56 protein-coding genes, 1 tRNA gene and 1 pseudogene are annotated in these 54282 nt (G+C 68.5%); 39 read left to right on the top strand and 19 right to left on the bottom strand.

The genetic code is table 11. The annotated features are described in order from the left end of the window. Window positions 1-40 precede the first annotated feature (40 nt). Together ACODR1_RS05760 and ACODR1_RS05755 are read left to right on the top strand one after the other, a co-directional pair. A tRNA-Gln gene (locus tag ACODR1_RS05760) sits at window positions 41-114 on the top strand. A gap of 448 nt (window positions 115-562) precedes the next feature. Further along, window positions 563-1000, top strand: coding sequence for a Ros/MucR family transcriptional regulator (locus tag ACODR1_RS05755; RefSeq protein WP_058349415.1), 438 nt, complete (start codon window positions 563-565; stop codon window positions 998-1000). Between the two features lie 86 nt (window positions 1001-1086). Here ACODR1_RS05755 and ACODR1_RS05750 read toward each other — a convergent pair whose 3' ends face one another. Both ACODR1_RS05750 and ACODR1_RS05745 read right to left on the bottom strand, forming a co-directional pair. Next, complete coding sequence (locus tag ACODR1_RS05750) at window positions 1087-1638, bottom strand: GNAT family N-acetyltransferase (RefSeq protein ID WP_488879588.1); 552 nt, start codon at window positions 1636-1638, stop codon at window positions 1087-1089. A 143-nt stretch (window positions 1639-1781) separates the two neighbouring features. Beyond that, window positions 1782-3962 carry a S9 family peptidase gene (locus ACODR1_RS05745; RefSeq protein ID WP_488879587.1) on the bottom strand — a complete coding sequence of 727 codons (2181 nt, stop codon included), beginning with the start codon at window positions 3960-3962 and terminating at the stop codon, window positions 1782-1784. A gap of 104 nt (window positions 3963-4066) precedes the next feature. On the opposite strand from ACODR1_RS05745, the gene ACODR1_RS05740 reads away from it, so the two are divergent. Together ACODR1_RS05740 and ACODR1_RS05735 are read left to right on the top strand one after the other, a co-directional pair. Beyond that, window positions 4067-4915, top strand: coding sequence for a trypsin-like serine peptidase (locus ACODR1_RS05740; RefSeq protein ID WP_488879586.1), 849 nt, complete (start codon window positions 4067-4069; stop codon window positions 4913-4915). A 90-nt stretch (window positions 4916-5005) separates the two neighbouring features. Continuing rightward, window positions 5006-5187: pseudogene (locus tag ACODR1_RS05735) on the top strand (CsbD family protein); the annotation flags it as partial. Window positions 5188-5370: 183 nt separating this feature from the next. On the opposite strand, the gene ACODR1_RS05730 reads toward ACODR1_RS05735, so the two are convergent. The 4 genes from ACODR1_RS05730 to ACODR1_RS05715 form a co-directional block, all read right to left on the bottom strand. Continuing rightward, window positions 5371-5820, bottom strand: a complete 450-nt coding sequence (locus ACODR1_RS05730) for a MaoC family dehydratase (protein WP_058349410.1) — start codon at window positions 5818-5820, stop codon at window positions 5371-5373. A 67-nt stretch (window positions 5821-5887) separates the two neighbouring features. Next, window positions 5888-7234 (bottom strand): Nramp family divalent metal transporter, encoded by a 1347-nt coding sequence (locus ACODR1_RS05725; protein ID WP_488879585.1) that lies wholly within the window; start codon window positions 7232-7234, stop codon window positions 5888-5890. A 53-nt stretch (window positions 7235-7287) separates the two neighbouring features. After that, window positions 7288-8301, bottom strand: coding sequence for a nucleotidyltransferase family protein (locus ACODR1_RS05720; protein ID WP_488879584.1), 1014 nt, complete (start codon window positions 8299-8301; stop codon window positions 7288-7290). Window positions 8302-8376: 75 nt separating this feature from the next. After that, window positions 8377-9915, bottom strand: a complete 1539-nt coding sequence (locus ACODR1_RS05715) for an acyl-CoA synthetase (RefSeq protein ID WP_488879583.1) — start codon at window positions 9913-9915, stop codon at window positions 8377-8379. Window positions 9916-10119: 204 nt separating this feature from the next. Between ACODR1_RS05715 and ACODR1_RS05710 the strand changes: the two genes are divergently transcribed. The 5 genes from ACODR1_RS05710 to mopJ all read left to right on the top strand — a co-directional run bounded on the left by ACODR1_RS05710 (window position 10120) and on the right by mopJ (window position 15363). Next, window positions 10120-11457, top strand: a complete 1338-nt coding sequence (locus ACODR1_RS05710; protein ID WP_488879582.1) for a cytochrome P450 — start codon at window positions 10120-10122, stop codon at window positions 11455-11457. Between the two features lie 287 nt (window positions 11458-11744). Beyond that, entirely contained in the window at window positions 11745-12629 is an 885-nt protein-coding gene (locus ACODR1_RS05705) for a crotonase/enoyl-CoA hydratase family protein (protein WP_488879581.1), read from the top strand. A gap of 130 nt (window positions 12630-12759) precedes the next feature. Beyond that, on the top strand, window positions 12760-13971 hold the full coding sequence (locus tag ACODR1_RS05700) for a DUF2336 domain-containing protein (RefSeq protein WP_116488996.1): 1212 nt from the start codon (window positions 12760-12762) through the stop codon (window positions 13969-13971). 250 nt (window positions 13972-14221) lie between these two features. After that, window positions 14222-14641: a Ros/MucR family transcriptional regulator gene (locus tag ACODR1_RS05695; protein ID WP_116565272.1), complete on the top strand. Its 420-nt coding sequence runs from the start codon at window positions 14222-14224 to the stop codon at window positions 14639-14641. Between the two features lie 224 nt (window positions 14642-14865). Next, complete coding sequence (mopJ, locus tag ACODR1_RS05690; RefSeq protein WP_488879708.1) at window positions 14866-15363, top strand: motility/cell cycle regulatory protein MopJ; 498 nt, start codon at window positions 14866-14868, stop codon at window positions 15361-15363. A gap of 6 nt (window positions 15364-15369) precedes the next feature. Here the strand turns inward: mopJ and ACODR1_RS05685 are convergent, their stop codons facing one another. The 4 genes from ACODR1_RS05685 to ACODR1_RS05670 all read right to left on the bottom strand — a co-directional run bounded on the left by ACODR1_RS05685 (window position 15370) and on the right by ACODR1_RS05670 (window position 17727). Then, a complete protein-coding gene (locus ACODR1_RS05685) occupies window positions 15370-15558 on the bottom strand; it encodes a hypothetical protein (protein ID WP_488879580.1) in 189 nt (62 codons plus the stop codon). Window positions 15559-15638: 80 nt separating this feature from the next. Further along, entirely contained in the window at window positions 15639-16550 is a 912-nt protein-coding gene (locus ACODR1_RS05680) for a ribokinase (RefSeq protein WP_101718888.1), read from the bottom strand. 50 nt (window positions 16551-16600) lie between these two features. Continuing rightward, the gene (gene fliP / locus ACODR1_RS05675; protein ID WP_420808164.1) at window positions 16601-17398 is read right to left on the bottom strand and encodes a flagellar type III secretion system pore protein FliP; all 798 of its coding nucleotides are present in this window, start codon (window positions 17396-17398) and stop codon (window positions 16601-16603) included. Continuing rightward, window positions 17398-17727, bottom strand: a complete 330-nt coding sequence (locus tag ACODR1_RS05670) for a flagellar biosynthetic protein FliO (protein ID WP_488879579.1) — start codon at window positions 17725-17727, stop codon at window positions 17398-17400. The genes fliP and ACODR1_RS05670 overlap by 1 nt, the downstream gene beginning before the upstream one ends. 105 nt (window positions 17728-17832) lie before the next feature. Here ACODR1_RS05670 and flgB point away from each other — a divergent pair, with 105 nt between their 5' ends. From flgB to ACODR1_RS05645, 5 genes are all read left to right on the top strand, one after another. Next, window positions 17833-18273, top strand: a complete 441-nt coding sequence (gene flgB / locus ACODR1_RS05665) for a flagellar basal body rod protein FlgB (RefSeq protein WP_116565276.1) — start codon at window positions 17833-17835, stop codon at window positions 18271-18273. Between the two features lie 11 nt (window positions 18274-18284). After that, window positions 18285-18704 (top strand): flagellar basal body rod protein FlgC, encoded by a 420-nt coding sequence (flgC, locus tag ACODR1_RS05660; protein WP_488879578.1) that lies wholly within the window; start codon window positions 18285-18287, stop codon window positions 18702-18704. A gap of 12 nt (window positions 18705-18716) precedes the next feature. Next, entirely contained in the window at window positions 18717-19022 is a 306-nt protein-coding gene (gene fliE, locus ACODR1_RS05655) for a flagellar hook-basal body complex protein FliE (RefSeq protein ID WP_101718891.1), read from the top strand. Window positions 19023-19095: 73 nt separating this feature from the next. Next, window positions 19096-19335: a hypothetical protein gene (locus ACODR1_RS05650; protein WP_488879577.1), complete on the top strand. Its 240-nt coding sequence runs from the start codon at window positions 19096-19098 to the stop codon at window positions 19333-19335. A gap of 100 nt (window positions 19336-19435) precedes the next feature. After that, window positions 19436-20125 carry an aspartate/glutamate racemase family protein gene (locus ACODR1_RS05645; protein ID WP_488879576.1) on the top strand — a complete coding sequence of 230 codons (690 nt, stop codon included), beginning with the start codon at window positions 19436-19438 and terminating at the stop codon, window positions 20123-20125. Between the two features lie 12 nt (window positions 20126-20137). Here the strand turns inward: ACODR1_RS05645 and ACODR1_RS05640 are convergent, their stop codons facing one another. Then, on the bottom strand, window positions 20138-20320 hold the full coding sequence (locus tag ACODR1_RS05640; protein WP_488879575.1) for a hypothetical protein: 183 nt from the start codon (window positions 20318-20320) through the stop codon (window positions 20138-20140). Between the two features lie 118 nt (window positions 20321-20438). Here ACODR1_RS05640 and ACODR1_RS05635 point away from each other — a divergent pair, with 118 nt between their 5' ends. The 9 genes from ACODR1_RS05635 (at window position 20439) to ACODR1_RS05595 (ending at window position 29907) form a co-directional block, all read left to right on the top strand. Next, the gene (locus tag ACODR1_RS05635) at window positions 20439-21203 is read left to right on the top strand and encodes an ATP-binding cassette domain-containing protein (RefSeq protein ID WP_488879574.1); all 765 of its coding nucleotides are present in this window, start codon (window positions 20439-20441) and stop codon (window positions 21201-21203) included. Continuing rightward, on the top strand, window positions 21196-22740 hold the full coding sequence (locus ACODR1_RS05630) for a glycine betaine ABC transporter substrate-binding protein (protein ID WP_488879573.1): 1545 nt from the start codon (window positions 21196-21198) through the stop codon (window positions 22738-22740). Before ACODR1_RS05635 ends, ACODR1_RS05630 begins: the two co-directional genes overlap by 8 nt. A gap of 58 nt (window positions 22741-22798) precedes the next feature. Continuing rightward, a complete protein-coding gene (gene phoY / locus ACODR1_RS05625) occupies window positions 22799-24484 on the top strand; it encodes an alkaline phosphatase PhoY (protein ID WP_488879572.1) in 1686 nt (561 codons plus the stop codon). 376 nt (window positions 24485-24860) lie between these two features. After that, the gene (fliQ, locus tag ACODR1_RS05620) at window positions 24861-25124 is read left to right on the top strand and encodes a flagellar biosynthesis protein FliQ (protein ID WP_058349392.1); all 264 of its coding nucleotides are present in this window, start codon (window positions 24861-24863) and stop codon (window positions 25122-25124) included. 13 nt (window positions 25125-25137) lie between these two features. Beyond that, the gene (gene fliR / locus ACODR1_RS05615) at window positions 25138-25893 is read left to right on the top strand and encodes a flagellar biosynthetic protein FliR (RefSeq protein ID WP_101718896.1); all 756 of its coding nucleotides are present in this window, start codon (window positions 25138-25140) and stop codon (window positions 25891-25893) included. 9 nt (window positions 25894-25902) lie between these two features. After that, entirely contained in the window at window positions 25903-26985 is a 1083-nt protein-coding gene (flhB, locus tag ACODR1_RS05610) for a flagellar biosynthesis protein FlhB (protein ID WP_488879571.1), read from the top strand. A gap of 172 nt (window positions 26986-27157) precedes the next feature. Further along, complete coding sequence (cckA, locus tag ACODR1_RS05605; RefSeq protein WP_488879570.1) at window positions 27158-29221, top strand: cell cycle histidine kinase CckA; 2064 nt, start codon at window positions 27158-27160, stop codon at window positions 29219-29221. Between the two features lie 147 nt (window positions 29222-29368). Continuing rightward, entirely contained in the window at window positions 29369-29623 is a 255-nt protein-coding gene (locus ACODR1_RS05600; RefSeq protein WP_488879569.1) for a FitA-like ribbon-helix-helix domain-containing protein, read from the top strand. An 8-nt stretch (window positions 29624-29631) separates the two neighbouring features. Then, window positions 29632-29907 carry a type II toxin-antitoxin system RelE/ParE family toxin gene (locus ACODR1_RS05595; protein ID WP_488879568.1) on the top strand — a complete coding sequence of 92 codons (276 nt, stop codon included), beginning with the start codon at window positions 29632-29634 and terminating at the stop codon, window positions 29905-29907. Window positions 29908-29910: 3 nt separating this feature from the next. Here ACODR1_RS05595 and ACODR1_RS05590 read toward each other — a convergent pair whose 3' ends face one another. After that, complete coding sequence (locus ACODR1_RS05590; RefSeq protein WP_488879567.1) at window positions 29911-30459, bottom strand: GNAT family N-acetyltransferase; 549 nt, start codon at window positions 30457-30459, stop codon at window positions 29911-29913. 72 nt (window positions 30460-30531) lie between these two features. Between ACODR1_RS05590 and ACODR1_RS05585 the strand changes: the two genes are divergently transcribed. Then, the gene (locus ACODR1_RS05585) at window positions 30532-30912 is read left to right on the top strand and encodes a YybH family protein (protein WP_488879566.1); all 381 of its coding nucleotides are present in this window, start codon (window positions 30532-30534) and stop codon (window positions 30910-30912) included. A gap of 189 nt (window positions 30913-31101) precedes the next feature. On the opposite strand, the gene ACODR1_RS05580 is transcribed toward ACODR1_RS05585, so the two are convergent. Continuing rightward, window positions 31102-31320 (bottom strand): hypothetical protein, encoded by a 219-nt coding sequence (locus ACODR1_RS05580; protein ID WP_488879565.1) that lies wholly within the window; start codon window positions 31318-31320, stop codon window positions 31102-31104. Window positions 31321-31702: 382 nt separating this feature from the next. Between ACODR1_RS05580 and ACODR1_RS05575 the strand changes: the two genes are divergently transcribed. Continuing rightward, window positions 31703-32797, top strand: a complete 1095-nt coding sequence (locus ACODR1_RS05575) for a cell wall hydrolase (protein ID WP_488879564.1) — start codon at window positions 31703-31705, stop codon at window positions 32795-32797. Here the strand turns inward: ACODR1_RS05575 and ACODR1_RS05570 are convergent. Both ACODR1_RS05570 and ACODR1_RS05565 read right to left on the bottom strand, forming a co-directional pair. After that, window positions 32757-33554: an SDR family oxidoreductase gene (locus ACODR1_RS05570; RefSeq protein WP_488879563.1), complete on the bottom strand. Its 798-nt coding sequence runs from the start codon at window positions 33552-33554 to the stop codon at window positions 32757-32759. The two genes, ACODR1_RS05575 and ACODR1_RS05570, sit on opposite strands and share 41 nt — an antisense overlap. Window positions 33555-33632: 78 nt before the next feature. Then, window positions 33633-33812 carry a YegP family protein gene (locus ACODR1_RS05565; RefSeq protein ID WP_488879562.1) on the bottom strand — a complete coding sequence of 60 codons (180 nt, stop codon included), beginning with the start codon at window positions 33810-33812 and terminating at the stop codon, window positions 33633-33635. A gap of 144 nt (window positions 33813-33956) precedes the next feature. Here ACODR1_RS05565 and ACODR1_RS05560 point away from each other — a divergent pair, with 144 nt between their 5' ends. Further along, window positions 33957-34508, top strand: a complete 552-nt coding sequence (locus ACODR1_RS05560; RefSeq protein WP_488879561.1) for a DUF1003 domain-containing protein — start codon at window positions 33957-33959, stop codon at window positions 34506-34508. 55 nt (window positions 34509-34563) lie between these two features. Here ACODR1_RS05560 and ACODR1_RS05555 read toward each other — a convergent pair whose 3' ends face one another. Then, the gene (locus tag ACODR1_RS05555) at window positions 34564-35505 is read right to left on the bottom strand and encodes a GlxA family transcriptional regulator (protein ID WP_488879560.1); all 942 of its coding nucleotides are present in this window, start codon (window positions 35503-35505) and stop codon (window positions 34564-34566) included. 99 nt (window positions 35506-35604) lie between these two features. Here ACODR1_RS05555 and ACODR1_RS05550 point away from each other — a divergent pair, with 99 nt between their 5' ends. Beyond that, a complete protein-coding gene (locus ACODR1_RS05550) occupies window positions 35605-36309 on the top strand; it encodes a DJ-1/PfpI family protein (RefSeq protein WP_488879559.1) in 705 nt (234 codons plus the stop codon). A gap of 107 nt (window positions 36310-36416) precedes the next feature. Here ACODR1_RS05550 and ygiD read toward each other — a convergent pair whose 3' ends face one another. Continuing rightward, window positions 36417-37187: a 4,5-DOPA-extradiol-dioxygenase gene (gene ygiD / locus ACODR1_RS05545; protein WP_488879558.1), complete on the bottom strand. Its 771-nt coding sequence runs from the start codon at window positions 37185-37187 to the stop codon at window positions 36417-36419. 247 nt (window positions 37188-37434) lie between these two features. Between ygiD and ACODR1_RS05540 the strand changes: the two genes are divergently transcribed. From ACODR1_RS05540 to ACODR1_RS05520, 5 genes are all read left to right on the top strand, one after another. After that, window positions 37435-38484: an acyltransferase family protein gene (locus ACODR1_RS05540; RefSeq protein WP_488879557.1), complete on the top strand. Its 1050-nt coding sequence runs from the start codon at window positions 37435-37437 to the stop codon at window positions 38482-38484. Between the two features lie 70 nt (window positions 38485-38554). Next, window positions 38555-40087 carry a M20/M25/M40 family metallo-hydrolase gene (locus ACODR1_RS05535; RefSeq protein ID WP_488879556.1) on the top strand — a complete coding sequence of 511 codons (1533 nt, stop codon included), beginning with the start codon at window positions 38555-38557 and terminating at the stop codon, window positions 40085-40087. 81 nt (window positions 40088-40168) lie between these two features. Next, entirely contained in the window at window positions 40169-40468 is a 300-nt protein-coding gene (locus ACODR1_RS05530; protein ID WP_488879555.1) for a hypothetical protein, read from the top strand. Between the two features lie 148 nt (window positions 40469-40616). Continuing rightward, the gene (locus ACODR1_RS05525) at window positions 40617-41579 is read left to right on the top strand and encodes a serine hydrolase domain-containing protein (RefSeq protein WP_488879554.1); all 963 of its coding nucleotides are present in this window, start codon (window positions 40617-40619) and stop codon (window positions 41577-41579) included. 3 nt (window positions 41580-41582) lie between these two features. Next, window positions 41583-42359, top strand: coding sequence for a DUF3471 domain-containing protein (locus ACODR1_RS05520; protein ID WP_488879553.1), 777 nt, complete (start codon window positions 41583-41585; stop codon window positions 42357-42359). A gap of 26 nt (window positions 42360-42385) precedes the next feature. Here ACODR1_RS05520 and ACODR1_RS05515 read toward each other — a convergent pair whose 3' ends face one another. Further along, complete coding sequence (locus ACODR1_RS05515) at window positions 42386-42766, bottom strand: hypothetical protein (RefSeq protein ID WP_488879552.1); 381 nt, start codon at window positions 42764-42766, stop codon at window positions 42386-42388. A gap of 94 nt (window positions 42767-42860) precedes the next feature. Then, complete coding sequence (locus ACODR1_RS05510; protein ID WP_488879551.1) at window positions 42861-44369, bottom strand: UxaA family hydrolase; 1509 nt, start codon at window positions 44367-44369, stop codon at window positions 42861-42863. Between the two features lie 161 nt (window positions 44370-44530). Between ACODR1_RS05510 and ACODR1_RS05505 the strand changes: the two genes are divergently transcribed. The 7 genes from ACODR1_RS05505 (at window position 44531) to ACODR1_RS05475 (ending at window position 54218) form a co-directional block, all read left to right on the top strand. After that, window positions 44531-45613: a LacI family DNA-binding transcriptional regulator gene (locus tag ACODR1_RS05505; RefSeq protein WP_488879550.1), complete on the top strand. Its 1083-nt coding sequence runs from the start codon at window positions 44531-44533 to the stop codon at window positions 45611-45613. Between the two features lie 105 nt (window positions 45614-45718). After that, window positions 45719-47173: a glucuronate isomerase gene (gene uxaC / locus ACODR1_RS05500; RefSeq protein ID WP_488879549.1), complete on the top strand. Its 1455-nt coding sequence runs from the start codon at window positions 45719-45721 to the stop codon at window positions 47171-47173. Between the two features lie 25 nt (window positions 47174-47198). Then, window positions 47199-48041, top strand: a complete 843-nt coding sequence (gene kduI, locus ACODR1_RS05495) for a 5-dehydro-4-deoxy-D-glucuronate isomerase (RefSeq protein WP_488879548.1) — start codon at window positions 47199-47201, stop codon at window positions 48039-48041. A gap of 152 nt (window positions 48042-48193) precedes the next feature. Continuing rightward, window positions 48194-48949, top strand: coding sequence for a 2-dehydro-3-deoxy-D-gluconate 5-dehydrogenase KduD (kduD, locus tag ACODR1_RS05490; protein WP_488879547.1), 756 nt, complete (start codon window positions 48194-48196; stop codon window positions 48947-48949). 286 nt (window positions 48950-49235) lie between these two features. Continuing rightward, window positions 49236-51962 carry a phosphoenolpyruvate carboxylase gene (gene ppc / locus ACODR1_RS05485; protein ID WP_488879546.1) on the top strand — a complete coding sequence of 909 codons (2727 nt, stop codon included), beginning with the start codon at window positions 49236-49238 and terminating at the stop codon, window positions 51960-51962. Between the two features lie 472 nt (window positions 51963-52434). Then, complete coding sequence (locus ACODR1_RS05480) at window positions 52435-53109, top strand: bifunctional 4-hydroxy-2-oxoglutarate aldolase/2-dehydro-3-deoxy-phosphogluconate aldolase (protein WP_101715169.1); 675 nt, start codon at window positions 52435-52437, stop codon at window positions 53107-53109. Beyond that, the gene (locus ACODR1_RS05475) at window positions 53109-54218 is read left to right on the top strand and encodes a PfkB family carbohydrate kinase (RefSeq protein ID WP_488879545.1); all 1110 of its coding nucleotides are present in this window, start codon (window positions 53109-53111) and stop codon (window positions 54216-54218) included. Before ACODR1_RS05480 ends, ACODR1_RS05475 begins: the two co-directional genes overlap by 1 nt. Window positions 54219-54282: the final 64 nt, after the last annotated feature.

Genomic DNA, 54282 nt, shown 5'->3' with positions numbered 1-54282 from the left:
CCGCCTCGCCGCGGCCCACTGGGTCGGCAGCCGTTCCTGCTGGGGAATGGTGTAATGGTAACACTGCGGTTTTTGGTACCGTCATTCTAGGTTCGAGTCCTAGTTCCCCAGCCACTCTCTTCAATCTCTCGCTGATCAGCGGCTCCACTCCGGAGCGGCGTTTACATCGCGATCTTCTTCTTCTTCCTTGAAGCTGTGCTTTACCCGCCCGCGCCCTCGCGCGTCCGAGCCCTTGTGCGATCCCCTGCATGTCAGGTTCGATCTGAAGGCGAGGCTGGCGACGCGCGGCGAATCTCGATCTCGCGCCAAGTCCTGCTTAAAAGTGCAGTTGCACGCGAACCTTTCCGGTCTTCGCGACTGCGAAAACGTCCGTGGCGGGAACTGAACTTGAAGGCGAGCGCAATCGCTTACGGCTAAGGCTTTGAAAATCCGCCATCGACATTGTTGCTACGAAATAAAGCCTGTTTTCGCGGAGCGTTGCTCGTTCGATTGCGTATTTGTCTACTTGTAATTCCACGGGGCGGGTGTATTTCCGAATTTAAAGTCATTGTGGAGTGACGCCGTGGAAGACAAATCGACCCTGATCGAGCTGACCGCCGAGATCGTGGCCAACTATGTGGCCAACAACACGACCTCGGTCTCTGACCTGCCGGCTCTGATTCGGGCCACGCACGACGCCCTTGCCGGTCTTGGTTCGCCGGAAGCGCCGGTGACCGAAGCCGTTACCAAGGCTACTCCGGCCCAAATCCGTAAGAGCATCACGCCGGACGCGCTGATCAGCTTCGAAGACGGCAAGCCCTACAAGACGCTGAAGCGTCACCTGACCACCCACGGCATGACCGTCGCCGAATACAAGTCGAAGTGGGGCCTGCCGGCCGACTATCCGACCACGGCGCCGTCCTACAGCGAAGCCCGTTCGGCGATGGCCAAGGCGCTCGGCCTGGGTCAAGGCGGCCGCAAGGCCAAGGCTCCGGGCAAGGCCCGCGCCCGCAAGGCCTGATCCTCGGTTCTTTTTAGAGCCCCGAAAACACGAAAGCCCCGCCGGTCCGCCGGCGGGGCTTTTGCTTTGAGCGTCCTTGCGACGACCTAGACGCCGCTCAGCGACATGCCTGGCGCGTCCGGTGGAGTATCGCCGCCGCCGTTCAGCGGCCGCTGCATCCAGACGAGATCGACCCAGCGGTCGAACTTGTAGCCCATGGCCGGGAAGACGCCCTTGTGCTCGAAGCCGAGCGCGGCGTGGACGCCGATAGAGGCGGCGTTGCCACTGTCGCCGATCACCGCGCACATCTGGCGCAGGCCCAGGGCTTCGCAGGCCTCGATGAGAGCCTTCAGCAGCGTCTTGCCGACGCCCTTTCCGGCAGCGTCGGGGGCGACATAGATGCTGTCCTCGACGGTGTAGCGATAGGCCGCCCGCAGCCGGAACGGGCCGGCATAGGCATAGCCCAGCACCTTTCCGTCCAGTTCGGCGACCAGATAGGGCAGGCCGCGGTCCAGGAAGGCCGCGCGGCGCCGGGCCATCTCGGCCTCGTCGGGCGGAACCTCCTCGAAGGTGCCCAGGCCGTTGAGCACGTTCCAGCCGTAGATAGCGGTGATCGCGCCGATGTCGGCGTCGGTGGAGGGGCGGATGATCAACGCCATCTAGATCCTCCCCCTGAAGGGGGAGGTGGCGCGAAGCGCCGGAGGGGGAAGTATCCGCGGAGCCGGGGAGCTCACTTCCCCCTCCGTCGGCTGCGCCGACACCTCCCCCTTCAGGGGGAGGATCTTGAAGTTCGAACTCCGCATCACGCCTTCGTCCAGCCCTTGTCGATCGCCCACACGGCGAAGGCGTAGTCGAGCGCGATCTCCTTGAGGAAGTCGAAGCGGCCCGAGGCGCCGCCGTGGCCGGCCTCCATGTTGATCTTCAGCAGGATCGGGTTGCCGCTGGTGGTGTTGGCCCGCAGCTTGGCCGCCCACTTCTCGGGCTCCCAGTAGGTGACGCGCGGATCCGACAGGCCGCCGGTGGCCAGCACGGCCGGATAGGGCTTGGCGGTGACGTTGTCGTAAGGGGAATAGCTGGCGATGTAGTCGTAGGCCTCCTTGTCCTCCAGCGGATTGCCCCATTCGGGCCACTCCGGCGGGGTCAGCGGCAGGGAGGTGTCGCTCATGGTGTTGAGCACGTCGACGAACGGCACCGCCCCGATGATCCCGGCCCACAGGTCCGGTCGAAGGTTGGTGATCGCGCCCATCAGCATGCCGCCGGCCGAGCCGCCATAGGCCACCGTCGCGCCCTTGGCGCCGTAGCCATTGGCGTGCAGGTGCTCTGCGCAGGCGATGAAGTCGGTGAAGGTGTTCTTCTTCTTGAACTTCTTGCCGTCCAGGAACCAGCCGTAGCCCTTTTCCGAGCCGCCGCGGATGTGGGCGGTGGCCCAGATCCAGCCGCGGTCGACCAGGCTGAAGTTGCGGATCGAGAACGACGGGTCCATCGACATGCCGTAGCTGCCGTAGCCGTAGAGCAGCAGCGGCGCCTTGCCGTCGAGCTTGACGTCCTTCTTCATCAGCACCGTCACCGGCACCTCGGCGCCGTCGGGCGCCTTCGCATAGAGACGCTTGGTCACGTACTTGCTCGGATCGTGGCCCGAGGGGATTTCCTGCGTCTTGCGCAGCACCTTCTCGCCGCTGCGCATGTCGTAGTCGAACCACTGACGCGGGGTCGTGGGCGACTGGTAGACATAGCGCAGGGTCGGGGTGTCGAACTCGTAGCCGCCCTCGACGCTCAGCACATAGGCCTGCTCGTCGACGACGATCGGCTTTTCGGCCTTGGTGGCGCGGTCGGTGATGACGATGCGGGTGTTGGCGTTGACGCGCTCGACGCGGACCAGGTGGTCCTTGTAGGCGGCGTGGCCGGTGATGAAGGTCCCGGGCTTGTGGGCCACGAAGTCCTTCCAGTGGGCGCGGCCCGGATTGTCGACCGGGGCCTCGACCAGCTTGAAGTCGATGGCGTCGTCGGCGTTGGTCAGGATGACGAACTTGCCGTCCCAGTGTTCGACCGAATAGCGCAGGCCCGGCGTGCGCGGCTCGACGGCCTTCGGCTTGGCGTTCACGTCGCTCGCCGGGATCAGCAGGGTTTCGGAGGTCTCGTGGTCGCCGGCGCTGATGACGATGAAGGCGTCCGAACCGGTGACGCTGACGCTGACGAAGAAGCCGTCGTCGGGCTCTTCATAGACCAGCACGTCGTCCTTCAGCCCGCCGCGCGCGGGGCGGCGATAGATCTTGTCGGAGCGGCCGTTGTCGTCGCGGTGGGTCCAGAACAGCCACTTGGAGTCGGGCGACCAGGTGAAGTCGCCGGTGCTGCTGTCGACCGGCTCGGGCAGGATCTCGCCGGTGGCCAGGTCCTTGACGTAGATCTTGTGGACTTCCGAGCCCTGCGCGTCCTCGGCATAGGCGAACAGCTTGTGGTCGGGGCTGTGGTCGGCGGCGCTGACCTGGCTGTAGGCCTTGCCCTTGGCCAGGGCGTCGCTGTCGAGCAGCACCTCTTCGCCGTCGGTCTTTCCACGGGGACGCCGCGCATAGATCGGATGCTGGCCGCCCAGGGCGAAGCGCGAATAGTAGTCGTACGGGCCGTCGGGGGAGGGAACCGAGGAGTCGTCCTCCTTGATGCGGCCCTTCATCTCCTCGAACATCGCCTTCTGCAGGTCCTGCGTCGGCGCCAGCATCGCCTTCACATATGCGTTCTCGGCGGTCAGGTGCTCCTTGACCTCGGCCTTGATCAGGCTGGGGTCGCGCAGGACCTTCTGCCAGTTGTCGTCCTTCATCCAGGCGTAGTCGTCGACGCGCACCCGGCCCAGCTGCTCGATGCGCTTGGGAACCTTCTTGGCGACAGGAGGAACGGGCTTGGCGGTGGCGGACATGGAACTCCCGGGGATGAGGGCGGAGGACGTGGCGGCGACGGCGGCAACGCTCGTCATCATTTCGCGCCGGTTCATTGGACAGATTCCCCCTCGGATGCGTCAGAACGCCAACTTGTTGCGGCAGGGGCGTCTGGTCAAACTCATACGACGTCTAAGGTTGAATCGGAGACGAGGCGTAAATGGCTTGGGACCTGTCGGTCGATCTGATCCAGGCGACGGTGCAGCTGGAGCAGCCGCTCGCCGACGGCTCGCGCACGGTCGGCACCGGATTCCTGATCGAGGACCCGACGCCTGACGGCCGCCCGCGCACCATCCTGGTCACCGCCGCCCACGTCTTCGACCGCATGCCCTCGGTGTCGGCCAAGATCGGCTATCGCGTGCAGAGCAAGGAGGGGGTCTGGCGTTATGATCCCCGCACGCTCAAGATCCGCGACGGCGACCATCCGCTGTGGGTCAAGCATCCCAGCCGCGATGTCGCCGCCATCGTCGTCGAGGCCCCGCCCGAGTTCGCCAAGGCCGCCATTCCGCTGGCCTGGCTGGCGCAGGACGACACCTTCAACAAGTATAGCCTGGGTCCCGGCGACGAGATGATGGCCCTGGGCTTTCCGCGCGGACTGTCGGCTAACACCGCGGGCTTTCCGATCCTGCGTTCGGGCCGGGTGGCGTCGTATCCGCTCGCCCCGGCCAGCGCTTTCCCGACCTTCCTGATGGATTTCTCGGTCTTCCCCGGCAATTCGGGCGGGCCGGTGTTCATGGCCGAGGGCGCGCGTCGCCGTCCGGGTTCTACCGAAAGCCAGGAGGTGCAGTTCGTGGCCGGCATGCTGACCCAGCAGGTCGAACTGTCGGGCGAGCGCCTCGAGATCGGCATCGTCACCCACGCCAAGTATATCCGCGAGACCGTGGCCCTGCTCGACAAGCCCACGGGCCCGCCATTGATCCAGGCCGCGCCGGCCAAGCCGCCCAGCGTGGCGGCCGCCCAGGACGTGGTCGCCGTCCAGGCCGTCGCCGCGCCCGGCTTCAATCGCTGATCTCGATGAAATCCCTTGCGGCCACGCTAGGAACCATTGCTCCCGGGGCTCCGTTCGAATGGGGAGTTCAACGCTAGCAGGAGCAAGCCAATGAGCACCAATCGTGTGGAAGGCGCCATCGACAAGGGCGTGGGCGCCGTCAAGGAAGCCGTCGGCAAGGCCACCGACAACGAGCGCCTCGAAGCCGAGGGCAAGGCCCAGAAGGTCAAGGGCGACGTCCAGAACAAGGTCGGCCAGGCCCAGGACAAGATCGGCGACGCGATCAAGCACTAGGCTTGGTCCGATCTCCAGAAACGAAGGCCCCGGAGCGATCCGGGGCCTTTGTCTTTCCAAGATCCTCCCCCTCTGGGGAAGGTGGCCCAAAGGGCCGGAGGGGGCCGTTCTCAGCTTGCGCTGAAGCCAGCCGTCTTCTCCCCAGTCGCTCCGCGACAGCTCTCCCTTCAGGGAGAGCCCCCCTACGCCCCGTAGATGATCGAGATCGTCTCGGCCACGCAGGCCGGGCGCTCCTCGCCCTCGATCTCGATGGTGCACTCGTTCTTCATCTGCAGGCCGCCGGCCTTGGGCTCGACGCTGACCAGCTTCTGGCGCATCCGCACCCGCTTGCCCACGCGGACCATGCTGGTGAACCGCACCTTGTCGCAGCCGTAGTTGATCCCCCGCGTCACGCCGGTGACGTGAAGGATCCCCGCGCCCAGCATCGGGATTAGCGACAGCGTCAGGTAGCCGTGGGCGATCGGCCCGCCGATCTCGCGCGTGGCCCGCTCGACGTCGATGTGGATCCACTGGTGGTCGCCGGTCGCTTGCGCGAACTGGTTGACCCGCTCCTGGCTGATTTCGACCCAGTCGGACACCCCGACCTCCTGCCCGACCAGGCTGGCGATGTCGGCGAAGGCGATCTCTTTCATTACGGCGCTCTCCCAAACGTTTGTTTGGAAGAGATCACGAGCGACCCGCGGGGGCAACTCCCGGCGGTTAGCTGAACGTCGAAACCACCAGCCAGACGTTCGCCGCCGAGATCACCACGAACAGCCCCCAGGCGACGAGGCGGGTGACCAGGCCGTTGGCGAACGGGCCCATCAGCGTCCTGTCGTCGGTGAACCGCAGCAGCGGCCAGATGGCGAAGGGCAACTGGGCGCTCAGCACCACCTGGGTCAGCACCAGCAGCCGCCCCACCGCATGGTCGCCGAGCGTCAGCACGCCGGCCAGAGCCGGGATGATGGCCAGGCCCCGGGTGATCAGCCGCCGCTGCCAGCAGGGGATGCTGAGGTTCAGGAACCCCTCCAGGATCACCTGGCCCGCGATGGTGCCGGTGAAGGTGGCGCTCTGGCCCGAGGCGAACAGGGCGATCCCGAACAGGATCCCCGCCAGGGCCGCGCCTGTGACCGGCGCCAGCAGCTCGTGCGCCTCTTCGATACCGGCGACCTCGCGCAGTCCGGCGCCGTGGAAGGCCGAGGCGGCCAGGACCAGGATCGCGGCGTTGATGAACAGCGCCAGCACCAGGGCGACCACGGTGTCGATCGTCGCCAGCCGGATCGCCGCCCGCTTGCCCGCCACGTCTGCGGGCGTCAGCCGGGTCTGCACGATCGACGAGTGCAGATAGAGGTTATGCGGCATGATCGTCGCGCCCAGTATGCCGATGGCCAGATAGAGCGCGTTGCCCTGTTGCAGCGCCGCCAGCGACGGAACCAGTCCTCGCGCCACGGCTCCGGCGTCGGGCGGCACGATGACCAGTTGCACCAGGAAGCAGATCCCGACCGTCGAGATCAGGCCCAGGATGATCGCCTCCAGCTGGCGGAAACCCTTGCCCTTCAGGCCCAGCACGATGATCGTGTCGAGGCCGGTCAGCAGCACGCCTGCCCACAGCGGCACGCCCAGCAACAGCTTGAAGGCCAGGGCCGAGCCCAGCACTTCGGCGATGTCGCAGGCGATGATGGCCAGCTCCGCCAGCCCCCATTGGATCTTGACCGTCCACGGTCCGAACCGCTTGCGCGACATCTGGGCCAGATCCTTTCCGGTCACCAGGCCCAGCCGCATCGACAGGGTCTGCAGCAGGATCGCCGCCAGGCTCGAAAGCACCACGACGAACAGAAGGGACGTGCCGTAGCGCGAGCCGGCCTCGATGTCGGTCGCCCAGTTGCCGGGGTCCATGTAGCCGACGCTGACCAGCAGCCCTGGCCCCGCCGTGCGCAGCATCCGCTTCCAGGCCGGCAGCCCGTCCGGCACGGGCACCGCGCCCCGTACCTCCGCCGGGCAGAACGGCGCGGTCGCGGTCTTGGGAAGCGAGATCCGGGGGAGACGGTCGAGCAGGGCGGAAAGCATGCCTCGACCGTGTGGCGGGAATCCCGCGCCGTATAGAAGCAACGTGCGCTGCTTCAGCCCTCCAGCACCGTCCTTGCATCTCCGGGCAGCAGGCTGACCGCTTCGTCCAGCAGCTTGCGCCACGCCTCGCCGCGTCCGCGCGCCTCGGCATAGGCCTCGCGCAGGGCGAAGGGGTCGTCTTCGGCGAGGGCGCGGATCAGGGTCTGCGCCTGCTCCACGTCCTTGCGGCGCTTGGGGTTGGCTTGGCTGCGCTTGCGCGAGATGATCAGCTTGTGCACGGCGTATCGCGCCGGGGCCGGAACGCGCACGAGCACGCCATCATCGTGCAGCACGGCGGCTTCCACCGTGTCTCGCAGCAGGAAATCGAGAAAGCGCAGGGGCGTTGCGTCGGTGTTCAGCGCGACGAGGCGGGAGGTCTCGTCGTCGGCCGCATGCCGGCTGGTCGTCAGCACGTCCACAGCATAGCCATCGGGCGTCCGGTAGGCGGCGCTTTTGCCCGGATCGAGCTTGGGGATGGGGGAGAAGCTCGGGTCTGCGGCGCGCAGCACGTCGATGAAGGGCCGGTCCAGTCCATCGTCGATGGCCATCGAGATCCCATAGTCCTGGGCGATGTCGAGATCGCCCGTGCGCACGGCCTGTGCGGGCAAGATGAAGCCCAGCAGGGCGCCATAGGTCTGGAAGGCCACCGTGCCGACGACGGCGGCGCGCAGCCGAAACACGCCGGCCTTGTTTAAGGCTTGCAGGACACGGCCTGTGCGCTGTTCCGGCGTGTGCAGTCCCGCCGCGCGCAGCGCCCGCACGATTTGCCGGCGCCCATCAGCGGCGCCGTTGATGGTCTTCGCCGTTTCCATGGCCGCCAGCAGCTCCGGCGTTTCGGGACCAAGATAGCGTTCCAGACGCTCGCCTCGCACCTGCCGCGAACGCACATACCAGTAAGGGCGACCGCCGCGCTCGCGCCGCAAGAAGCTGGCGCCGTCGCCGAACTCGCTGATCTGGGTCGCGCGAAGCTGGTCGATCAGGTCGGCGACGTTCGTGTGGATCGCCAAAGGGAGGCGCTGAAGGGTCACGGAATTAGTCCTTGCCACCACTTTCAACAAAGTGGTGGCAAAAGTTCAAAAAATCAACTTTCTAGTGATTGTGGATCAAACGATCCGTCCCTCCGTCTTGCCCCAGTACGTATCCCGCACCAGCCGCTTGTAGAGCTTGCCGGTCGGGTGCCGGGGCAGTTCGCGTACGAAGTCCACCTGGCGCGGGGCCTTAACGTGGCTGAGGTTGTCGCGGGTGAAGGCCAGGAGTTCGGCGGCCAGGGCCTCGCCCGCGTCGTCCCAGTCCAGCGGCTGGATCACGGCCACCACCTTCTCGCCCATCTCCTCGTCGGGAGCGCCGACCACGGCGGCGTCGGCCACCCTGGGGTGGGTGATCAGGAGGTTCTCGATCTCCTGCGGATAGATGTTCACCCCGCCGGAGATGATCATGAAGCTCTTGCGGTCGGTCAGGTAGAGGTAGCCGTCCTCGTCGGCCCAGCCGACGTCGCCCAGCGTCGTCCAGCCGTGCTTGTTGTAGCTCTCGGCCGTCTTCTCCGGGGCGTTGTGATAGGTCACTGCCGGGCCGTTGGCGAAATAGACCACGCCCTCGGCGCGGGCGGGCAGGGGATCGCCGGCTTCGTCACAGATGCGCAGTTCGCCCAGCGCCGCCTGGCCCACCGAGCCGCGCCGTTCCAGCCAACTCTTGCTGTCGATCCAGCAGAAGCCGTTACCCTCGGTGCCGGCGTAGTATTCGTAGATCACCGGCCCCCACCAGGCGATCATCTGTTCCTTCACCGGAACTGGGCAGGGGGCGGCGGCGTGGATCGCCGAACGCATGGTCGAGACGTCGTACCTGGCCCGCGTCGCTTCCGGCAGTTTCAGCATCCGCACGAAGTGGGTCGGCACGAACTGGCCGCAGGTGGCCTTGTGCTCTTCGATCAGGGCCAGCGCCGTCTCGGGATCGAACTTCTCCATCACAACCACCGTGCCGCCCAGCTTGTGCACGCTCATGCACCAGCGCAGCGGGGCGGCGTGATAGAGCGGCGCCGGCGAGAGATAGACGCTGTCGCCGTCCAGCTTGAACAGGTGCTGGGCCATCATCTGCAAGGCGTGGGGCGCGTCGATCGGCGCGCCGTTCAGGGCCGGCTTCACGCCCTTGGGCCGTCCGGTGGTGCCCGAGGAATAGAGCATGTCCGAGCCGGAGGTCTCGTCGGCGATCGGGCTCGCCGGCATGGCCGCCCGGGCGGTGTCGAAGTCGGCGTAGGGGCCGCTCGCCCCGTCCACCCGCAGCAGAGCCACGCCTGGGATCAGCGGCGCCAGGCCTTGCGCAACGCCGTCCATCGCCGGACCGGCGATCAGCGCCTTGGCCCCGCAGTCCTTCACGATGTATTCGACCTCGGGCGCGGTCAGCTTGGTCGAGATGCAGGTGTAGTAGAGCCCCGCCCGCTGGGCCGCCCAGGCGATCTCCAGGTAGCGCGGGTGGTTGTCGAGCAGGATGGCGACCACGTCGCCGACCTGAAGGCCCATCGACCGGAACAGCTGCGCCCCCTGGTTGGAGCGGTCGTCGAGTTCCTTGTAGGTGACGGTCTCGCCCGAGCCGGCCATCACGAAGGCGGGCTTGTCGGGCTGGGTGCGGGCGTGGACGCTCGGATGCATGCGACCTCCTGGGCCGCTCGCCATGGCGGCGACGGCCGTTTCTCTCCCTGCCGCCGCCTGCGTGTGACCCGCATGATCGGCGTTCAGTCAGCAGCATGACCCAAGGCCGGACGCTCGCGCAAGTTGCCGTAGGGGCGCCGTTGGCGTCCGCGCAATCCTGGGTGATCGTGCGTGCCACAACGATGTTCGACGGGAGGCGAGCGCATGGAGCTGATCAGCAAGACGGTGGTCGACGGCCGGCCGGGGCCCGGCGCGCCCAAGGCCTATCCCACCCTGGACGGCGTCGACCTGGCCGACATCTTCCGCTTCACCAGGGGCCAGCCCTTCGCCGACTTCACGCGGATGCGGGACGAGGCGCCGGTGATGTGGCACGGCGAGCCGTTCGGCGGGCCGGGTTTCTGGGCCGTCACCCGCTATGAAGACGTCATGCGCGTCAACGGCGATCCGGAGACCTTCTCCTCGCAGAAGGGCGGGATCCTGATGTCGATGGGGCCGCCCGACAAGCGCCACGCCCTGCTGTTCCGGGCGACCATGGACACCATGATCAATCTCGACGCGCCGCATCACCTGCAGCTGCGCCGCGAGCACATGCCCTATTTCACCGCCGCCTATCTGCGCGGCCTGACCGACAGGGTGAAGGCGGAGGTCACCCGCCTGCTCGACGAGATGGAGCCGCTGCTGGCCGGCGGCGCCGAGATCGACATGGTCGAGCACTTCTCGTCGATCCTGCCGCTGTTCACCCTGTGCGAGATCCTGGGCGTGCCGCCCGAGGACAGGGCCAAGTTCCTGCGCTGGATGCACTATCTGGAACGGGCCCAGGACCTGGCCGTGCAGCAGGCCCAGGCGCCGATCACGCCCACCCTCGAGCTCATGCAGTTCGTGGCCGACTTCAACGACAACATCGAGGAGATGTTCGACTACGGCCGCGCCATGCTGCTGAAGCGCCGGGCCGACCCGCAGGCCGACCTGATGACGGCGATCGCGCGGGCCCAGGTCGACGGCGATCTGCTGGCCGACGAGTATCTCGACGGCTCGTGGCTGCTGATCGTCTTCGCCGGCAACGACACGACGCGAAACACCCTGTCGGGCGCCATGCGGCTGCTGACCGAGTTTCCCGAGCAGAAGCAGCGGCTGATCGACGATCCGTCCCTGCTGCCCGGCGCGGTGGACGAGTTCATCCGCATGGTCAGCCCGGTGATCTACATGCGCCGCACCGCCACGCGCGACGTCGAGGTGGCGGGTCAGCAGATCGCCGAGGGCGAGAAGGTGGTCATGTATTACGGCGCGGCCAACCGCGATCCGGCGATGTTCGAAAACCCCGACCGCCTGGACGTCACCCGCCCCAACGCCGGCAAGCACGTGGCCTTCGGCTATGGCCCGCACACCTGTCTCGGCAAGCGCGTCGCCCAGATCCAACTGGAAGAGGCCTATCGCCAGATCCTGGCGCGGTTCCCCGACCTGGAATGGACGGGGAGCACAGAGATCGCGGCCAACAACTTCGTCCACGCCATCAGCAAGCTGGGGGTGAGAAGGGCGGTTTAGGCCTGGGTGGTATGGGTTTGGGCGGCCTGAATTGGTCGATGTGGGTTCGCTGAGGCGCTTCCCACATAGCTCCGCCTTCCTGGGCCTTGTGCCCAGGATCCATGCTTCAGCCTGCTCAGACCTTTAGAGCGAGGCCTCCGTCTGAGCAGCCGCCGCCATGGGCCCTCGCCACAAGGGCGAGGGAGGCGAGAAAGCTAGGCTAGCCGCCAAGAGGCGTGGAGGGCTTGTGCTCCCGCGCCTACCGATCATACGATCGTTTGAAAATAAGATCGCCAGGGAGCCCCAGCATGTCGCAGCCGACCTTCGAGACCCTGCTCTACGCCGTCGAGGATGGCGTCGCGACCATTACCCTGAACCGGCCCGAAAAGCTCAACGCCTTCACCGCCCGGATGATGAAGGAACTGATCGAGGTCTTCGACATCACCGACGCCGACGATGCGGTGAAGGTGGTGATCGTCACCGGCGCGGGCCGGGCGTTCTGCGCGGGGGCGGATCTGTCGAGCGGCGGAGCCACCTTCGACCGCACGTCTCCTCAGGCTTTGGAGCGGGAAGAGGGCAAGGTCGGCGACGTCTATCGCGACGGCGGCGGCCGGGTGACCCTGCGCATCTATGACAGCCTCAAGCCGGTGATCGCCGCCGTGAACGGCCCGGCCGTCGGCGTCGGCGCCACGATGCAGCTGGCCATGGACATCCGCCTGGCCGCCGAAGACGCCAAGTTCGGCTTCGTCTTCGCCCGTCGAGGCATCACGCCGGAGGCCTGCTCGTCCTGGTTCCTGCCGCGCCTCGTGGGCATGCAGACGGCGCTGGAGTGGTGCTACACCGGCCGGGTGTTCCCGGCGACCGAGGCCAAGGAGCGCGGCTTCGTCCGCTCGCTGCACGCGGCCGAAGACCTGCTGCCGGCCGCCCGCGCCTTGGCGCGCGAGATCGCCGACAACACCGCGCCCGTCTCGGTCGCCCTGACCCGCCAGCTGCTCTGGCGCATGGCCGGCGCCGATCATCCGATGGAGGCCCACAAGGCCGACAGCCGGGCCATCCAGTCGCGCGGCGCCTCGGGCGACGCCAAGGAGGGCGTGACCTCGTTCTTGGAAAAGCGCGCCCCGGCCTATCCCAACCGCGTCTCCACAGACCTGCCCGACATCTGGCCGGAGTGGGAACCGCGACAATTTCGCTGACCCTCTGGCGAAGCGCGGCCGCAGGCCGCAAATTCCCCTGGCGGGAGAATCCCTGGCGCTAATTCGAACTTAAGGGCGTTACCGTCTAGGTTCGAAACTCGGCGACCGGGGCTTCGCCGCCAGGAAGATCATGACCGACCCGATTTCGCCCTTCGCCAAGCCGATCGCCGTACCGCCCAAGTCGCGCGCCGCCCTCCTGAAGCGGCTGGCCGACGTGGTCTGCCTGCCGGCCAGCCGCATCAACGCCTTCGAGCGGGCGATGTGCGCCGACCTGCTGGTCGAGATGCTGCGCGAGGCGGTGGTCGAGGAGCGCGAGAAGGTCGCCCGTCGCCTGGCCAATCTCAACGACATGCCCGGTTCGCTGGTGCGCCTGCTGCTGCGCGACGAGGTCGTCGTCGCCCGGGCCCTGCTCGAGAACTCGCCCAACCTGTCGGACGCCGACCTGATCGACTGCCTCTACCACGCCACCCAGGAGCATCGCCGGCTGATCGCCATCCGCCGCGGCGTCGGCGAGGTGGTGGCCGACGCCCTGGTCGACATGGGCGAGACGCCGGTGGTCGAGGCCTTGCTGCGCAACGAACTGGCCCGCTTCAGCCACCAGGGCGTCGAGAACGTCGTGGCCATGACGCGCGACAATCCCAGCCTGATCCCGCTGCTGCTGCGGCGCGCCGAGCTGCGGCCCAGCCACGCCTATGTGATGTTCTGGTGGGCCGACGCCGAGGCTCGCCGCACGATCCTCCAGCGCTTCGCCGTCTCGCGCGAGATCCTGCAGGATGCCGTCGGCGACGTTTTCGCGGTGGCTTCCGAGGAGGGCTGGCAGGATCCCCTGTCGCGAAAGGCCCTGCAGTTCATCGAGCGCCGGCAGCGCAACCGCGCGGCCATCGCCAAGAGCCCGTTCGACAGCCTCGAGGACGCCGTCGCGGCGGCCCAGAGCGGGCTGACCCGGGAGACGGCCGAGGAGATCTCGTATCTCGCCGGCCTCAAGCCGATGACCGGCGCCAAGATCTTCACCGACGCCGGCGGCGAGCCGATCGCCATCCTCTGCAAGGCCACCGGCCTGCCGCGCGCGGCCGTGCGGGCCCTGTGGCGCGGCCTGCGCCGGCCGGAAACCGACGCCGAGGGCGCGCCGTCGCCGGGCCTGGAGCGGGTGCTGGGGGTGTTCGACGCCATCGCCGTCGACCGGGCCCAGACCGTGCTGCGCTACTGGAACTGGTCGTTGTCGTCGGCCCTGACGCCGGCCCTGCTGAAAGCCATCCGCGACGGCGACACCGACGCCATCGACGAATATTCGGTGCCGCAACGCGCGGCGATGCTGGCCCTGTCGCGGGATTTCGGCCGCTAGCGCCGAGATCTCCGCGTCGTGTCGTGTCCGCACGGTCAAGTTCGGCGAACGCGTTCAGTCAAAATCCAGAAAATCTGAATTTTTATTTCGCGACTTTAAGTTGCCGATGCGAATGATCGCATCGATCGGCAGTCAATATTCCGCTGCGGCATCTATTGCCCGGTTTTACTGACGCGTTTATCCATGATGCAACTTCGCGCGCCAAAGCTGGTCGTGCGTGAAGAAAGATAAAGGGAACGGGAGAGGCGTCATGGAAGAAGAGATCCCATTCGTCGAACTTACCGCGGGCATCGTCGCGGCTTTCGTTGGCGGCAACGCCGTCTCGGCGTCCGACATGCCGGCCCTGATCCGCAGCGTGCACGACGCGCTCCGGTCGGTCGGTTCGCCCGAAGCCGCCGCGCCCGAGCCCAAGGAGCCGGCCGTGCCGGTCCGTCGCTCGGTGACGCCCGACTACATCATCTGCCTGGAGGACGGCCGGCGCTTCAAATCGCTGAAGCGTCACCTGCGCACCCAGTACGACATGAGCCCCGAGGACTATCGCGAAAAGTGGGGACTGCCTTCGGACTACCCCATGGTTGCGCCGAACTACGCCAAGGCGCGCTCGGAGCTTGCCCGGCAGATGGGCCTGGGTCAGACCGGCCGGGGCGCCGGGAAGGGCCGCAAGGGCTGAGTCTGAGCGTTCATTTACCTTAATTCAATCAATCGCTTGTGGTTAAGCTAAGCGAAGAAATCGACGCCCGGGCGCTCTTCCAGCGCCCGGGCGTTGTGCTTCCAGATTGACTCTCAAACGGAATCTTTGTTGGCGGCGGTGATTTTTCGCTTCCGCCGATTCGGTGCTTAAGACATAGTGAACGAGCGGTGAATCACCGTGATTCCAAAGACTTGTTAAGGACTCTGAAGATGTCCGCGCAACTGAGCGCATCCGCGACCGCGGCCCGCGCTCATCAGGAAATGTTCGCATACTGGGCGTCCCTGCGCCGCGGGGCGAACTTGCCTGCGCGTGGTGATCTTCACCCTTCCGGCATCAAGCGCCTGCTGCCGACGGTCAGCCTGATCGACGTCGTGCGCGAGCCGCGCGACTACCGCCTGCGTCTGGCCGGCACCGGCCTCTACGGCGTCTATGGTCGCGAGATCACCGGCAAGGCGTTGAGCGAGGTCTACAACACCGCCGCCGGCGACTACTGGCGCAAGGAGCTGGACAAGGTCGTCGACGAGCGTCGTCCGGGCGTGGGCGTGCACAGCCTGGCCTGGCGCGGCGCGCCGCACGTCTCGATCCTGTGGCTGCGCCTGCCGCTGGCGACCAACGGCAAGGACGTCGACATGATCCTCGGCTACGACGCCATCGTCGGCGCCCAGGCCGAGGGCGGCTTCAGCGGCATCCGCGCCGCCTGACGGGCCTCAGCGCCGCTTGAGGCGGCGCTTGCGACGCTCGTTGAGCGCCACCCAGATCATCGCCAGAACGAGGCCCGCGAGCACGGCCGGCGCGATCAAGAGGGGTGGCGTCCACGCGCCGAACCCCGGGCCGATCGGCGTCAGGGTCTGGGCTTCCATTTTCTCGCTTGCGCCAGGACCGGCATCGTCGCGCATCGACCGCTCTCCGCCTTGAGGGCGACAGCCTGCATGCGCGGGGAGGCATCCGCAAGGCGCCGAGGGCGCCGGCGATGGGCTCACCCCTCGAGGAAGACCTCGACCTCGCGCTTGCTCGGCATCGAGGGCGCCGCGCCCGGCTTCTGCACCGAAAGGGCGGCCGCCGCATTGGCCTGTTCGACAGCCTCGCGCAGGTCGAGATTGGCGGCCAGGCCGGCAGCCAGGGCGCCGCAGAAGCAATCGCCGGCGCCGACGGTGTCCACCGCCTTGACCTTGCGGCCCTCGACCAGGAAGGCCTCGTCGCGACGCACGGCGGCCACGCCGGTCTTGCCCAGGGTGACGATGATCGTCTGGTCTGGGCGGCTCATTAGCTTGCGGGCGGCCTTGGAGACCTCTTCCAGCTTGGCCGGCTCGTGGTCGAGGCGGGCGTAGGTCGCCAGTTCGGTCTGGTTCAGGATCAGGATGTCGGTCAGCGGGAACAGCGCCGCGCCCTGCGGCAGGGCGGGGGCGGCGTTCAGCACCCGCAGGCCGCCCTTGGCCGCGCCGGCCTTGAACAGGGCCTCGATGGCGCCGGCCGGGGTCTCCAGCTGGGCCAGCAGCACGCGCTGGCCTTCCAGCGCCGTGGCCGCCACCTGCTGGGGCGTGATCATCATGTTGGCGCCGCCGGTGACGACGATCATGTTCTCGCCGCCGTTCGACACCCAGACGTGGGCCTGGCCCGTGGGGGCGCCCGACAGCTCGGCGACGTCGGCCACCTGCACGCCGTAGCCGGCCAGCTTGCCCTTCAGGCTGAGGCCGCTGTCGTCCTTGCCGACCGCGCCCATCAGGCGGGTGGGCGCGCCCATGCGGGCGGCGGCGACGGCCTGGTTGGCGCCCTTGCCGCCGAGGAACAGCTCCAGCGACAGGCCGGCCACCGTCTCGCCCGGCCGCGGCAGGTCGTCGACCCGCGCCACGGCGTCCAGATTGATCGAGCCCAGTACGAAAACGCCCATCGGTCTTGGTCTTCTGTTGTTCTAGTTATTCTGTTCGGTGTCGTCGGATCTTACCCGCCACCGGTCCCGCGCTGGAAGCTCTCAACCAGGCTGCCGCAGACGAGTCGCCATCCATCCACTAGCACGAAGAAGATCAGCTTGAACGGCAGGCTGACCGTGGCGGGCGGCAGCATCATCATGCCCATGCTCATCAGCACGCTGGCCACGACCAGGTCGATGACCAGGAACGGGATGAACAGCAGGAAGCCGATCTCGAAGGCGCGCTTCAGTTCCGAGATCATGAAGGCCGGGGTCACCACCTTCAGCGGCGTCTCCTGGGCGGTCTTCGGCTTCTCGATCTTGGAAAGGCGGATGAACAGGGCCAGGTCGTCCTCGTCCACCTGGCGCAGCATGAAGGTCTTCACCGGCTGGCCCGCCGCCTCGAAGGCCTGCGGCAGCTCCATCTGCTTGTCGAGCAGGGGTTTGACGCCGGCGTCGTAGGACTGCTCGAAGGTCGGGCCCATGACGATGGCGGTCAGGAACAGGGCAAGGCTGATGATTACCGGGTTGGGCGGGCTCTGCTGCACGCCGATCGCCGTGCGCAGGAGGCCCAGCACCACGACGATGCGCACGAACGAGGTCGTCATGATCACGATCGACGGCGCCAGCGACAGCACCGTCAGCAGGCCGACCAGCTGGACGACCCGTTCGGTCAGGCCGGCGCCCGTGCCCAGATCGACGTTGATGGCCGACTGGGCCATGGCCAGCGACGGGCCCAGCGTCGTCGCCAGGCCCGCCAGCATGGCGATGAGGGCGGCGCGGCGCAGTTCCTGCGGCGTGGCGCCGGTAAGGCTCTTGAGCAGGCGCATCAGACCACGGGCTCCGGCTGGGTCTCGACGACGGGGGCGGGGGAGGGGGCGGGGGAGGGGGCGGGGGCACCGGCGGGAACCCAGTTCAGCAGGCGGCCGTCGCCCAGCAGCACCAGGCGCTCCTCGCCGTCCAGGCGGCACAGCACCAGGCGGCGGGCGGGGTCCAGCACCAGGGTCTCGACCACCTGCAGCCGCCGCTCGCGGCGCTTGGAGACGATGCGGTTGAGGGCCTCGGGGCCGAACTTGCGCAAGGCCACGGCGGCCAGGCCGATCAGGCCCAGGGTGACGGCCAGCGCCGCCACGGCGCGGATCAGGAGAAAGACGTCCATGCGCGGACCGGATTCCACAGGAAAGAGGCGCGGCGAGGCGCCGCATCCCTGGTGTGCCTCACTGTCCTTAATGCGTGATTAACCCTGTTTCTTCACCATGCTCGCATGGGTCCCGACGACATCCCTCTTTTCTCGATGCTGAAGAGCCGGCTCGGTTATCTGACCGAGCGGCAGAAGGTGGTCGCCCAGAACGTCGCCAACGGCGACACCCCCGGCTATCAGCCGCGGGACCTCAAGGCCTTCTCCTTCCAGGCCTCGCTCGACGCCCAGGCGACCGGCGGGACCAGCAGCGGCCTGGCCACGATGGGCCGCCCGCTGCAGATGCTCACCACCAGCGCCGGTCACATCGCGCCGTCCAAGCCCGCCAGCCTGTGGCGCTCGCCCCAGGGCCCCGACAGCGAGACTACCCTCGACGGTAACTCCGTGACGCTCGAGGACCAGATGCTCAAGATGACCGATGCGCGCATGAACTACGACGCGGCGGTCTCCTTCTACCAACGCTCCATGTCGATGCTGCGCACCGCCGCGCGTCGCCCCAACGGCTAGAGGACGTCTAGATGGCTGAGATCCGATCCCAGTCGGCGGCGGCGATGGCCGTGGCGGCCAGCGCGCTCAGGGCCCAGCAGGGCCGCATGCGCATCATCGCCGAGAACATCGCCAACGCCAATTCGACGGCCCGCACGGCCGGCGGCGACCCCTATCGTCGCCAGGTGCCGGTGTTCCGTCCGGCCAAGGTCGAGGGCGCCGAGGGCGTGGCCATGGCCCGTGTCGAAGGCGACCAGAAGGACTTCAAGACCGAGTACGACCCCGGCAACCCGGCGGCCGACGCCAAGGGCTACGTCAAGCTGCCCAACGTCGACACCCTGGTCGAGGCGCTCGACATGAAGGAGGCGCAGCGCGCCTACGAGGCCAACCTCAACGTCATCGAGACCGCGCGCAGCATGCAGTCGCGCACGCTCGACATCCTCAAGAAGTAGGGGTCCTAGGCGATGATCACCGCTCTGGCCGCCTCGAAAGCCTACGCCGCCACCGGCGCGACCCCGCTGTCGCTCGGCAAGAGCGTGGGCGAGCCCAAGAAGATGGACTTCGGCGACATGCTGAAGTCGGCGATGACCGACACCGTCCAGGCCTCGCGCCAGGCCGAGCACAAGATCGCCCAGCAGGCGGCCGGCAAGGCCGAGCTGATCGACGTCGTTACCGCCATCTCGTCGGCCGAAGCCAGCCTCGAGACCGTGATCTCGATCCGCGACCAGGTGATCTCGGCCTATCAAGAGATCATGCGGATGTCGATCTGACGGCTTTGCCGTCGATGGATCGAACCTAAGGCTTGGAAGGCGCGTTGAGAGCTCGAACAAGGAGCTCCACCGCATGACCTTCACGCGTCCTCTCTCCCTCGTCGCCATCGCCGCCGCCGCGCTCGCCCTGACCGCCTGCGGCGACAAGGATTCCGGCCACGCCCAGAAGACCGAAGGCGAGATCAAGTCCGCCGTCGGTTCTGCAATCGGCGACAAGGAACTGAAGAAGGAAGGCAAGAAGGACGAGGTGGTCGGCGGCGTGAAGTCGGCCGGCGAAGACCTCAAGGCCGCCGCCAAGGACGCCAAGGACTAGGGCGAGCGCGCGGCTCGGATCTTCGACAGATTTTTTGGCCTCAGCCGCGCCCTCGGACCTGCTAAGCAGGGGCCTCCCAGCTGCCGGCAGAGGCCCCTGTATGCGTACGATCGGACTTCTCGGCGGCATGAGCTTCGAAGGCTCGGCGACCTACTACAGGCTGATCAACGAGACCGTTCGCGACAGGCTCGGCGGCGTCAACTCCGCGCGCAGCGTGATGTCGTCGGTGAACTTCGACGATATCGTCCAGATGCAGAAGGCCGGCCGCTGGGCGCAGGCCGGTGAATATCTGGCCGAGGCCGCGAAGGGCGTCGAACGCGCCGGCGCCGACTGTATCCTGATCTGCGCGGTGACCATGCATCTGGTAGCCGACGCCGTAGAAGCGGCCGTCGATGTTCCCTTCATCCACATCATCGACGAGACCGCGCGCGTCCTTGCGGCTGGCGGCTATCGGCGGCCGCTGCTGATCGCAACCCGCTACACGATGGAAAACGGCTTCTACCATGAGCGCATGGCGCGGCATGGGATCGAGGTCGTGACGCCCGACGAAGCCGGGCGGGCGGCGACCCATGCCATCATTTTCGACGAGCTCTGCCAGGGAAAAATCCTGGAGACTTCACGGGCCGTGCTGACCGAACTTGTCGTCGAGGCCAAGGCCTCCGGCGCCGACAGCGTCATCTTCGGCTGCACCGAGATTGGCTTGATCCTGGATCCCGAGAACCTGCCGTTGTCGGGTTTTGATTCCACCGTAATTCACGCCAAGGCCGCGGTGAATTTCGCGCTTGGGTGAACGCGGGCCATTCTAGATCGGCAGCAGCCCCGCCACGTCCACGCCCCGAAGCGCGGCCACGACCCCGGCCCAGACGGCCAGGTTCAGCAGCACCATCAGGGCGACGGCCACGCGCAGGCGGCGCTGCACGGCCTTGCGGCGCTTGCGGGCCTTGAAGCCTCCCGTTGGGGAGGTCGCGGTCAGGGTTGCGGCCATCGTCATGCTCCACGCCAGCCAAAACTACCCCCGTTAATCACCATTAACGCGTCTGATTTGGCCTGGTGCAAGCGGGACGGCTTGTCGCAGCGCCCGGCAGCAGGAAAGGTGAGCGCGCATGACACCCGCCATCGCCCTCGAACAGGTCGGCAAGACGCACGACGCCGCGGCCGTCCTGCAAGGCGTCGACCTGTCGATCGCCAAGGGCCAGTTCGTCGCCCTGGTCGGCGGTTCGGGCGCGGGCAAGACCACGCTGCTCAAGACCATCAACGCCCTCTCGCCGCCGACCTCCGGCCTCGTGCGGATCGACGGCCAGGCCGTCGGCGCCCTCGACGGTCCGGCCCTGCGCCGCCGCATCGGCTACGTCTTCCAGGAGATCGGCCTCTTTCCGCACATGACCGTGGCCGAGAACATCGGCGTCGTGCCGGCTCTGCTGGGCTGGAACAGGGACGAGATCGCCGCCCGCGTCGACGAACTGCTCGATCTCGTCGACCTGCCGCGAGCAGTTGCAGGGCGCCGGCCCGCCGCCCTGTCGGGCGGCCAGCGCCAGCGGGTGGGCGTGGCCCGCGCCCTGGCCGCGCGCCCCGCGATCCTCCTGATGGACGAGCCGTTCGGCGCGCTTGACCCGATCACCCGCCAGGCCCTGGGCGACGACGTCCGCCGCCTGCACCAGGCGCTGTCCCTGACCACGGTGATGGTCACCCACGACGTCGCCGAGGCCCTGCTGCTGGCCGACCGGGTGATCGTTCTGGATCAGGGACGGATCATCGCCGACGCCGCGCCGCGCGAGCTGATGGCCGGCCACGACGACCCGCGCGTCGAGGCGCTGATGGCCGCTCCGCGCCGCCAGGCCGAGCGGGTGAGGGCGCTGCTGGATGGCTGAGCTGCTCGCCCTGCTGCCGCAGCGCCTGGCCTGGCACGCGGCCCTGTCGGCCGCCGCCCTGGCGCTGGGTCTCGCCGTCGCCCTGCCGCTGGGTTTCGCCGCCGCGCGCCGGCCGGGGGTGCGCTGGGTGGCCCTGGCGGCCACCGGCCTCGTGCAGACCATCCCCAGCCTGGCCCTGCTGGCCCTGTTCTATCCGCTGCTGCTGCTGCTCTCGAACCTGAGCAAGGCGACGCTCGGGTTCGGCTTTCCGGCGCTGGGCTTCCTGCCGGCGCTTCTGGCCCTGTCGCTCTACGCCATGCTGCCGATCCTGCGGAACACGGCCGCGGGCCTGGCCGGCGTCGATCCGGCCGTGACCGAGGCGGCCAGGGGTGTCGGCATGACCCCGCGCCAGAGCCTCGTGAAGGTCGAGCTGCCGTTGGCCGCGCCGGTGATCCTGGCGGGCGTGCGCACCGCGGCCGTCTGGACCATCGGCGGCGCCACCCTGGCCACGCCCGTCGGCCAGACCTCGCTGGGCGACTACATCTTCTCGGGGCTGCAGACCGAGGCCTGGGACATGGTGCTGGTCGGCTGCGCCGCCTCCGCGGGCCTGGCCCTGGTCGTCGACCAGTTGCTGGGCCTGGTCGGGCGCGGGCTGGAGCAGCGCAGGCCCATCCTCTGGGGCGGGGCGCTGGCGGCGCTGGGGCTCGGTCTCGGTGCGGCCCTGGCGCCTCTGGCCGCGCCGGTCCTCACCCCGCGTCCGCAGGCCTATGTGATCGGGGCCAAGAACTTCTCCGAGCAGTACCTGCTGGCCGAACTGATGGCGCAGCGGCTGGAGGGACGGGGCGCCCGCGTCGAGCGGCGGATCAATCTCGGCTCGGCGGTGGCCTACCGCGCCCTCGCCGCCGGCGAGATCGACGCCTATGTCGACTACACCGGCACCCTGTGGGCCAACGTCCTTCACCGCTCCGACAATCCCGGCCGCCAGGCGGTGCTCGGCACGCTGCGGAGCGAACTGGCCGGGCGCGACGGCGTCGTCCTGGCCGCGCCGCTGGGCTTCGAGAACGCCTACGCCTTCGCCATGCAGCGCGAGCGCGCCCAGGCGCTGGGCGTCAAAAGCCTGGCCGACCTGTCCGCCAGGGCTCCGAACCTGGTCATGGGCGGCGACCTGGAGTTCTTCTCCCGGCCCGAGTGGGCGGCGGTCGAGAAGGCCTATGGCCTGCGCTTCAAGGCCCGCCGCCAGTTCCAGCCCACCTTCATGTACCGCGCCCTGGCCTCGGGCGAGGCCGACGTGATCTCGGCCTTCTCCAGCGACGGCCGTATCGCCGCCGATGACCTGGTGGTGCTGGCCGACCCCAAGGGGGCGCTGCCGCCCTATGACGCGGTGCTGCTGGTCTCGCCCAAGCGGGCCGGCGATCCGAACCTCAGCGACCTGGCCGCTGCGCTGTCGGGCAAGCTGACCGTCGAGGCCATGCGCCGAGCCAACTACGCCGTCGATCGCGACACGGCCAAGCAGTCGCCGAGCCAGGCCGCGCGCGAACTGGGCGGCGCGGCTCGGTGAACTTCGTCTGCTGAAGCTTTGTTTGCGACCGCCCGGCGGTTGAGGCAGGTTGCGCGCCATGAGCAAGCTTACCCCCCCGTTTGGCCCCAAGACGGCGCTGTCGGCGCTGGCCGGCGTCGCCCTTTTCGCCTCCGTCCCGGCCCAGGCGGCCGATCAGGTGAAGCCCAATCCCAAGCTGGTGGTGGTGATCTCCATCGACCAGTTCAGCGCCAACCTGTTCGAACAGTGGCGCGGCCAGTGGAAGGGCGGCCTCGGCAAGCTCGGTCGCGAGGGCGTGACCTATCCCAACGGCTACCAGTCGCACGGCATGACCGAGACCTGCCCGGGCCACTCCAGCCTGCTCACCGGTTCCTATCCCAACCGCACCGGCATCGTCGGCAACAACTGGTACGACGCCACGACCGGCAAGAAGTCCTACTGCCTGCTCGACGAGTCGGTGACCCTGGCCGCGCCGTCCGAACAGGATCCGGTCAGCCCCAAGAACCTGATGGTTCCCACCTATGGCGAATGGCTGAAGGCCGTCTCGCCCAAGAGCCGCGTCTATGGCGTTTCGGGCAAGGACCGCGGCGCGATCACCATGGCCGGCCACGATCCGGACGGCGCCTTCTGGTACCAGACCGGCTTCGGCTTCACGACCTACGTCAAGCCGGGCGAGGACGCCGCGACCAAGCTTGCGCCGGTGGCCGCCCTGAACGCGCGCCTGGCCGCCGAGCAGAAGAAGAAGCCCTTCGTCTGGAGCTATGAGAACAAGGCCTGCGCCGCCCTCGAAAAGACCTGGACCACCGGCGAGCGCACCTGGGACGCCAAGCTGCCGCGTCCGCTGCCGACCAACAACGCCGAGACCCTGCGTGACCTGTCGGCCAGCCCCTACACCGACGCCGTGACCCTGGAAGCCGCCGCCGCCCTGCGCGACGAGTTCGGCCTGGGCGACGGCCCGCAGGTCGACGTCCTGACCGTCAGCCTTTCGGCCACCGACTTCATCGGCCACCGCTACGGCACGCGCGGTCCGGAGATGTGCGACCACCTCAGCCGCCTGGACGCCCGCCTGGACACCTTCCTGTCGCGCATCGGCAAGGCCAAGGGCGAGGTTCTGGTGGTGCTGAGCGCCGACCACGGCGGTTCGGACTTCCCCGAGCGCCTGCACGACGAAGGCTACGACGTCTCGCGCATCGCCACCTCGGCCTGGCTAAAGGGCCTGAACCAGCAGCTGCGCGCGGACCTGGCGCTCGACTACGACCCGCTGGTCGCGCCGGGCGGCATCGACACCCTGGTGATCGTCGGCGCCGACAAGAAGACCCCGCCCGCGACCGAGCGCGCCCGCATCGCCTCGGCCGCCCTGGCCCTGGTCCGTTCGCGCGGCGAAGTGGCCGAGGCCTACGAGATCAACGACCTGCTGACCACGCCGCCGGCGGCCAAGGGAACCTCGCCCGACACCATCAGCGTCAAGGAACGCCTGCGCCGCAGCGCCTATCCGGGCCGTTCGGGCGACATCCTGGTGGCCTTCAAGCCGAACCTGGTGCCGGCCACGGCCAGCACGACCTATGTCGCAACCCACGGCACGCCCTGGGACTACGACCGTCGCGTGCCGATCCTGTTCTGGTGGAAGAGCGCCCAACCGCGCGAGCGCATCCTGCCGATCGAGACCGTGGACATCGCTCCGACCATCGCCGCCGTCACCGGCGTGCCGGTCCCCAAGGCGATCGACGGCCGCTGCCGCCCGCTGGGCGCGGGCCACGACTGCTGAGGCTTTCGCTGATTGCCGTTCTGGAGAGGGGCGCGGATTTCGATCCGCGCCCTTTTTCGTTCAATGGCGCAGCAGGAGGGCGACCAGGTCCGCCCCGAGCGCGATCGCCGCCCAGCCCACGGCCAGGCCGACGAAAGGATGACGCTGCCACCAATGCCAATTCGAACTCGTATGCATGACGCTTTCCCGACTGATTGGTGAAGCTTGCATGTCGCGCGATAGTTTCGCCAGCAACTAATGTGGGGCGCCGCTGCGTCACCTCTGCGGCGCGGTGACGCAGGCGCGGTGTTAACAGTCCCTAACTCCCTGTTAACCATGTCGGGCGCAGGGTGCGTGTCACACCAAACCGACCAGAGCGTACGCAGAAAGCCCGTTCATGACCGGAGCCGAAGTCCTCGACGTGGGTCGCGACGCGATCTGGCTGACCCTTCAGCTGTGCGCGCCCGTGCTGATCGTCGGCCTGGTGGTCGGCGTCGCCATCGGCCTGTTCCAGGCCCTGACCCAAATCCAGGAAGCCACCCTGGTCTACGCGCCCAAGATCGTGGCCATCTTCATCTCGCTGCTGCTGTTCCTGCCGCTGATGGGCGCGCTGATGTCTGGCTTCATGCGCCAGATCGCCGCCCGCATCGCGGCGATGTAGGGAAGGGCGGGGCGTGGACAGCTTCGCGACGACCGCCCAGGTCTATGTCGCCGGTCTGGTCTTCGCCCGGATCGGGGCCATGGTCATGCTGATGCCGGGCATCGGCGAGCAGGCCGTGCCGCCGCGCATCCGCCTGGCCTTCGCCCTGCTGATCGCCGTGGTCCTGACCCCGGTGGTGGCCAAGACCGTCGGCCCGCTGCCCACCACCCTGGGCGGCCTGGCCGGCCAGGTGATCCACGAGATCCTGATCGGCCTGATGATCGGCGCGGTCTTGAAGCTGTTCATGAGCGCCCTGACCACGGCCGGCGAGATCGTCTCGCTGCAGACCACCCTGTCCTTCGCCCAGACCACCAACCCGTCCGGCGCCCCTTCGAGCACGGCGGTGGCCACCTTCCTGTCGATGCTGGGCCTGACCCTGGTCATGGCCACCGACCTGCACCACCTGTTCATCGGCGCGATGGCCAGGTCCTACGAGCTTTTCCCGTTCACCAAGAGCGTGCCGGTCAACGACGCCGCCGCCCTGGCCGTCCGCACGGTGGCGCAGAGCTTCATGCTTGGCGTCCAGCTGGCCGCGCCGGTGATCGTGTTCTCGATCGTCTTCAACCTGGCGACCGGCCTCGTGGGCCGGGTCATGCCCTCGTTCCAGATCTTCTTCGTCACCTCGCCGCTCAGCGTGATCCTGGGCCTTTCGCTGCTGGCCCTGTCCCTGGGCGGCATCGCCATGGTGTGGAGCGATCGCTATCGCGATCTGCTCGGCGTCTTCAACTAGGAGCGCACCGTGGCTGACGATACGGACCAGGAATCGAAGACAGAAGATCCGTCAGCCAAGAAACTGGCGGACGCCCGCAAGAAAGGCGACGTCCCCAAAAGTCAGGACTTCTCGCAGCTGGCCTCGCTGGCGGGCGCGTTCGGCGTCATCGCCATCGCCGGCGGCTGGCTGGCCCGCGACATGGCCCAGGCCCTGGTGCCGTTCATCGCCCAGGCCGGCCAGATGGACGTCGAGGGCGGCGCTAACCTGATCGCCCGCAAGGTGCTGCTGGCGGCCCTGCCGCCGCTGGTGCTGGTGATGGTGGTCTCGGGCCTGATGGGGGCCGCCGCCAACATCGCCCAGTCGGGCTTCCTGTTCTCGGCCGAGAAGATGAAGCCCGACTTCAAGAAGCTCGACCCGATAAAGGGGCTGGGCCGGATCTTCGGGCCCGACGGCCTGATGCAGTTCGCCAAGTCGGCCCTGAAGTTCCTGGTCACCGGCGTCATCGCCTGGTTCGTGCTCAAGCCCGACGCCAGCATGGTGATCGGCCTCGTCGGCATGGACCCGGCCGCCATGCTCCCGCTGGCCGTCGACCTCTGCAAGAAGCTGTTCTGGGCCGTGCTGATCTTCCTGGTCGTCACCGCCGGCTTCGACTGGTTCTGGCAGCGCCTGCGCTTCAACAGGCGCATGCGGATGACCCTGAAAGAGGTCAAGGACGAGCACAAGGACAGCGACGGCGACCCGCATATCAAGGCCAAGCGCCGCCAGATCCAGATGCAGCGCTCGCGCCAGCGGATGATGCAGGCCGTGCCCCAGGCCACCGTCGTCGTCATGAACCCGACCCACTACGCCGTGGCGTTGAAGTACGAGCAGGGCGAGACCCCCGCGCCGATCTGCGTGGCCAAGGGTCTCGACGAACTCGCCCTGAAGATCCGCGCCGTGGCCGAGGAGGCCGGCGTCCACGTGCTGGAAGACCCGCCCCTGGCGCGGGCGCTCTACGCCGCCGTCGAGGTCGACCAGCAGATCCCCGCCGAGCACTTCGAGGCGGTGGCGAAGGTCATCGGCTTCGTGCTCAGCAACAAGCAGTCCAAGCGTCGCGCCTGGGCCGATTGACGGTGAACGGATCGTTCCGCGGCCTGGTACGCAACCGCCGGGAAATCACATTTCCGCCGTAGAATCAGCAGCCTGCTTGATAAACGCGCTCTAGCGCCGCGTAAGGAGTATCCTTGCCGGACGAATCGTCGAGGCCCTCTCTCGACCAGGTTGTAGAAGGATTTCGGTCGGCATGGCCGAGACGCCCGCGAAAGACATGACGGCGACCCGCCGCCGCGCCGACCCCCTGATCTGGGGCGCGGCCGTTTTCTTCGTTCTCGCCGCCGGCTTCGCCACGGCTCCGGCCCTGCGCGCCGGCCCTGCCACCCTGGCGGGCCTGCTGCTGCTGGCGGGCGTGGCGGGCGTGGCGATCCTGGGCCTGGTGGCCATCCGCGCCTCGGCAGCGCACGACAACGGCGTGGACGTGGTCGACGGCTTCATCGACGCCTTGGGCGAACCGGCGGCCCTGACCGCCGCCGACGGCCGCATCCTGGCCTCCAACCAGGCCTGGCGCGACACCCTGGGCGAGGCCCGCCGCCTGCCCAAGGACGCCTCGTTGTTCTCGGCCCTGGTGCGCGCCCGCAAGGGCGAGGCTGGCGAGGCCGTGATCGCGGTCGCCGGCCAGGACCGTCCCGCCCTGGCCGCTCGCGTGACCGGCGGCCGCCTTCTGGTCCGACTGCCTGCCGTCGCCGAACCGATCGCCGCGCCGCTGCCGCCGACCGCGCCGGTCGTCGCCCTGGCCGCCCCGCCGCCGCGCGCGCTCGACGCCTTCTCCGGCGCCTCGCCGTTCGGCGCCGCCCTGCTGGAAGGGCTCGATCCCTTCAACTCGCCGATCCTCGAGGCCAATCCGGCCCTCTCGGCCATGGCCGGGGCCGTGCGCGCCGGCATGGCGCTGGGCGAGCTGATCGATCCGCCGTCGCGCGCCGAGGCCGAGACCCGCCTGGCCGAAGGCAAGGCCGGTCCGTTCGAGGTGCGCCTGGCCCGCGATCCGTCGCGCATCGCCCATCTCTATCTCTACCGCGCCGACGGCCGCCTGGTGGCCTATCTGATCGACGTCTCCGAGCAGAAGCAGATCGAGCTGCAACTGGCCCAGGCCCAGAAGATGCAGGCCATCGGCCAGCTGGCCGGCGGCGTGGCCCACGACTTCAACAACCTGCTCACCGCCATCCAACTGCGCCTGGACGAACTGCTGCACCGCCACCCTGTGGGCGATCCGTCCTACGAGGGCCTCAACGAGATCCGCCAGACGGGCGTGCGCGCCGCCGACCTGGTGCGCAAGCTGCTGGCCTTCAGCCGCAAGCAGACCGTCCAGCGCGAGGTGCTGGAACTGGGCGAACTGATCTCCGAGTTCGAGGTCCTGCTGCGCCGGCTGCTGCGCGAAGACGTCAAGCTGATTACCGACTACGGTCGCGACCTGCCGCAGGTGCGGGCCGACAAGAGCCAGCTCGAGACGGCGGTCATGAACCTGGCCGTCAACGCCCGCGACGCCGTGCGCGCCGCCAAGGGCGGCGGCGTGGTGCGCATCCGCACCGCCCGCCTCAACGAGGACGAGGCCAGGAGCCTGGGCTTCCCCGGCGCTGAGGGCGATCAGGCCTTCATCGAGGTCAGCGACGACGGCCCCGGCATCCCGCCCGAGGTGATGGGCAAGATCTTCGACCCGTTCTTCACCACCAAGCCGGTGGGCGAGGGCACGGGCCTGGGCCTGGCTACCGTCTACGGCATCGTCAAGCAGAGCGACGGCTGGATCCACGTCCACAGCCGTCCGGGCGAGGGCGCGGCCTTCCGCATCTTCCTGCCCGTGCACGAGCCGACCCCGGCCCAGGCCGCCGCCGCGGCCGTCGCGGTCGCCGAGCCGCCCAAGCCGCGCGCCGCCCGCGACCTGTCGGGCGCCGGCCGCATCCTGTTCGTCGAGGACGAGGACGCCGTGCGCGGCGTCGCCGCCCGCCTGCTGCGCGCCCGCGGCTACGAGGTGCTCGAGGCCAGCGACGGCGAGGAGGCCCTGATTATCGCCGAGGAGAACGCCGGCAAGATCGATCTCCTGATCAGCGACGTGATCATGCCCGGCATCGACGGTCCGACCTTGCTCAAGAAGGCGCGGGGCTACCTTGGAACCGCCCCGGTGATGTTCATCTCCGGCTATGCCGAGGCCGAGTTCAGCGACCTGCTGGAAGGCGAGACCGGCGTGACCTTCCTGCCCAAGCCCATCGACATCAAGACCCTGGCCGAGCGGGTGAAGCAGCAGCTCCAGGCGGCCTAGAGGCTGTTCTCTTCCGTAAGATCCCCGCGAAAGCGGGGGCCCAGGCTTTTCTGAAACCCACGGCGCTCGACGATAAACACCTGGGTCCCCGCCTTGGCGGAGGGATGCGGGGGAGGACAGGGCCTGCTTGCTGAGTTATCGTCAGCCATGGCCGATGGTTTCACCTTCGATATCGATGCCGAACTCGCCGAACAACTCACGGCCGCAGCGGCCGAGGCGGGCGTGTCGCGTGAGGCCTATGTGCGGGCGCTCCTGGAACAGGAGACCCATGGCGGGCCCAGCTGGGTGATCGCACGGGCGCGGGCCTACGATTTCGATCGGACCGGCGAGGCGATGACGATCGACGAGGCGTTCGCGAAGCTTGACGCCATGATGCTCGAACGGCGAGCGCGCAACGCTTGAGCCACCGCGTGATCCTGGCGCTCGCCGTACGGCGCGACCTGGAACGATTGGCCGATTTTCTTGCCGCCAAAAGCCCGCGCGCCGCCGAGCGAGCGCTCGTGAAGATCAGAGCTGGTATCGATTCCCTCGAGACCTTCGCCCTACGTGGGCGCGTTGTCTCCAACGGCTTGCGCGAGCTTACGATCGCCTTCGGACGTGACGGCTATGTCGTCCAGTATCGGGTGGAGAACGATTGTGTTCTCGTGTTGCGGCTTTTCCACGCCCCGGAAGATCGAGGCGCCTGATCGTCACCCCCGCCGCAGCAGCACCGTGGGGCTTTCCTTGTAGGTCGTCCGGGTCTCTTCAATGAAGCCGCTCTTGGCCGCCAGGGCCAGGGAGGCGGCGTTGTCGGGGTGGATGATGCAGACCACCGGAGCCTGGCCCCAGCGCCGCTCGCCCCACGTCAGGCCCGCGCTCACCGCCTCGGTTCCGAAGCCCTGGCCGTGCGACCAGCCCGACAGCACCCAGCCCATCTCCGGCACGCCCTCGAACGACGGCTCGATGTCGCGGTGGAAGTCGGCGAAGCCCACCTCGCCGACATATCGTCCCGTCGCCATCTCGCGCACCGCCCAGTAGCCGTAGCCCAGCAGCGCCCAGAGGCCTCGGGCCCGCAGCAGCCGCGCCCAGCTTTCCTCGCGCGTCGAGGCGCGGCCGCCGACATAGCGATAGACCTCCGGCTCGCACCACATGGCCACGCTGTCCTCGAAGTCCGAGATCTCCGGCGGGCTCAGGGTCAGGCGCGGCGTCGTCAGGACGGGCAGGGCGGCGGCGCGGGCGGCGAGGTCGTCGAGCGGCATCGGGGTCCGGGTTTGCTGAGGGGCGACGGCGCAGCCTATATCGACCTGCATAAAGAAGGGACCCGTCAGTTCATGATCGCGCCGCAGGACGCCGTCGCCGCCCGCCGCAAGCTCACCAACCGGCTGATCGCCGGCAAGGACGCAGGACGGCTCGTCCCGTTCTTCACGGCCGACGCCAAGGTCATCGCCGGCGACGGCTCGCTGCTGCTGGGCCGCGACCAGATCATCGAGGCCTTCGCCGGCCAGTTCGCCGACCGCGACTTCGTCGCCTACGTCCGCACCAGCGACCTGATCGAGATCGACGCCGACGGCGCCCGCGCGGCGGAAAGCGGTCGCTGGGTCGGAACCTGGAAAGGCGAGGGTGCGACGCAGAGCGGAACCTACCTCGCCACCTGGCGCAAGCTCGCCGGCCAGTGGGTCATCGAGAACGAACTGTTCGTGACGCTGGGGTAGAAATCCTCCCCCTCTGGGGGAGGTGGCCCAGAGGGCCGGAGGGGGGGCGTTCTCAGCTTCCGAAGCGTTGGAAAGTCATCACCAAATCCCCCCACCGATCGCTGACGCGATCGCCTCCCCCACAGGGGGAGGTTCGCAGTTCCAGATCCTCCCCCTTCAGGGGGGGCGTCTTAGCGCCTGAAGCGCGTCCTACCGCCGCTTCTTCGAGCGCGGCGCCGGCTTGGCGGCGGTGTCCACCACGGCTCCGGCGCCCGCGCCGACCACCGCGCCGAACGGCCCGGCCACGACCGCGCCGGCGATGGCGCCGGTGGCCGCCCGCTGTTCCATGTTGTGGCCGCAGGCCGTGGTCAGGGCGGCCAGGGCGAGGACGGCGGCCAGGCGCGGGACGGACAGCGAGAGGCGGGGCATGGCGGGTCTCCAAGGCGTCGGCGCGAGGCCGATGAAACTGCAGCGGTTAACGGCGAAGCTTGGTCGAGGTTCCGACAAGGCCGCGCGGCGCATCAGAAACCGCGCTGCTGCGGCGTTTTGGCGCCCGTCCAGGTTTTTCCTGTGAATCAAAGTGTTAACGGTATCGGTCGCCGAAAAGGCGGGCAAAATCCATGCTGCAGTGCAGCAGGCGCTTGCGACTCGGTCATAGTTCGGTCATAAGGCGAGGCATAAGCAGGATCTCGACCTCATTGCGATCGGTCGAACCTCCGCTGCCAGACCGGCCCGATAGTGCTTTTTCCGGGTGTCTTGGGAGCGTTTTTGTCGGGGGGCCGGTGCGCCCTCGTCGCGCAGGACGCAAGTTTTGAATATCAAGTCGCAGACGTGCGCTGACGCGCGCGGGCTGATCGGCGCCGTATTGGTCGGGTCCGTCACGGGCCTGGCGCTTGGCGGCGTCTATCTGGCGGGGGGCATGGCCCAGACCGCCGCTCAGCACGCTCGGGTCACGCGCCTCGCCGACAGCGCCGCGGGGAGCTACTCCGAGGCGGCGCTGCATCAGGCCGCGTCGCGCATGGACGCCGGGGCGCTCGCCATCGCCCGCCGCCATGACCCCTATACCGTCGCTGGCGACGCCCAGCGCGACCGCCAGGCCTCGCTGCTCGCCGCCCGCCTCGAAAGCGGCGACAAGGCCGAGGACAAGCCGCTCCTGCTGCGCGCCAGCCTCGGCGGTTCGTTCAATCCGGCCGCCGCGCCGTTCCACCTCGCCAACGCCCTCGAAAGCTCGCGCGAACTCGAGTGCCTGGCCCAGGCCGTCTACTACGAAGCCCGGGGCGAGACCTCCAGCGGCCAGGCCGCGGTGGCTCAAGTCGTATTAAACCGCGTACGCCACCCTTCGTTCCCCAAGTCGATCTGCGGCGTGGTCTTCCAGGGCGCTTCGGCCCGCACCGGTTGCCAGTTCAGCTTCGCCTGCGACGGCTCGATGCGCGCCCGTCCCGAACGCGCCGCCTGGACCAGGGCCCGCAAGGTCGCCTCGCGCGCCCTGGCCGGCACGGTGATGTCCGAGGTCGGCTCGGCCACCCATTTCCACACTACCGGCGTCGCGCCGAACTGGGGTCCTCGCCTGATGCGCGTCGCCCAGGTCGGCATGCACGTGTTCTACCGCTTCGGCGGTCGCGCCGGCGCGCCGGGCGCCTTCACCGACAAGCCGCGTCCCTCGACCGTGGACGACCTGCCCAACGCGCCCGTCCTGACGGCCCTGCCGCAGGCGCCCAGCGCCGACGGCAAGCCGATGATCTACGTCGCCAGCGCCATGGCGATCGCCAGGGAAGGCGGCATGGGCGGTCCCGAGAAGGTCGGTCCCGAGCCGGCCTCGGCCCCGGCCATGCATCCGGCCAAGGCCGCCGACAAGGGCGACGCGGTCAAGCCGTCTTCAGTGATCGCGACCGGAGCTGGTTCCTGAGGAACCCGGGGGCCAGGCGGGCCATGAACCGCATCTGCCTGGCCCGCTTGCCCACCAGATAATAGAGCTCGCGGCCATGCGCCGCCTGCCACACCGTCTGCGCCGCCTCGTCGACGCCGTAGACGGGCAGGCCGCTCTTGCGCAGTTCCTCGCCCATGTCGGCGTTCTTGCCGGGCTGGGAGTTGCGCAGGATCGGCGTCTCGACGAACCACGGCATGACGCAGGCAACGCTGACGCCGAAGGCGGCGAACTCGGCGTCCAGCGCTTCCGACAGCCCCCGCACCGCGAACTTGGTCGCCGAATAGACCGCCAGGCCCGGCGAGCCGTAGATCCCCGCGCACGAGGCCATGTTGACCAGCCGCGAGCCGGGCGTGGCCTTCAGGAAGGGCAGGGCGGCCCGCGCGCCGTTCAGAACGCCGTGCACATTGACCGCCAGCATCAGGTCGTCGTCCTGCGGATCACTGTCGGCGAACGGTCCGAAACGTGCGACGCCGGCATTGTTGAACAGCACGTCCAGCCGGCCGCCGGAGGCCTGGGTGAAGGCGGAAAGGGCGGGCGTCCAGGCCTCGCGGTCGCGTACGTCCAGGGGATGGATGGAGCCATTGCCCGGCCCGATGTCGGCCAGGGCGCGCGATAGGCCGGCCTCGTCGATGTCCGAAAGGCCGACGAACCAGCCCTCCGCCGCGAAGCGCTTGGCGCTGGCCAGGCCGATGCCGCTGGCCGCGCCGGTGATGAAGATGGCCTTGCGAGCCGACATGTCCGCCTCCCCGTCGTTATCATTCGTTATCGCCGATCAGACAGCGATCGACGGGGAGGGGTCAAGTTCACGCGTGCGTCAGTCGGTCTGGTCGTCGACCTCGGCGTCGGGGCCGTTCTTCTTGATCGACTCGATGGCGTTCTTGGCCGACGCCTTGGAGGCGTAGCCTTCGGTCCAGAAGATGGTCTCGCTGTTGTAAACGAAGTAGGCGACGAACTCGCCGGCCTTGTTCTTCTTGATCAGGAACTTGTGGGCCATCTGGTGGTGCTCCCGGGATGATGACTGGTCGTTGGTCGACGAGCCGACGTAGCGACCCTCGCGCTCCTGACGCGACCCTGTCAACCGCGTTGCGGTGAAGCCCGACGCACGGAATGATGGAGCCTCATCAGGCCGGACGGACCCATGAGCGCGGACAAACTCGACCACCTCTCGCGCACCCTGCTGGGCGAGCCCTATGTCGGCCTCTCCGACGTCAAGCGCAGCGTCATCGACCTGATCGCCGCCGAGGCGCCGACGGGCCTAGCGCCGGGCCTAGCCGAGAAGGAAGGCAGCTTCTGGGAGCGCCTGGCCGACCGGGTGGCGGCGATCGGCGGCTCTTGGGGCTTCATCGGCGGTTTCTCGGCGGTGCTGGCGGCCTGGGTGATCCTGAACCTGGCCCTGATGCCGTTCCACAAGGCCTTCGATCCCTATCCCTTCATCTTCCTGAACCTGGTGCTCTCGACCCTGGCGGCGATCCAGGCCCCGATCATCATGATGAGCCAGAACCGCCAGGCCACGAAGGACCGCGAGGCCGCCGAGCACGACTACGTCGTCAACCTGCGCGCCGAGCTCGAGATCATGCGCCTGCACGACAAGCTCGACGCCCTGCGCATGGCCGAGCTGTCCGACATGGCCCGCGCCAACACCGCCTGCCTGGACGAACTGCGCGCCGAGGTGAAGGCGCTGCGGGGCTGACCTTTTCTTCCGTAAAATCCCCGCGAAAGCGGGGGTTTTACGGTTCCAGAGAGCGTTAGCCCGCCTTCGCCGCCCGGCGCAGCGCCTGGGGCGGTTGGCCGTAGACGCGGATGAAGGCCCGGCGCATGCGCTCGGAATCGCCGAAGCCGGCCTCCAGGGCGATGTCCTCCACCTGCAGCGGGGCGCTGTCGAGCAGGGCGCGGGCGGCCTCGACGCGCAGGCGCTCGATGGCCTTGGCCGGGGTCGAGCCGGTCTCGGCGGCGAACAGCCGGGCGAAGTTGCGCGGGCTCATGGCCGCGCGCTCGGCCAGTTCCTCCACGGAAAGGGTGAGGGCGAGGTTCTCGCGGGCCCAGGCCAGGAGGGCGTCGAAGCGCCCGCCCTTCAGCTCCAGCAGGGCCGAGAACTGCGACTGGCCGCCCGGACGGCGGTGATAGACCACCAGTTGCTGGGCCGTGCGCTTGGCGATCGCCTCGCCCAGGTCCGCGCCGATCATGGCCAGGGCCAGGTCGATGCCGGCGGTGATGCCCGCCGAGCTCCAGATCGGACCGTCCTGCACCCAGATCCGGTCGGCTTCCAGCCGCACTTTCGGAAAGCGCTTCTGGAAGTCCTTGGTGCGGCTCCAGTGGGTGGTCGCCCGCTTGCCTTCCAAGAGGCCCGCCGCCGCCAGGACATAGGTTCCCGAGCAGACGCTGGCCGTCCGCCGCGCCCCGCGAGCGTTCCTGCGCACATAGTCGAGCGTCGCTTCGCAGGTGGAGGGCGCCCGCACGCCGTCGCCGCCGGAGACCAGCAGGGTGTCGAAAGCAGGGGCCTTGTCGAACGCCACGGTGTCGAAGGCCGCGCCCGAACTGCTGGCCGTCCAGCCGCCGTCGCGCGACACCACCGTCAGCCCATAGGCGCCGGGGTCGAACCGCGCGGCGATCTCGAAGGCCGAGATCGGGCCGGCGGCGTCCAGAAGCTGGAAGCCCGGATAGACCAGCATGCCGACGGCGCGAGGCATGGCATTCCCCCGAATGGTGGCGGAAATCGAGGGATCTCCGTCATTTCCGCCGAACGCTATCTGGGAGAGCATCGGTCGTCAAACGAGGAGCGCCGCCCCATGGCCGACCCGATCCGCATCGTCTTCGCCCTGTTCCCGGGCGTGACCCATCTCGACTTCACCGGCCCGCACCAGATCCTGGCGCGGCTGCCGGGGGCGACCATCACCGTCGCCAGCCTGGCTGGCGGCGAGATCGAGGCCGACGGCCTGATCTTCGCCCATCTGGCGCGGCTCGACCAGATCGAGGCGTGCGACATCCTCTGCATTCCCGGCGGCTTCGGCACGACGCAGGCCATGGGCGACGAGGCCTTCCTGGATCAGGTCAAGCGCCTGGCCTGGAGCGCGCGCTATGTCACCAGCGTCTGCACCGGCTCGCTGGTGCTGGCGGCGGCCGGGCTGCTGGAGGGCAAGCGGGCGGCCTGCCACTGGGCCTGGCGCGACCAGCTGGCCCTGTTCGGCGCCATTCCCGACGAGGCCCGCGTGGCCCGCGACGGCCGTTTCGTCACCGGCGGCGGGGTCACGGCCGGTGTCGACTTCGCCCTGACCCTGGTCGCCGAGATCGCCGGTCCGACAGTCGCCCAGGCCATCCAGCTGGCGGTGGAATATGCGCCCGATCCGCCGTTCCAGTCGGGCCGGCCCGAACTGGCCCCGCCGGAGATCCTGGAGCGGGTGAGGCGTATCTACGACAACGGCATGGAAGCGCGCCGCGCGGCGGCCGTCGCTGCGGCGGCGAGGCTGGGGAAGGGGGCGCTGGAGAGGGCTTGAGGAGCCGAAACCTCGTCCTTCGACAAGCTCAGGATGAGGTTTCTGTTGTACGGCCTTAGCCATGATCCTCACCCTGAGCTTGTCGAAGGGCGAGGATCATGCAGCCCTCACCCCACCTGCACGCCGGTCATCGAGATCGCCGCGAAGACGTCGTCGGCGAAGAACGACACCGGTTCGTCCTTCTGCTGCGCACCCAGCACGTAGAGCAGCGGCAGGTAGTGCTCGGCGCTGTTGATCGACAGCGCCGCGTCCGGACCCAGGCTCTCCCAGTCGATCAACGGCTGGTGGTCGCCGGCCGCGATCAGGGCCTTGGCGCGTTCGTTGAAGCGCGGCGCCCAGTCGGGGGTCTCGCCGGTGCGGAAGTTCACGGCCCGCAGATTGTGGACGATGTCGCCGCTGCCGATGATCAGCACGCCCTCGTCGCGCAGCGCCGCCAGCCTGCGGCCGGCCTCGTAGTGCCAGGCGTTGGGCTGGCCGCGGTCGATGCTCAGCTGCACCACGGGCACGTCGGCTTCGGGATACATCGGCGCCAGCACGCTCCAGGCGCCATGGTCGAGGCCGCGGGTCGGATGCTGCACGGTCCGCTGCGGCGCCAGCAGGTCGGCAGCGCGCTGCGCCAGGGCCGGATCGCCCGGCGCCCGGTACTGCACGTCGAACAGCGCCTGCGGGAAGCCGCCGAAATCGTGGATGGTCTCGGGACGCTCCGAAGCGCTCAGCGCCGTGCCGCCCATGGTCTCCCAGTGGGCGCTGACCATCAGCACCGCCTTGGGGCGCGGCAGGTCGCGGCCCAGCTGCGCCCAGGCGCGGCTCCAGGCGTTGTCCTCGATGGCGTTCATCGGCGAGCCGTGGCCGATGAAGAGGACGGGCATGCGGGTCATGGCGGCGATATCCAAATAGAAACTTATGCAGTTACAGATGGGCGCTCACTCCTCGGTGGTCAAGCAGGGGCTAGCGCGACCTTCCGCCGCTTCCCCCGGCGGCTCGGCTTTGTTAAGGCCTCCCCTCGTGAGCACGTCCCAGTCATCCTCGGAGTCGGCCGCGTCCCCGTCGGGATCCGCCGCCCCGGTCGCGTCACCCGTCGGCCATTCGTCCCGTCCGGCCACCCGTGGCGGCGCCCTGGACCTGTTGCGCCTGCTGGCCGCCCTGCTGATCGTGGTCTACCACTTCGGCGCCGAGAGCCCGCTGCGGATCGAGCGCTTCCACCCGGTGTTCGCGCGCGGCTACCTGGCCACCGACTTCTTCCTGATGCTGTCGGGCTATGTTCTGGGTCGCGCCTACGGACCGTCGGCGATTTCCGGCCGGATCACCCATTTCCAGTTCTGGCTGCGCCGCGCCGCCCGCGTCTGGCCCGGCCACCTGATGGTGCTTGCCGCCATGGCCGGCCTCGTCCTCGCCTTGAACCTGCTCGGCACCGACGCCCACAAGCCCTCGCGCTTCGCCTGGGACCAGCTGCCGCTGCAGGCGATGCTGATGCACGCCTGGGGCTTCAACAGCGACGGCTGGAACCTGCCCAGCTGGTCGCTGTCGGCGCTGATCGTCTGCTACGCCCTTTTCCCCTGGTTCTGGCGCGCCGCCAGCGCCACCCGCCGCCCCTGGCTGCCGATCGTGCTGGCCGCCGTGGTCGTGGTGCTGTTCGACATCGCCGCCCGGCGCACCAACGGTTTCGGTTTCGCCGAGGTCCCGATCGGCCTCTCCGACCTGCCGCTGCGCATCGGGGTGCTGCGCGCGATCCCGCTGTTCCTGCTGGGCCTGTGCCTGGCGCGGGCGGTCGAGCTTTCCTGGCCGAGCGAGAAGGGCGCCAAGATCCTGCTGACCGTCGGCTGCGCCGGCCTTGTCGTCCTGCAGGTGATCGGCCGCTTCGACCTGCCCAGCCTGACCTGCCTGGCGGCCATCATCCTCGGCGCCGGACGCCTGCCGGTGAAGCATCCCAAGGCCTGGATCGAGGAGGGCGCCAAGCTCTCGTTCGCCCTGTTCATCACCCACATCCTGGTCGGCGTGATCTACTGGAGCGCCGTGCACAAGCTGATCGACACCGTGCCGATCGGCATCGGCTGGCAGTGGCTGATGTGGCTGGCCGGTTTCCCGCTGGCCATCGGCGCGGCCTGGCTGTTCCACACCTATGTCGACCAGCCCGTGCAGGACCGCATCATGCCCTGGGTGCGCGGCCGCGGCTGAAGCGCGCGTCTTGCTCCCCGCCGAGTCGTAGCCTCCTATCCTCTCCACGCAGAGTTTCGTGGGGAAGACGATGTCCGATGCTCCTAGCCGCCGCACGCTGATGACCGGCGCGGCCGCCGCCAGCCTGTTGGTTCCCGGCCTGGCCAGCGCCGCCGCCAAGCCGTCGGCGCGCGAGGCCGACATGGCCGCGATCCGCAAGGCCGCCGAGGCCGGATACGACGCCTCGGTAAAGCGCATCCAGGACTGGATCGCCCTGCCGTCGATCGCCGCCGAGAACCGCGACATGGACAAGGGCGCCGACTACATGGCGGCCCTGGCCAGTGACGCCGGCTTCACGAACGTCGAGAAGATCCCGACCGACGGCGCGCCGGGCGTGTTCGGCGTGCTCGATGTCGGCGCCAGGCGCTGGCTGGCGATCTACTTCATGTACGACGTCAAGCAGTACGATCCGGCCGAGTGGAGCTCGCCGCCACTGGAGGCTCGCATCGTCGACAAGCCCGGCTTCGGCAAGGTGATCGTCGGGCGCGGGGCGGTGAACCAGAAGGGGCCGCAGGCCTCGCTGCTGGCCGCGCTGCACGCCATCCGCGCCGCCGGCAAGAAGCCGCCGGTGAACCTCGTCCTGGTCTGCGAGGGCGAGGAGGAGATCGGCAGCCCGCACTTCCGCCAGATCGTCACCCGGCCCAACGTGCTGGCCGCCCTGAAGAAGTGCGAGGGCGTGATCATCCCGGCCGGCTGGCAGAGCCCCAGCAACGGCGGCGTCAGCGTCAACCTGGGCGCCAAGGGCGTGGTCGAGTTCGAGCTGGTGGCCAGCGGCGAGAAGTGGGGCCGCGGTCCCAAGACCGACATCCATTCCAGCGAGAAGGCCCGCGTCGACAGCCCGGCCTGGCGGCTGGTCCAGGCCCTGACCACCCTGGTCACGCCCGACGGCAACACGCCCGCCGTCGACGGCTATTTCGAGAAGGTCCGGCCGCTGACCGCCCGCGAGAAGGAGCTGATCTCCCTGGCCGCCCAGCGCATGACCGAGGCCGACGCCAAGAAGGCCCTGGGCGTGGATCGCTGGATCGACGACCTGCCGTGGGAGAAGGCGCTGGAGCGCCTGGCCTCGCAGCCGACCATCAATATCGAGGGGCTCGTTTCGGGCTATACCGGCCCCGGCGGCAAGACCGTGCTGCCCGGCCGCGCCGTGGCCAAGATCGACCTGCGTCTTGTGCCGAACATGACCATGGACGACGCCGTGGCCAAGATCCGCGCCCACCTCGACAAGCGCGGCTTCAACGACGTCGAGATCAAGGTCAGCGGCGGTTATGATCCCACCGAGACGCCCGAGGACAGCCGCCTGATCCGCGCCCAACTGGCCAGCTACAAGCGCCTGGGCGCGCCGGCCACGCTCTATCCGCGCCTGGCCGGCTCGTGGCCGGGCACGGTGTTCACCTCGCCGCCGGTCAGCCTGCCGGCGGGCCAGTTCGGCCTTGGCCACGGCAGCGGCGCCCATGCGCCCAACGAATACTACGTGATCGACAGCAGCAATGCGAAGGTGCAGGGCCTGGTCGGCGGCACGATGAGCTATGTCGACCTGATGTACGAGATCGCCGAGGCCAAGTGAGGGGCGGGGAACGAACCTTGCGCGCATGTGGTTGAGCCCTAGCCGGCGACAGACCGGCGAAGCTCGTTCGGGAGAATCCACATGCGTCATACCCTGCTGGTCGGCCTGGCCGCCGTCGCCCTGACCATCACCGCCTGCGAGAACAAGACCGAGAAGGCCGCCGAGGCCTCGGTCGAGAGCCAGAAGGCGGCCGAGGCCGCGGTTCAGGCGTCGAGCGCCGCCAACACGGCCGCCGACGCCAGCGCGGACGCTGCCGCCGCCGGCGACACCTCCACCGCCAAGGCGGCCGGCGACGCCGCCGCTGCTGCGGGCGAAGCCGCCGAGAAAGCCGGCGACAAGGCGGAGAAGGCCGGCGAAAAGGCCAAGGACGCCGCGCACTGACCTAGCCCGGGCGGCGCGCTCCGCGCCGCCCGGCGCCGCCCGGCGCCGCCGGCTCTCAAGGGCCGAACCACCTTTCCTCGGGCTATCTCCACAACCATAGTGAGAGCGTGGCTCCGGCGCGTGCGGGAGCCTTGGGGGAAGGGGAAACATGCGGAAAGTCGCCGTGGCCGCCTTGAGCGTCGGCCTGTCCAGAAGGCTGGCGGTCGCCGCCGCCGCTCTGCTCGTCGCCATGCCCGCCGCCGCCCAGACCGCGAGCTCACCCGCATCCGCCGACGCCCGCCTGTCCGACGCGGCCATCCGCCAGGTGCTGGTCCAGCGGGTCGATGTCGACAAGCAGGCCGCCGGCATCGTCGTCGGGGTCATCGACGCCAAGGGCCGCCGCGTGATCGCCCAAGGCGTCTATGACGCCGCCGATCCTCGCCCCGTCGACGGCCAGACCCTGTTCGAGATCGGCTCGGTGACCAAGGCCTTCACCGGCCTGCTGCTGGCCGACATGGTGCGGCGCGGCGAGGTCCGGCTTGACGAGCCCGTCGTCAAGCTGCTGCCCGCCGGCTCGGTCGCGCCCGAGCGCAACGGCAAGGCCATCACCCTGATCGACCTGGCCACCCACACCTCGGGCCTGCCCCGGCTGGCGGACAACATGCCGATGGCCGATCCGCTCAATCCCTACGCCGACTACGGCCCCGACCTGCTCGACGCCTTCCTGCGCCGCTACACCCTGACCCGCGACGTCGGCGCGGCCTACGAATATTCCAATCTCGGCGTCGGCCTGCTGGGCTGGGCGCTGGCCCGGCGCGCGGGCGGCGACTACGAGACGGTGCTGCGCAAGCGGGTGCTGGCGCCGCTGGGCATGTCGAGCACGGCCATCAAGCTATCGCCTCCGCTGGCCGCTCGTTTCTCGCCGGGCCACACCGCGGATCTGACGATCACGCCGCACTGGGACCTGACGACCCTGGCAGGGGCCGGCGGCCTGCGGTCGTCGGCCGACGACCTGCTCAGACTGCTGGCCGCCGAGCTCGGCTATGTTGAAACGCCCCTGGAGGCCGCCATGGCCGACCAGTTGGTTCCGCGCCGTCCGGTGGGCGGCGAGGTGCAGGTGGCGCTGGGCTGACACGTGGCTGCGACGCCCAAGGGCGAGATCGTCAGCCATGGCGGCGGCACCATGGGCTTCCAGACCTTCGTCGGCTTCGACCGGCTGACCGGACTGGGCGTGGTGGTGTTGAGCAACACCGCCGGCGTCATGGGCGTCGAGGACCTGGGCCTGCACCTGCTGACCGGCGGGCCGCTGAAGACCGCCCCCAAGCTCCGCCAGGCCAAGACCCTGCCGCCGACCGTGCTGGAGGGGCTGACCGGCCGCTACGCGCTGGCGCCCGGCGCGGTGATGACCATCACCCGCGAGGGGCAGCGGATGTTCGGCCAGCTGACCGGCCAGCCCCGTATCGAGCTGTTCGCCGAGGATCCGACGACCCTCTTCGCCAAGATCGTGGACGCGCAGCTGACCTTCACCGTCGGCGCCGATGGACGGGCCAGCGCCGCGACTCTGCACCAGAACGGCCAGAACACGCCCGCGCCGCGACTGGCCGAAGGCGCCGAGCCGCCGGCCGCGCCGACGCCCAAGGCCGTGGCCCTGTCGCCCCAGGCGCTGGACGCCCTCGTCGGCCGCTATGCCCTGGCCCCGGCGATGATCCTGACGGTGACGCGGCAGGAGGGGCGGTTGTTCGCCCAACTGACCGGCCAGCCGGTCTTCGAGGTCTTCCCGCAAAGCCCGACGGAGGTGGTCTGGGTCGTCGTTCCCGCCCGCGCCCAGTTCGTGCTTGGCGCCGACGGCAAGGCGGTAAGCCTTGTGCTGCACCAGAACGGACGCGCCCTGCCGGCGCCGCGCACGCCTTAGGGCGATCGACCGGCGCGTCCCCGATCCTACTCGCCCAGGCCGATGCGCAGAATGCGGCAGCGGGTGATGCCCCAGCCCCCGAAGTCGGACGAGGTGGTTTCGACCACATAGGCCACGAAGACCTTGGTGTTGGTCGCCTTGGCGGTGACGCCCAGCGAAATCACCTTGTCGGGGGACACCTCGCCGTTGGTGGGGGCGTAGAACAGCGACCAGCTACCGTAGGCGCATTCGTCGGCGACGCCCGTCGGCTTGCCGTCGACGCGGATCCAGGCCTGGTCCAAGCCCGAGGTGGAATTGCCGGCCATGACGTTGCGCAGCGTCAGGGTGGCGGCCTGGGCATAGGCCTGCAGCGGCGCGGCCACGGTGACGGCGGCTGCGACCAGCGCGCCGAGCTTGCGCGTGTGCATCGATCTCATTCCCATCCGACCGACACTGGCGTCGGTCGGCCGGAAAAAGCGCGGCCATTGGGATTCGCGTCAAGGCTGCGGCGGCGCCTGGCCGCTACAGCGTCACGCCCGACTTCCAGATGGCGATCTCGCGCTCGCCGTTGCGCTCGGCCTTGGTTTCCTGGCCCGAGGCGGTGGCGACCACCAGATCGAGCAGCGAATCCGCCGCCTGGTCCATGGTCTGACCGTCCAGCACCACGCCGGCGTCGAAGTCGATCCACGACGGCTTGCGGGCGGCCAGCGCGCTGTTGGAGGCGATCTTCAGGGTGGGGGCGGGGAAGCCCAGCGGAGTGCCGCGGCCGGTGGTGAACAGGATCACCGTGGCGCCCGCCGCCGTCAGGGCCGTGGACGACACCGCGTCGTTGCCGGGCGCTTCGAGCAGGGTGAGCCCGTGCGGACCGACCCGCTCGCCGTAGCGCAGCACCTCGACCAGCGGCGCGCGGCCGCCCTTCTGCACCGCGCCCAGGGATTTCTCCTCCAGGGTGGTGATGCCGCCGGCGATGTTGCCGGGCGAGGGGTTCTCGTAGATGGGCTGGTGGTTGTCGATGAAGTAGCGCTTGAAGTCGTCGATCACCTCGACGGCCTCGTCGAAGACCTCGCGGCTTGCAGCCCTTTGCAGCAGCACGTTCTCGGCGCCGAACACTTCGGGGATCTCGGTCAGCACCGGTGTGCCGCCGGCCGCGGCTACCTTGTCGGCGATGCGGCCGACCAGCGGGTTGGCGGTGACGCCCGAGAAGCCGTCCGAGCCGCCGCATTTCAGGCCCACCACCAGTTCGGAGATCGGCGCGGGCTCGCGCTTGTCCTTCTCGGCGATCTCGATGAGCGCCTCGATCGCCTCCAGCCCCTGCTCGTACTCGTCTTCCACGAACTGGGTGGTGAACGAGCGCAGGCGTTCGGGGTCCAGGTCCGGGGCGCTGTCGAGCAGGGCTTTGAGCTGGTTGTTCTCGCAGCCCAGGCCCAGGATCAGCACGCCGCCGGCGTTGGGGTGGGCGGCCAGGCCCGCGATCAGCTGGCGGGTGTGCGACAGGTCATCGCCCAGCTGCGAGCAGCCGAACGGGTGGGGGAATGCGAAGACGCCGTCGACGCGGCCGGCGAAGCGGGCGTTGGCCTTCTCGGCGATGCGGCGGGCGGTGTTGGCCACGCAGCCGACGGTGCACAGCACCCAGATCTCGTTGCGGGTGCCGACTCGGCCGTTCTTGCGGCGATAGCCCAGGAAGCTGCGGTCGCCGACGACCTCGGTGTTGTCGGTTCCGGTCGGCGCGTAGGCGTAGCCTTCGACGCCGGAAAGGCGCGTCTCGACATTGTGGACGTGCACGTGGTCGCCGACGGCGATGTCGCTGACAGCTCGGCCGATCGGCCAGCCGTACTTCAGCACGTCCTCGCCCTTGGCCGCCGCGCGCACGGCGATCTTGTGGCCCTTGGGAATGTCGCTGCGCACCCCGATGGGCTGGCCGTGCAGGTCGACGGTCTCGCCGGCCGACAGCGGGCGCAGGGCGGTGGCGACGTGGTCGCGCGGATCGACGCCGTGGATCGATTCGCCGGGAAAGGTGGCCGTTTCGCTCATCTGGGGTCTTTGTCTTTGCGACTTTTTGTGTTGCCATCCGGTCCTAAGGGAGTGGAAACCGGTGTCAAGAGCTTCGCCAGCGCGCTTTTAGCCGCAGATTGGCTACGCTTTCGACGCTGGAGTATGACAAAAGAAAAGAACGCCCGCCGCATGGAAACGCCGTGACCTCGTCCAAGACGCCCAGAAAGTCCGCCGACGAGTCGGATGTGAACGCTGCGCTGGAAAGCGGCCGCCGCCGCGCCACCATCAACGATATCGCCCGCCTGGCCGGGGTCTCCAAGAAGACCGTCTCGCGCGTGATCAACCAGTCGCCCTTCGTCCGCGAGGAGACGCGGGTGCGGATCGAGGCGGTGATCGCCGAGTGGGGCTACGCCCCCGATCCCCAGGCCCGCGGCCTGGCCTTCCGCCGCTCGTTCCTGATCGGCATGATCTACGACAACCCCAACCCGCAGTACGTCGTGAACATGCAGCTTGGCCTGCTGGACGGCATGCGCGGCTCGGGCTTCGAGCTGGTGGTCCACCCCTGCGATCGCGGCAGCCCCACCTTCCTGCAGGACGTGCGGATGTTCATCGAGCGGCAGAAGCTGTTCGGCGTGATCCTGCCGCCGTCGGTGTCGGAAGACGAGCGCGTGGCCGATCTGCTGCGCGACATCGGCTGCGAATACATCCGCATCGCCTCGGTGCCGCTCGACGAAGAAGAGCACATGATCGTCGGCCACGACCGGCTGGGCGCCCAGGCCATGGGCGAGCACTTGGTCGGCCTGGGCCACGAGCGCATCGGCTTCATCACCGGCCTGCCCAGCTTCCGTTCGTCGCACGAGCGGCGAGGGGGCTTCGAGGACGCGCTGACCAAGGCCGGCGTGAAGCTCGATCCCGACTATGTGGTGCAGGGCGCCTACACCTTCGAATCGGGCCTGGCCTGCGGCGAGGCGCTGCTGGCCAAGACCCCGCGCCCGACCGCCATCTTCGCCGGCAACGACGAAATGGCCGCCGGCGTGCTGCAGGCCGCCCGCCGCGCCGGCCTGACGGTGCCGGAAGACCTGACCGTGGTCGGCTTCGACGACTTCCAGATCGCCCAGGCCGTCTGGCCGCCGCTGACCACGATCCACATCCCGACGCGGGAAGTGGGGCGCATGGCCGCCGAGAAGCTCATCGCCCGCGAGGGCTACGAGCCGGGCGATCCGGCCAAGACCATCCCCTATCTCGTGGTGCGCGAGTCTTCCTCGTCACCGAAGAAAGTGTAGGGTGCGCGCCGCGCCCTGCACCTTGCACCGAACTTTGACACCGGTTACCAAGCGCCACGAAGCGGCCATCTAGCAGCCGCCGGCGAAGGGACGAGGAGACACGCCATGGCCCGGCCCCTGATTTTGCACGACGATCGCCTGTTCCCGGCCGATCCCACCGTCCGCGGCATCGCCCGCGAGCTCTATGCGACGGTCGCAGGCCTGCCGATCATCAGCCCGCACGGCCACACCGATCCGGCCTGGTTCGCCACCAACGAGCCGTTCCGCGACGCCACCGACCTCTTGCTGGCGCCCGACCACTACGTCTTCCGCATGCTCTACAGCCAGGGCGTGGCGCTGGACGACCTGAAGGTTCCGCGCAAGTCGGGCGTGCCGACCACCGACCCGCGCGCGGCCTGGAAGCTGTTCGCCCAGAACTTCCACCTTTTCCGCGGCACGCCGTCGTGGATCTGGCTGAACCACGTGTTCAGCAAGGTGTTCGGCTTCACCGAGTTCCTCGGCGAGGACAACGCCGACGCCTATTTCGACGGCATCAACGAGGCGCTGGCGACCGACGCCTTCCGTCCGCGCGCCCTGTTCGACCGCTTCAACATCGAGACCCTGGCCACCACCGAGGGCCCGCATGATCCGCTGAAGCACCACAAGGCGATCCGCGAGAGCGGGTGGGGCGGCCACGTGATCACCGCCTATCGTCCCGATGCGGTCATCGACTTCGAGGACGAGCGCAGCCCGCGCGCCTTCGAACGTTTCGCCGAGATCTCGGGCCAGGACGTCTACAGCTGGAAGGGCTACCTTGAGGCCCACCGCCTGCGCCGAGCGGCCTTCATCGAGGCGGGCGCCACCTCGTCCGACCACGGCCATCCGACCGCCGCCACCGCCGACCTGACCGACGCCGAGACCGAGGCCCTGTTCCAGAGCCTGGTGAAGGGCGACGTGACGCCGGAGAAGGCCGAACTGTTCCGCGCCCAGATGCTGACCGAGATGGCCAAGATGAGCCTCGAGGACGGTCTGGTGATGCAGATCCACCCCGGCTCGCACCGCAACCACAATGTCGGCCTGCTGGAATCGCACGGCCGCGACAAGGGCGCCGACATTCCGATGCGCACGGAATATGTCGATGCGCTGAAGCCGCTGCTGACCCGCCTGGGCAACGACAAGCGCCTGTCGGTGATCCTGTTCACCCTGGACGAGACGACCTACAGCCGCGAACTGGCTCCGCTGGCCGGCCACTATCCGGTGCTGAAGCTCGGCCCCTCCTGGTGGTTCCACGACAGCCCGGAAGGCATGATGCGCTTCCGTGAGCAGGTCACCGAGACCGCCGGCTTCTACAACACCGTCGGCTTCAACGACGACACCCGCGCCTTCCTGTCGATTCCCGCCCGCCACGATGTCGCTCGCCGCGTCGACAGCGCCTTCCTGGCGCGCATGGTGAGCGAGCACCGCATGGATTTGGTGGAAGCTCAGGAGCTCATCGTAGACCTGACGTACAATCTGCCTAAGAAGGCCTACAAGCTCGATCAGCCGCGGCCTCTCCCGGCCCCGGCGCTCGCTGCCGAATAAGAACACCACTTCCGGAGTAAACACGATGTTCGCCAAGACCTACCACGCCACCCATCCGGACATGATGTTCGCCGTCAGCAACGACGACCTGCGCGACCGCTACCTGATGCAGGACCTCTTCGTCGAAGGCGAAGTCGTCCTGAACTACAATCACGCCGAACGCTTCGTCGTCGGCGGCGTCGTCGCCTCGACCGCCGTGAAGCTGCCCGACCAGACCGAACCGGCCTCGGCCGCCGGCCACCCGTTCCTGGAGCGCCGCGAGCTGGGCGTGATCAACGTCGGCGAGACCACCGGCAAGATCACCGTCGACGGCGTCGTCTACGACATCGTTCCGCGTGACGGCCTCTACGTCACCATGGGCGCCAAGGACGTGACCTTCGAAGGCGTGAACGGCGAAACTGCTCGCTTCTACCTGGTCAGCCTGCCGGCCCACGCTTCGTTCGAAACCAAGAAGCTGGCCTTCGCCGACGCCATCCCGCTGGAGCGCGGCGCTCTCGAAACCAGCAACGAGCGCACCATCTACCAGTATATCGTCCCGACCACCTGCAAGTCGGCTCAGCTGCTGCTGGGCATGACCGTCCTGAAGCCGGGCAGCGTCTGGAACACCATGCCGCCCCACCTGCACGACCGTCGTTCGGAAGCCTACTTCTACTTCGGCCTGGGCGAGAACGACCGCGTGTTCCACTACATGGGCGAGCCGGACGAGATGCGTCACATCGTGATGGCCAACGAGGAAGCCGTCATGAGCCCGCCGTGGTCGATCCACATGGGTTCGGGCACCGCCAACTACACCTTCATCTGGGCGATGGGCGGCGAGAACCTCGACTACACCGACATGAACGTGCTGGACATCTGCCAGCTGAAGTAGGCGTAACACGCCACCCGCGCTCCTCCGGCCGTCATCCCGGCCGGAGCCAGGCGTAGAGCCGGGACCCAGGGCGGCCGCAAAGCGCCGCCCTGGGTCCCGATCGGCTTTAGGGCCGTCCGGGATGAAGCAATTGGGATCAGGAAGCAGATAAAATGGCCAATCCGTTCAGCCTCGAAGGCAAGGTCGCGCTCGTCACCGGCGCCAACACCGGCATCGGGCAGGGGATCGCCATCGCGCTCGCTCAAGCCGGCGCCGACATCGCCGCCGCGGGCCGCAGCGAGCCGACCGACACCAAGGCCGCCGTCGAGGCGCTGGGCCGCAAGTTCGTGTCGATCAAGGCCGACTTCTCGACCACCGAACCCGTGCAGCGCGTGATCGACGAAACCGTCGCCGCCCTCGGCAAGGTCGACATTCTCGTCAACAACGCTGGCATCATCCGCCGCGCCGACTCGATCGAGTTCTCGGAAGCCGACTGGGACGCGGTGATGGACACCAACCTCAAGGTCGTCTTCTTCCTGACGCAAGCCTTCGCCAAGCAGGCCCTGACCCAGGGCGGCGGCAAGGTTATCAACATCGCCTCCTTGCTCTCGTTCCAGGGCGGCATCCGCGTGCCGTCGTACACGGCCGCCAAGTCGGGCCTGGCCGGCCTGACCAAGATCCTGGCCAACGAGTGGGCGACCAAGGGGATCAACGTCAACGCCATCGCGCCGGGCTATTTCGACACCAACAACACCGAGGCTCTGCGCGCCGACGCCGACCGCAATGCCTCGATCCTGGCCCGCATCCCGGCCGGCCGCTGGGGCCGCCCGGAAGACCTCGGCGGCGCCGCTGTGTTCCTGGCCTCCTCGGCCGCCGACTACGTGCAGGGCGTGACCCTGCCGGTCGACGGCGGCTGGCTGGCCCGCTAAGGCCGGCGGCCTTCGGGCCGTCGCTGAGCCGAATGATCCCCGCGAAGGCGACTTCGCGGGGTTTTTCGTTTCAGGAAGCAGGGCTACCCGCGCGCACACGCATAAAAAGCGCACGGCCGAACAATGGTAGCGCAACCATTGAACGGTCCCGCTTCCCCAAGGCGAAGAAGGGCTGTAGAGCCCGCACAGCGTTCGACCGGGCCGGGCTGAACGCGAGAACCGTTAGATCAGTTCTTACAGTCCCTAAGTCCACCGCTCTCCCTGGCGGTGGTGATGGAGCATGCGCATGCGCGACTCGGCCCTCTCTCTCGGCGCCAGCCGTCCCACCAGCCGTGATGTCCGGCAGAACGCCAGCCTGCTTGGCGATCTGCTGATCGAGGCGATCGGCTATCTGGAAGGGGAGGAGGCCGCGGGCCTTGTCAGCAAAGCCCGCAAGGCCGCCGCGCACGAGACCGACGAGGGCGAGGCCCCGGGCCTCGACCACCTGTTCGAAGGCCTCTCCAACGATCAGGCCGTCTTCCTGGCGCGCGCTTTCGCCAGCCACTCGCTGCTGGCCAATATCGGCGAGGACGTCGCCGGTCGCCGCCGCCACGCCGAGGCCGACGCCCGTCCGGGCGACGAGCGCGCCCGCACCCTGGTCGACGCCGTCGCGGCCCTGAAGGCCTCGGGCAAGACCGACGCGGACCTCGCCAAGATCTTCGCCGCCATGAACGTGGTGCCGGTGCTGACCGCCCACCCGACCGAAGTGCGCCGCCGCAGCATGGTCGATCGCGAGACCGAGATCTCGCGCCTGATGACCCTGCGCCGCCACCACCTGCCGGCCGATCTGGAAGCCGACATCCGCGAGCGCCTGTTCCGCGAGATCGCCCTGATGTGGCGCACGCGTCTCTATCGGCCCGAGCGGATCACCGTGAAGGACGAGATCCGCAACGCCCTGTCGATCGTCCGCACCTCGATCCTGCCGGCCATGGTCGATCTTTACGAGGAATGGTCGGGCAAGATCGGCAGCCACGGCCACATCGCCCCGCTCCTGAAGATGGGCTCGTGGCTGGGCGGCGACCGCGACGGCCACCCCGGCGTCAACGGCGACACCCTGAAGCTGGCCCTGTCGTCGCAGTCGCGGGTGATCCTCGACTGGTACGCCGGCGAGGTGCGCAAGCTGTGGTCGAACCTCGCCGTCTCGACCGCCTACACCCCCGTCTCCGAGGAGCTGCTGGCCCTGGCGTCGCAGGCCAAGGACCCGTCGGTGCACCGTCTGGACGAGCCCTATCGCCTGGCCCTGGAGCTGATCTTCGACCGCCTCACCGCCGTGTCGCAGAAGCTGACCAACCAGTGGGTGGCCTACGCCACCAGCCGCACCGACGTGGAGCCCTACGCCCACCCCGACGCCTTCGTCGCCGACCTGCAGATCATCATCGACTCGCTGGAAGCCAGCGGCGGCGAACGCCTGGTCGGCTCGTCCCTGCGCACCCTGGTCGCCGTCGCCAAGGCCTGTGGCTTCCACCTGATGAGCCTGGACCTGCGCCAGAACGCCGACGTCCACGAGCGCACCATCCACGAGCTCTACCAGCGCTCGGGCTCGGGCGTGCGCTACCTCGACCTCGACGAGGAAGCCCGCTCCAAGCTGCTGATCGAGGAACTGTCGCACCAGCGGCCCCTGGTCTCGCCCTTCACCGCCTATGGCGAGGAGACGGCCAAGGAACTGGCCACGATGGAAGCCGCCGCCCAGGCCGTGCGCGACTACGGCCACGCCTGCATCGGCGCCTACATCATCTCCAAGTCGGCGACCCTGTCCGATATCCTCGAGCCGCTCGTCCTGCTCAAGCAGGTCGGCCTCGTCTGGGGCGGCGCGGCGCCGCGCTCGTCGCTGAAGATCGCCCCGCTGTTCGAGACCATCGAAGACCTGGAGAACGGTCCGCGCGTGCTGCGCCAGTGGCTGGAGCTGCCGATCAGCCGCACCATCCTGGGCGACCGGCCGGTGCAGGAGATCATGCTCGGCTACTCCGACAGCAACAAGGACGGCGGCTATGTCGCCTCGCGTCGGGGCGTGGCGCGCGGCGCATCTGCTCTCGCGTTCGAGGCCGACCGGATGGGCGTCGGCATCCAGCTGTTCCACGGCCGCGGCGGCAGCGTCGGGCGGGGCGGCGGACCGGCCGCCGAGGCCGTGCTGGCCCAGCCGGCCGGCACCGTCCAGGGCCGCATCCGCATGACCGAGCAGGGCGAGATGATCGCCCGCCGCTTCGGCGACCAACCCACCGCCCGCCGCAACCTCGACGGCCTGGCCGCCGCCGTGGTCCAGTCCAGCCAGCGCGACGTCAACCGTCCCGACCCCAAGGTCGAGAGCGCGATGACCGCCCTGGCGCAGGCCTCGTTCGAGGGCTATCGGGCCCTGGTCTACGACGACCCGGCCTTCGAGGACTTCTTCTGGTCGGCCACCCCGATCGGCGAGATCGTGGGCCTCAACATCGGCAGTCGCCCGGCCTCGCGCACCGCCAGCCGCAAGATCGAGGACCTGCGGGCCATCCCGTGGGTGTTCAGCTGGTCGCAGGCCCGCTTCATGCTGCCGGGCTGGTACGGTTTCGCTTCGGGCGTCGAGCGTGCGGGCCTGTCGACGGGGCAACTCCAGGACCTGGCCGGCGACTTCGACTTCTTCGCCTCGCTGCTGTCGAACATGGAGCTGGCGCTCGCTCAAAGCCACATGGGCATCGCCGCCCGCTACGTGGCCCTGTCGCCCGACCAGGCCAACGCCCAGCGCATCTTCGAGACCATCAAGCGCGAGCACGACAAGGCCGCCGAGATCGCCCTGGCCATCCGTGGCGGCGCCAGCCTGCTCGACAACCAGCCGGAACTGGCCGAGTCGGTGGCCCTGGCCGGTCACTCGGTCGACCCGCTGAACCACCTGCAACTGGAACTGCTGGCCCGCCGTCGCGGCGGCGAGCAGGCCGAGGACGTGCGCCTGGCCATCCAGCTGACCGTGGCCGGCATCGCGGCGGGCCTGCGCAACACCGGCTGATCCAGAGAAGGGCGCGCCGCCGCTCATTCGGCGCGCCCGTCAAAAACGCGACGCTCGCGAACCTGCGTTTTCTACAGGCTTGCTCAAATGTCGAAACTGCGCTTATCTGTCTATGACACCGGTGACAAAACGAGCCGAGCTCCAATTGCTACCGGTGTCACGACGTTTTGGGTCGGCTCCCCCGACCCGGCGTCCTGCGGCTCTTTGAGTTCGCTCCTGCGCAAACTTTTCCGGGGCGTCGAGCTTTAGCTCGACGCCCTTCATTTTACCTTGGGGTGCGCGCCGGGCCTTGGCTCGGTGCCCTTTATTTCGCCGGGGGCAGGGGGCCGGCGGAAAGTGACGCGGCGGCAGCCACGCGCTGTGGCGCAAGTCGCGCGCGCGGGCTAAGGGATCGCCCGAACAGATCTTCCACGCGCGGCGCGCCACGGCGGCGCCTCGCGCAAGAACGGCCCTTTCCGGGAGGAGTACGAGAATGCTGAAGAACCGTATGGCGGTGCTGCAGGCCCTTGAGACCCAAGGCGTGGTGCCGGTGTTCTATCACCCGGACGTCGAGATCTGTAAGAACGTCATCCAGGCCTGCGCCGACGGCGGCGCGCCCTGCATCGAGTTCACCAACCGCGGCGACTTCGCCGCCAACGTCTTCTACGAAGTCACCAAGCACTTCGCCTCGGCCGATCCGCGCGTCATCATGGGCGTCGGCTCGATCGTCGATGCGCCGACCGCCGGCCTCTACATCGCCAACGGCGCCAAGTTCATGGTCAGCCCGATCGTCAACGCCGACGTCGCCAAGCTCTGCAACCGCCGCATGATCCCCTACAGCCCCGGCTGCGGCTCGGCGACCGAGATCTCCTACGCCCAGGAACTGGGCTGCGAGATCGTCAAGGTGTTCCCCGGCTCGTCGGTCGGCGGCCCGGACTTCATCAAGGCCGTGATGGGCCCGATGCCCTGGACCAAGATCATGCCGACGGGCGGCGTCGATCCGGACGAGGCCTCGATCAAGAAGTGGTTCGGTGCGGGCATCGTCGCCGCCGGCATGGGCTCCAAGCTGATTACCCAGGAAGCCCTCGATGCCAAGGACTACGCCGGCATCTCCAGGAAGGTGCGCGAGACGGTCGACCTGATCGCCAAGGTGCGCGGCAAGGCCTGATGAGCGACAAGCCGATCCTCAACCTGCGCCCGGCCGCCGAGACCCGCTGGGACTGCGCGGCGCTGGGCGAAGTGATGCTGCGCCTGGATCCAGGCGACGGCCGGGTGCGCAACGCCCGCCAGTTCCAAGTCTGGGAAGGCGGCGGCGAATACAACTTCGCCCGCGGCATGAGCAAGTGCTGGGGCAAGCGCGCCACCGTCGCCACGGCCCTGCCTGACAGCGATCTCGGCTGGCTGGTCCAGGACCTGATCGGCCAGGGCGGCGTGGACATGTCCCACGTGGTCTGGCGCGAGTTCGACGGCCTGGGCCGCAACACCCGGGTCGGCCTGAACTTCACCGAGCGCGGCTTCGGCGTGCGCCCGGCGCTGGGCGTCTCCGACCGCGCCAATTCCGCGGCTTCGCAACTGCGCCCCGGCGAGATCGACTGGGAGCGGCTGTTCGGCGAGGAGGGCGTGCGCTGGTTCCACACCGGCGGCGTGTTCACCGCCCTGGCGTCCAACACCGCCGAGGTGGTGCTGGAGGCCCTGGAAGTCGCCAAGAAGCACGGCGTCGTCGTCAGCTTCGACCAGAACTACCGCGCCTCGCTGTGGAAGGACCGCGGCGGCCTCGACGCCGCCCAGGCCCTGAACCGCAAGATCGCCGCCATGACCGACGTGATGATCGGCAACGATCATGACTTCGTGGTGTGCCTGGGGATGGAGATCGAGGGTCTGGTGAAGGGCCTTCCGCCCACCGACCCGGCCAACTTCAAGACCCTGGCCCCGCAGGCGGTGAAGGCCTTCCCGAACCTCAAGGTCCTGGCCACCACCCTGCGGGCCGTGCGCTCGGCCAGCGTCAACGACTTCGGCGCCATCCTGTGGGCCGACGGGGCCTTCTACGAGGCCCCGATGCGCGACGGTCTGGCCATCTACGACCGCATCGGCGGCGGCGACGGCTTCGCCTCGGGCCTGGCCTACGCGCTGATGGAGAACCTCGGGCCCCAGGCCGCCGTCGACTACGGCGCGGCCCACGCGGCCCTGGCCATGACCACCCCCGGCGACACCTCGATGGTGCGCCTGAAGGAGGTCCAGGCGCTGGTGCAGGGCGCGGGGGCGCGGGTGATCCGCTAACCGGGGAAGAGACCCCCCTCCGGCCCTCCGGGCCACCTCCCCCAGAGGGGGAGGATCTATTGGC

The organism is Caulobacter sp. FG7 (assembly GCF_057808875.1).
This window is presented reverse-complemented; position numbering and strand designations above follow the sequence as displayed.

What these genes read in the sequence shown, in the direction of transcription:
- ACODR1_RS05600 (WP_488879569.1), top strand. Translation starts at nt 29,369, where the DNA reads ATGGCCGATGGTTTCACCTTCGATATCGATGCCGAACTCGCCGAACAA.
- flgB (WP_116565276.1), top strand. Translation starts at nt 17,833, where the DNA reads ATGGGTCCCGACGACATCCCTCTTTTCTCGATGCTGAAGAGCCGGCTC.
- ACODR1_RS05510 (WP_488879551.1), bottom strand. Translation starts at nt 44,369, where the DNA reads ATGAGCGAAACGGCCACCTTTCCCGGCGAATCGATCCACGGCGTCGAT.
- ACODR1_RS05630 (WP_488879573.1), top strand. Translation starts at nt 21,196, where the DNA reads ATGGCTGAGCTGCTCGCCCTGCTGCCGCAGCGCCTGGCCTGGCACGCG.
- ACODR1_RS05475 (WP_488879545.1), top strand. Translation starts at nt 53,109, where the DNA reads ATGAGCGACAAGCCGATCCTCAACCTGCGCCCGGCCGCCGAGACCCGC.
- cckA (WP_488879570.1), top strand. Translation starts at nt 27,158, where the DNA reads ATGGCCGAGACGCCCGCGAAAGACATGACGGCGACCCGCCGCCGCGCC.
- fliQ (WP_058349392.1), top strand. Translation starts at nt 24,861, where the DNA reads ATGACCGGAGCCGAAGTCCTCGACGTGGGTCGCGACGCGATCTGGCTG.
- ACODR1_RS05515 (WP_488879552.1), bottom strand. Translation starts at nt 42,766, where the DNA reads ATGCACACGCGCAAGCTCGGCGCGCTGGTCGCAGCCGCCGTCACCGTG.
- ACODR1_RS05480 (WP_101715169.1), top strand. Translation starts at nt 52,435, where the DNA reads ATGCTGAAGAACCGTATGGCGGTGCTGCAGGCCCTTGAGACCCAAGGC.
- ACODR1_RS05640 (WP_488879575.1), bottom strand. Translation starts at nt 20,320, where the DNA reads ATGGCCGCAACCCTGACCGCGACCTCCCCAACGGGAGGCTTCAAGGCC.
- ACODR1_RS05550 (WP_488879559.1), top strand. Translation starts at nt 35,605, where the DNA reads ATGGCCGACCCGATCCGCATCGTCTTCGCCCTGTTCCCGGGCGTGACC.
- ACODR1_RS05650 (WP_488879577.1), top strand. Translation starts at nt 19,096, where the DNA reads ATGACCTTCACGCGTCCTCTCTCCCTCGTCGCCATCGCCGCCGCCGCG.
- ACODR1_RS05565 (WP_488879562.1), bottom strand. Translation starts at nt 33,812, where the DNA reads ATGGCCCACAAGTTCCTGATCAAGAAGAACAAGGCCGGCGAGTTCGTC.
- phoY (WP_488879572.1), top strand. Translation starts at nt 22,799, where the DNA reads ATGAGCAAGCTTACCCCCCCGTTTGGCCCCAAGACGGCGCTGTCGGCG.
- uxaC (WP_488879549.1), top strand. Translation starts at nt 45,719, where the DNA reads ATGGCCCGGCCCCTGATTTTGCACGACGATCGCCTGTTCCCGGCCGAT.
- ACODR1_RS05670 (WP_488879579.1), bottom strand. Translation starts at nt 17,727, where the DNA reads ATGGACGTCTTTCTCCTGATCCGCGCCGTGGCGGCGCTGGCCGTCACC.
- ACODR1_RS05700 (WP_116488996.1), top strand. Translation starts at nt 12,760, where the DNA reads ATGACCGACCCGATTTCGCCCTTCGCCAAGCCGATCGCCGTACCGCCC.
- fliE (WP_101718891.1), top strand. Translation starts at nt 18,717, where the DNA reads ATGATCACCGCTCTGGCCGCCTCGAAAGCCTACGCCGCCACCGGCGCG.
- ACODR1_RS05555 (WP_488879560.1), bottom strand. Translation starts at nt 35,505, where the DNA reads ATGCCTCGCGCCGTCGGCATGCTGGTCTATCCGGGCTTCCAGCTTCTG.
- kduI (WP_488879548.1), top strand. Translation starts at nt 47,199, where the DNA reads ATGTTCGCCAAGACCTACCACGCCACCCATCCGGACATGATGTTCGCC.
- ACODR1_RS05530 (WP_488879555.1), top strand. Translation starts at nt 40,169, where the DNA reads ATGCGTCATACCCTGCTGGTCGGCCTGGCCGCCGTCGCCCTGACCATC.
- ppc (WP_488879546.1), top strand. Translation starts at nt 49,236, where the DNA reads ATGCGCGACTCGGCCCTCTCTCTCGGCGCCAGCCGTCCCACCAGCCGT.
- ACODR1_RS05695 (WP_116565272.1), top strand. Translation starts at nt 14,222, where the DNA reads ATGGAAGAAGAGATCCCATTCGTCGAACTTACCGCGGGCATCGTCGCG.
- ACODR1_RS05725 (WP_488879585.1), bottom strand. Translation starts at nt 7,234, where the DNA reads ATGCTTTCCGCCCTGCTCGACCGTCTCCCCCGGATCTCGCTTCCCAAG.
- ACODR1_RS05705 (WP_488879581.1), top strand. Translation starts at nt 11,745, where the DNA reads ATGTCGCAGCCGACCTTCGAGACCCTGCTCTACGCCGTCGAGGATGGC.
- ACODR1_RS05570 (WP_488879563.1), bottom strand. Translation starts at nt 33,554, where the DNA reads ATGTCGGCTCGCAAGGCCATCTTCATCACCGGCGCGGCCAGCGGCATC.
- ACODR1_RS05580 (WP_488879565.1), bottom strand. Translation starts at nt 31,320, where the DNA reads ATGCCCCGCCTCTCGCTGTCCGTCCCGCGCCTGGCCGCCGTCCTCGCC.
- flgC (WP_488879578.1), top strand. Translation starts at nt 18,285, where the DNA reads ATGGCTGAGATCCGATCCCAGTCGGCGGCGGCGATGGCCGTGGCGGCC.
- ACODR1_RS05730 (WP_058349410.1), bottom strand. Translation starts at nt 5,820, where the DNA reads ATGAAAGAGATCGCCTTCGCCGACATCGCCAGCCTGGTCGGGCAGGAG.
- kduD (WP_488879547.1), top strand. Translation starts at nt 48,194, where the DNA reads ATGGCCAATCCGTTCAGCCTCGAAGGCAAGGTCGCGCTCGTCACCGGC.
- ACODR1_RS05740 (WP_488879586.1), top strand. Translation starts at nt 4,067, where the DNA reads ATGGCTTGGGACCTGTCGGTCGATCTGATCCAGGCGACGGTGCAGCTG.
- ACODR1_RS05535 (WP_488879556.1), top strand. Translation starts at nt 38,555, where the DNA reads ATGTCCGATGCTCCTAGCCGCCGCACGCTGATGACCGGCGCGGCCGCC.
- ACODR1_RS05590 (WP_488879567.1), bottom strand. Translation starts at nt 30,459, where the DNA reads ATGCCGCTCGACGACCTCGCCGCCCGCGCCGCCGCCCTGCCCGTCCTG.
- ACODR1_RS05645 (WP_488879576.1), top strand. Translation starts at nt 19,436, where the DNA reads ATGCGTACGATCGGACTTCTCGGCGGCATGAGCTTCGAAGGCTCGGCG.
- ACODR1_RS05685 (WP_488879580.1), bottom strand. Translation starts at nt 15,558, where the DNA reads ATGCGCGACGATGCCGGTCCTGGCGCAAGCGAGAAAATGGAAGCCCAG.
- ACODR1_RS05750 (WP_488879588.1), bottom strand. Translation starts at nt 1,638, where the DNA reads ATGGCGTTGATCATCCGCCCCTCCACCGACGCCGACATCGGCGCGATC.
- ACODR1_RS05525 (WP_488879554.1), top strand. Translation starts at nt 40,617, where the DNA reads ATGCGGAAAGTCGCCGTGGCCGCCTTGAGCGTCGGCCTGTCCAGAAGG.
- ygiD (WP_488879558.1), bottom strand. Translation starts at nt 37,187, where the DNA reads ATGACCCGCATGCCCGTCCTCTTCATCGGCCACGGCTCGCCGATGAAC.
- ACODR1_RS05745 (WP_488879587.1), bottom strand. Translation starts at nt 3,962, where the DNA reads ATGAACCGGCGCGAAATGATGACGAGCGTTGCCGCCGTCGCCGCCACG.
- fliP (WP_420808164.1), bottom strand. Translation starts at nt 17,398, where the DNA reads ATGCGCCTGCTCAAGAGCCTTACCGGCGCCACGCCGCAGGAACTGCGC.
- ACODR1_RS05710 (WP_488879582.1), top strand. Translation starts at nt 10,120, where the DNA reads ATGGAGCTGATCAGCAAGACGGTGGTCGACGGCCGGCCGGGGCCCGGC.
- ACODR1_RS05560 (WP_488879561.1), top strand. Translation starts at nt 33,957, where the DNA reads ATGAGCGCGGACAAACTCGACCACCTCTCGCGCACCCTGCTGGGCGAG.
- ACODR1_RS05635 (WP_488879574.1), top strand. Translation starts at nt 20,439, where the DNA reads ATGACACCCGCCATCGCCCTCGAACAGGTCGGCAAGACGCACGACGCC.
- ACODR1_RS05680 (WP_101718888.1), bottom strand. Translation starts at nt 16,550, where the DNA reads ATGGGCGTTTTCGTACTGGGCTCGATCAATCTGGACGCCGTGGCGCGG.
- ACODR1_RS05585 (WP_488879566.1), top strand. Translation starts at nt 30,532, where the DNA reads ATGATCGCGCCGCAGGACGCCGTCGCCGCCCGCCGCAAGCTCACCAAC.
- ACODR1_RS05715 (WP_488879583.1), bottom strand. Translation starts at nt 9,915, where the DNA reads ATGCATCCGAGCGTCCACGCCCGCACCCAGCCCGACAAGCCCGCCTTC.